This is a genomic window from Pseudomonas lini, from assembly GCF_964063345.1.
In the GTDB taxonomy this organism is placed as follows: domain Bacteria; phylum Pseudomonadota; class Gammaproteobacteria; order Pseudomonadales; family Pseudomonadaceae; genus Aquipseudomonas; species Aquipseudomonas lini_B.
This window is the reverse complement of the sequence record NZ_OZ061318.1, coordinates 3,557,010-3,612,112: the sequence shown is the minus strand read 5'-3', so window position 1 is coordinate 3,612,112 and position 55,103 is coordinate 3,557,010. Positions and strand designations below refer to the sequence as shown.

Annotated in this window: 62 protein-coding genes, 2 tRNA genes and 1 pseudogene (2 of these 65 cut by a window edge); 29 read left to right on the top strand and 36 right to left on the bottom strand. The window is 56.6% G+C overall.

Features of this window, described 5'->3' with window-relative positions; all coding sequences use genetic code 11:
- Positions 1-1,346 carry the 3' portion of a nitrogen regulation protein NR(I) gene (gene ntrC / locus AB3226_RS16445; protein ID WP_007897405.1) on the top strand. Its footprint begins 91 nt before the window's first position, so the window shows 1,346 of its 1,437 coding nt (coding positions 92-1,437); the start codon falls outside the window, past its left edge; the stop codon is at positions 1,344-1,346.
- Positions 1,347-2,194: 848 nt separating this feature from the next.
- Here the strand turns inward: ntrC and AB3226_RS16440 are convergent.
- A complete protein-coding gene (locus tag AB3226_RS16440) occupies positions 2,195-2,635 on the bottom strand; it encodes a hypothetical protein (RefSeq protein WP_367373813.1) in 441 nt (146 codons plus the stop codon).
- On the opposite strand from AB3226_RS16440, the gene AB3226_RS16435 reads away from it, so the two are divergent.
- Positions 2,634-3,089, top strand: a complete 456-nt coding sequence (locus AB3226_RS16435) for a tRNA (cytidine(34)-2'-O)-methyltransferase (protein ID WP_007949025.1) — start codon at positions 2,634-2,636, stop codon at positions 3,087-3,089. The two genes, AB3226_RS16440 and AB3226_RS16435, sit on opposite strands and share 2 nt — an antisense overlap.
- Positions 3,090-3,196: 107 nt before the next feature.
- On the opposite strand, the gene secB is transcribed toward AB3226_RS16435, so the two are convergent.
- Genes secB through AB3226_RS16420 form a run of 3 tightly spaced genes read right to left on the bottom strand, consistent with a single transcriptional unit; the run spans position 3,197 to position 4,407 of the window.
- The gene (gene secB / locus AB3226_RS16430; RefSeq protein ID WP_007897410.1) at positions 3,197-3,682 is read right to left on the bottom strand and encodes a protein-export chaperone SecB; all 486 of its coding nucleotides are present in this window, start codon (positions 3,680-3,682) and stop codon (positions 3,197-3,199) included.
- 55 nt (positions 3,683-3,737) lie between these two features.
- Positions 3,738-3,992, bottom strand: coding sequence for a glutaredoxin 3 (gene grxC, locus AB3226_RS16425; RefSeq protein ID WP_007939440.1), 255 nt, complete (start codon positions 3,990-3,992; stop codon positions 3,738-3,740).
- Position 3,993: 1 nt separating this feature from the next.
- Positions 3,994-4,407, bottom strand: coding sequence for a rhodanese-like domain-containing protein (locus tag AB3226_RS16420; RefSeq protein ID WP_123361124.1), 414 nt, complete (start codon positions 4,405-4,407; stop codon positions 3,994-3,996).
- A 154-nt stretch (positions 4,408-4,561) separates the two neighbouring features.
- Here AB3226_RS16420 and gpmI point away from each other — a divergent pair, with 154 nt between their 5' ends.
- From gpmI to AB3226_RS16400, 4 genes are all read left to right on the top strand, one after another.
- Positions 4,562-6,091 carry a 2,3-bisphosphoglycerate-independent phosphoglycerate mutase gene (gene gpmI / locus AB3226_RS16415; RefSeq protein ID WP_367373812.1) on the top strand — a complete coding sequence of 510 codons (1,530 nt, stop codon included), beginning with the start codon at positions 4,562-4,564 and terminating at the stop codon, positions 6,089-6,091.
- Positions 6,092-6,373: 282 nt separating this feature from the next.
- Entirely contained in the window at positions 6,374-7,666 is a 1,293-nt protein-coding gene (locus tag AB3226_RS16410) for a murein hydrolase activator EnvC (protein ID WP_367373811.1), read from the top strand.
- 31 nt (positions 7,667-7,697) lie between these two features.
- Positions 7,698-9,017 carry a S41 family peptidase gene (locus tag AB3226_RS16405; RefSeq protein ID WP_367373810.1) on the top strand — a complete coding sequence of 440 codons (1,320 nt, stop codon included), beginning with the start codon at positions 7,698-7,700 and terminating at the stop codon, positions 9,015-9,017.
- Between the two features lies 1 nt (position 9,018).
- The gene (locus AB3226_RS16400; RefSeq protein ID WP_367373809.1) at positions 9,019-9,801 is read left to right on the top strand and encodes a divergent polysaccharide deacetylase family protein; all 783 of its coding nucleotides are present in this window, start codon (positions 9,019-9,021) and stop codon (positions 9,799-9,801) included.
- A gap of 147 nt (positions 9,802-9,948) precedes the next feature.
- On the opposite strand, the gene AB3226_RS16395 is transcribed toward AB3226_RS16400, so the two are convergent.
- From AB3226_RS16395 to AB3226_RS16365, 7 genes are all read right to left on the bottom strand, one after another.
- Complete coding sequence (locus AB3226_RS16395) at positions 9,949-10,704, bottom strand: substrate-binding periplasmic protein (protein ID WP_367373808.1); 756 nt, start codon at positions 10,702-10,704, stop codon at positions 9,949-9,951.
- Positions 10,705-10,777: 73 nt separating this feature from the next.
- Entirely contained in the window at positions 10,778-11,548 is a 771-nt protein-coding gene (gene hisF, locus AB3226_RS16390; protein WP_367373807.1) for an imidazole glycerol phosphate synthase subunit HisF, read from the bottom strand.
- 9 nt (positions 11,549-11,557) lie between these two features.
- Positions 11,558-12,295, bottom strand: a complete 738-nt coding sequence (gene hisA / locus AB3226_RS16385) for a 1-(5-phosphoribosyl)-5-[(5-phosphoribosylamino)methylideneamino]imidazole-4-carboxamide isomerase (protein WP_123500042.1) — start codon at positions 12,293-12,295, stop codon at positions 11,558-11,560.
- Between the two features lie 42 nt (positions 12,296-12,337).
- Positions 12,338-12,595, bottom strand: coding sequence for a DUF2164 domain-containing protein (locus AB3226_RS16380; RefSeq protein ID WP_046045558.1), 258 nt, complete (start codon positions 12,593-12,595; stop codon positions 12,338-12,340).
- On the bottom strand, positions 12,596-13,234 hold the full coding sequence (gene hisH / locus AB3226_RS16375) for an imidazole glycerol phosphate synthase subunit HisH (RefSeq protein ID WP_367373806.1): 639 nt from the start codon (positions 13,232-13,234) through the stop codon (positions 12,596-12,598).
- The gene (hisB, locus tag AB3226_RS16370) at positions 13,234-13,827 is read right to left on the bottom strand and encodes an imidazoleglycerol-phosphate dehydratase HisB (RefSeq protein WP_007897437.1); all 594 of its coding nucleotides are present in this window, start codon (positions 13,825-13,827) and stop codon (positions 13,234-13,236) included. Before hisB ends, hisH begins: the two co-directional genes overlap by 1 nt.
- Before the next feature lie 265 nt (positions 13,828-14,092).
- Entirely contained in the window at positions 14,093-15,757 is a 1,665-nt protein-coding gene (locus AB3226_RS16365; RefSeq protein ID WP_367373805.1) for an OFA family MFS transporter, read from the bottom strand.
- Between the two features lie 255 nt (positions 15,758-16,012).
- On the opposite strand from AB3226_RS16365, the gene AB3226_RS16360 reads away from it, so the two are divergent.
- From AB3226_RS16360 to AB3226_RS16340, 5 genes are all read left to right on the top strand, one after another.
- A complete protein-coding gene (locus tag AB3226_RS16360) occupies positions 16,013-16,417 on the top strand; it encodes an acetyl-CoA sensor PanZ family protein (protein WP_367373804.1) in 405 nt (134 codons plus the stop codon).
- Positions 16,418-16,494: 77 nt separating this feature from the next.
- Positions 16,495-18,729: an AsmA family protein gene (locus AB3226_RS16355; RefSeq protein ID WP_367373803.1), complete on the top strand. Its 2,235-nt coding sequence runs from the start codon at positions 16,495-16,497 to the stop codon at positions 18,727-18,729.
- Complete coding sequence (mutY, locus tag AB3226_RS16350; RefSeq protein ID WP_367373802.1) at positions 18,726-19,793, top strand: A/G-specific adenine glycosylase; 1,068 nt, start codon at positions 18,726-18,728, stop codon at positions 19,791-19,793. The genes AB3226_RS16355 and mutY overlap by 4 nt, the downstream gene beginning before the upstream one ends.
- Positions 19,790-20,062, top strand: coding sequence for an oxidative damage protection protein (locus AB3226_RS16345; RefSeq protein WP_367373801.1), 273 nt, complete (start codon positions 19,790-19,792; stop codon positions 20,060-20,062). Before mutY ends, AB3226_RS16345 begins: the two co-directional genes overlap by 4 nt.
- 103 nt (positions 20,063-20,165) lie before the next feature.
- Positions 20,166-20,241: transfer RNA gene (locus tag AB3226_RS16340), tRNA-Phe, on the top strand.
- Positions 20,242-20,325: 84 nt separating this feature from the next.
- Here AB3226_RS16340 and AB3226_RS16335 read toward each other — a convergent pair.
- Complete coding sequence (locus AB3226_RS16335) at positions 20,326-20,775, bottom strand: carboxypeptidase regulatory-like domain-containing protein (protein WP_367373800.1); 450 nt, start codon at positions 20,773-20,775, stop codon at positions 20,326-20,328.
- A 262-nt stretch (positions 20,776-21,037) separates the two neighbouring features.
- On the opposite strand from AB3226_RS16335, the gene AB3226_RS16330 reads away from it, so the two are divergent.
- From AB3226_RS16330 to AB3226_RS16315, 4 genes are all read left to right on the top strand, one after another.
- Entirely contained in the window at positions 21,038-22,096 is a 1,059-nt protein-coding gene (locus AB3226_RS16330; RefSeq protein ID WP_367373799.1) for a YhcG family protein, read from the top strand.
- A 69-nt stretch (positions 22,097-22,165) separates the two neighbouring features.
- Positions 22,166-23,140, top strand: a complete 975-nt coding sequence (locus AB3226_RS16325) for an alpha/beta fold hydrolase (protein WP_367373798.1) — start codon at positions 22,166-22,168, stop codon at positions 23,138-23,140.
- A 37-nt stretch (positions 23,141-23,177) separates the two neighbouring features.
- A complete protein-coding gene (locus AB3226_RS16320) occupies positions 23,178-23,594 on the top strand; it encodes a hypothetical protein (RefSeq protein ID WP_367373797.1) in 417 nt (138 codons plus the stop codon).
- A 6-nt stretch (positions 23,595-23,600) separates the two neighbouring features.
- Positions 23,601-24,053 carry a hypothetical protein gene (locus tag AB3226_RS16315; RefSeq protein WP_367373796.1) on the top strand — a complete coding sequence of 151 codons (453 nt, stop codon included), beginning with the start codon at positions 23,601-23,603 and terminating at the stop codon, positions 24,051-24,053.
- Between the two features lie 70 nt (positions 24,054-24,123).
- On the opposite strand, the gene gabP is transcribed toward AB3226_RS16315, so the two are convergent.
- Entirely contained in the window at positions 24,124-25,518 is a 1,395-nt protein-coding gene (gene gabP / locus AB3226_RS16310) for a GABA permease (RefSeq protein ID WP_367373795.1), read from the bottom strand.
- Between the two features lie 561 nt (positions 25,519-26,079).
- Between gabP and AB3226_RS16305 the strand changes: the two genes are divergently transcribed.
- The 10 genes from AB3226_RS16305 to AB3226_RS16260 all read left to right on the top strand — a co-directional run bounded on the left by AB3226_RS16305 (position 26,080) and on the right by AB3226_RS16260 (position 35,255).
- Entirely contained in the window at positions 26,080-26,853 is a 774-nt protein-coding gene (locus AB3226_RS16305; RefSeq protein ID WP_367373794.1) for an ABC transporter ATP-binding protein, read from the top strand.
- Between the two features lie 13 nt (positions 26,854-26,866).
- Complete coding sequence (locus tag AB3226_RS16300; protein WP_367373793.1) at positions 26,867-27,613, top strand: ABC transporter substrate-binding protein; 747 nt, start codon at positions 26,867-26,869, stop codon at positions 27,611-27,613.
- A 78-nt stretch (positions 27,614-27,691) separates the two neighbouring features.
- Positions 27,692-28,387 (top strand): ABC transporter permease, encoded by a 696-nt coding sequence (locus AB3226_RS16295; protein WP_367373792.1) that lies wholly within the window; start codon positions 27,692-27,694, stop codon positions 28,385-28,387.
- On the top strand, positions 28,384-29,073 hold the full coding sequence (locus AB3226_RS16290) for an ABC transporter permease (protein ID WP_123498398.1): 690 nt from the start codon (positions 28,384-28,386) through the stop codon (positions 29,071-29,073). The genes AB3226_RS16295 and AB3226_RS16290 overlap by 4 nt, the downstream gene beginning before the upstream one ends.
- Positions 29,054-30,283 carry a methyltransferase gene (locus tag AB3226_RS16285; RefSeq protein ID WP_367373791.1) on the top strand — a complete coding sequence of 410 codons (1,230 nt, stop codon included), beginning with the start codon at positions 29,054-29,056 and terminating at the stop codon, positions 30,281-30,283. Before AB3226_RS16290 ends, AB3226_RS16285 begins: the two co-directional genes overlap by 20 nt.
- Positions 30,284-30,626: 343 nt before the next feature.
- The gene (locus AB3226_RS16280) at positions 30,627-31,451 is read left to right on the top strand and encodes an FkbM family methyltransferase (protein WP_367373790.1); all 825 of its coding nucleotides are present in this window, start codon (positions 30,627-30,629) and stop codon (positions 31,449-31,451) included.
- A 78-nt stretch (positions 31,452-31,529) separates the two neighbouring features.
- Positions 31,530-31,605, top strand: a tRNA-Thr gene (locus tag AB3226_RS16275).
- Between the two features lie 164 nt (positions 31,606-31,769).
- The gene (locus AB3226_RS16270; RefSeq protein ID WP_050681838.1) at positions 31,770-33,098 is read left to right on the top strand and encodes a phage integrase central domain-containing protein; all 1,329 of its coding nucleotides are present in this window, start codon (positions 31,770-31,772) and stop codon (positions 33,096-33,098) included.
- Positions 33,099-34,002: 904 nt separating this feature from the next.
- On the top strand, positions 34,003-34,983 hold the full coding sequence (locus AB3226_RS16265; RefSeq protein WP_050681837.1) for an integrase domain-containing protein: 981 nt from the start codon (positions 34,003-34,005) through the stop codon (positions 34,981-34,983).
- Positions 34,980-35,255, top strand: coding sequence for a hypothetical protein (locus AB3226_RS16260; protein WP_082239583.1), 276 nt, complete (start codon positions 34,980-34,982; stop codon positions 35,253-35,255). The genes AB3226_RS16265 and AB3226_RS16260 overlap by 4 nt, the downstream gene beginning before the upstream one ends.
- A gap of 250 nt (positions 35,256-35,505) precedes the next feature.
- Here AB3226_RS16260 and AB3226_RS16255 read toward each other — a convergent pair whose 3' ends face one another.
- The 8 genes from AB3226_RS16255 to AB3226_RS16220 form a co-directional block, all read right to left on the bottom strand.
- Positions 35,506-35,964: a hypothetical protein gene (locus AB3226_RS16255; protein ID WP_050681836.1), complete on the bottom strand. Its 459-nt coding sequence runs from the start codon at positions 35,962-35,964 to the stop codon at positions 35,506-35,508.
- Between the two features lie 11 nt (positions 35,965-35,975).
- Positions 35,976-37,394, bottom strand: a complete 1,419-nt coding sequence (locus tag AB3226_RS16250) for a RuBisCO large subunit C-terminal-like domain-containing protein (protein ID WP_050681835.1) — start codon at positions 37,392-37,394, stop codon at positions 35,976-35,978.
- The gene (locus tag AB3226_RS16245) at positions 37,382-38,569 is read right to left on the bottom strand and encodes a hypothetical protein (protein WP_367373789.1); all 1,188 of its coding nucleotides are present in this window, start codon (positions 38,567-38,569) and stop codon (positions 37,382-37,384) included. The genes AB3226_RS16250 and AB3226_RS16245 overlap by 13 nt, the downstream gene beginning before the upstream one ends.
- A 110-nt stretch (positions 38,570-38,679) precedes the next feature.
- The gene (locus AB3226_RS16240; RefSeq protein ID WP_050681834.1) at positions 38,680-38,973 is read right to left on the bottom strand and encodes a hypothetical protein; all 294 of its coding nucleotides are present in this window, start codon (positions 38,971-38,973) and stop codon (positions 38,680-38,682) included.
- Positions 38,970-39,587: a nucleotidyltransferase domain-containing protein gene (locus AB3226_RS16235; protein ID WP_367373788.1), complete on the bottom strand. Its 618-nt coding sequence runs from the start codon at positions 39,585-39,587 to the stop codon at positions 38,970-38,972. Before AB3226_RS16235 ends, AB3226_RS16240 begins: the two co-directional genes overlap by 4 nt.
- Positions 39,588-39,589: 2 nt before the next feature.
- Positions 39,590-40,498: a pentapeptide repeat-containing protein gene (locus AB3226_RS16230; RefSeq protein WP_197282298.1), complete on the bottom strand. Its 909-nt coding sequence runs from the start codon at positions 40,496-40,498 to the stop codon at positions 39,590-39,592.
- 568 nt (positions 40,499-41,066) lie between these two features.
- Positions 41,067-41,816 carry a hydroxypyruvate isomerase family protein gene (locus AB3226_RS16225; protein ID WP_367373787.1) on the bottom strand — a complete coding sequence of 250 codons (750 nt, stop codon included), beginning with the start codon at positions 41,814-41,816 and terminating at the stop codon, positions 41,067-41,069.
- Positions 41,776-42,180, bottom strand: coding sequence for a hypothetical protein (locus AB3226_RS16220; protein ID WP_367373786.1), 405 nt, complete (start codon positions 42,178-42,180; stop codon positions 41,776-41,778). Before AB3226_RS16220 ends, AB3226_RS16225 begins: the two co-directional genes overlap by 41 nt.
- 154 nt (positions 42,181-42,334) lie before the next feature.
- Here AB3226_RS16220 and AB3226_RS16215 point away from each other — a divergent pair, with 154 nt between their 5' ends.
- On the top strand, positions 42,335-43,237 hold the full coding sequence (locus AB3226_RS16215) for a GntR family transcriptional regulator (protein WP_367373785.1): 903 nt from the start codon (positions 42,335-42,337) through the stop codon (positions 43,235-43,237).
- Between the two features lie 230 nt (positions 43,238-43,467).
- Positions 43,468-44,004, top strand: coding sequence for a hypothetical protein (locus AB3226_RS16210; protein WP_367373784.1), 537 nt, complete (start codon positions 43,468-43,470; stop codon positions 44,002-44,004).
- 165 nt (positions 44,005-44,169) lie between these two features.
- Here the strand turns inward: AB3226_RS16210 and AB3226_RS16205 are convergent, their stop codons facing one another.
- The 3 genes and pseudogenes from AB3226_RS16205 to AB3226_RS16195 form a co-directional block, all read right to left on the bottom strand.
- A complete protein-coding gene (locus tag AB3226_RS16205) occupies positions 44,170-44,880 on the bottom strand; it encodes an SDR family NAD(P)-dependent oxidoreductase (protein ID WP_367373783.1) in 711 nt (236 codons plus the stop codon).
- 59 nt (positions 44,881-44,939) lie between these two features.
- A pseudogene (locus AB3226_RS16200) lies at positions 44,940-45,087 on the bottom strand (DsbA family protein); the annotation flags it as partial.
- Complete coding sequence (locus AB3226_RS16195) at positions 45,084-45,305, bottom strand: 4-oxalocrotonate tautomerase family protein (protein WP_367373782.1); 222 nt, start codon at positions 45,303-45,305, stop codon at positions 45,084-45,086. The pseudogene AB3226_RS16200 and the gene AB3226_RS16195, both read right to left, overlap by 4 nt.
- Positions 45,306-45,677: 372 nt before the next feature.
- Between AB3226_RS16195 and AB3226_RS16190 the strand changes: the two genes are divergently transcribed.
- A complete protein-coding gene (locus tag AB3226_RS16190; RefSeq protein WP_367373781.1) occupies positions 45,678-46,001 on the top strand; it encodes a helix-turn-helix domain-containing protein in 324 nt (107 codons plus the stop codon).
- On the opposite strand, the gene AB3226_RS16185 is transcribed toward AB3226_RS16190, so the two are convergent.
- From AB3226_RS16185 to AB3226_RS16175, 3 genes are all read right to left on the bottom strand, one after another.
- Entirely contained in the window at positions 45,998-46,180 is a 183-nt protein-coding gene (locus AB3226_RS16185; protein WP_367373780.1) for a type II toxin-antitoxin system RelE/ParE family toxin, read from the bottom strand. The genes AB3226_RS16190 and AB3226_RS16185 overlap by 4 nt on opposite strands.
- Before the next feature lie 388 nt (positions 46,181-46,568).
- Complete coding sequence (locus tag AB3226_RS16180) at positions 46,569-47,246, bottom strand: RES family NAD+ phosphorylase (protein ID WP_367373779.1); 678 nt, start codon at positions 47,244-47,246, stop codon at positions 46,569-46,571.
- Complete coding sequence (locus AB3226_RS16175; RefSeq protein ID WP_367373778.1) at positions 47,246-47,656, bottom strand: antitoxin Xre-like helix-turn-helix domain-containing protein; 411 nt, start codon at positions 47,654-47,656, stop codon at positions 47,246-47,248. Before AB3226_RS16175 ends, AB3226_RS16180 begins: the two co-directional genes overlap by 1 nt.
- 626 nt (positions 47,657-48,282) lie before the next feature.
- Here AB3226_RS16175 and AB3226_RS16170 point away from each other — a divergent pair.
- Entirely contained in the window at positions 48,283-49,209 is a 927-nt protein-coding gene (locus tag AB3226_RS16170) for a LysR family transcriptional regulator (RefSeq protein ID WP_367373777.1), read from the top strand.
- On the opposite strand, the gene AB3226_RS16165 is transcribed toward AB3226_RS16170, so the two are convergent.
- The 9 genes from AB3226_RS16165 to aguB form a co-directional block, all read right to left on the bottom strand.
- A complete protein-coding gene (locus AB3226_RS16165; RefSeq protein WP_253547140.1) occupies positions 49,126-49,443 on the bottom strand; it encodes an AzlD domain-containing protein in 318 nt (105 codons plus the stop codon). The genes AB3226_RS16170 and AB3226_RS16165 overlap by 84 nt on opposite strands.
- On the bottom strand, positions 49,422-50,138 hold the full coding sequence (locus tag AB3226_RS16160) for an AzlC family ABC transporter permease (protein WP_123721679.1): 717 nt from the start codon (positions 50,136-50,138) through the stop codon (positions 49,422-49,424). The genes AB3226_RS16165 and AB3226_RS16160 overlap by 22 nt, the downstream gene beginning before the upstream one ends.
- Positions 50,135-50,548, bottom strand: a complete 414-nt coding sequence (locus AB3226_RS16155; RefSeq protein WP_367375808.1) for a GNAT family N-acetyltransferase — start codon at positions 50,546-50,548, stop codon at positions 50,135-50,137. Before AB3226_RS16155 ends, AB3226_RS16160 begins: the two co-directional genes overlap by 4 nt.
- Before the next feature lie 43 nt (positions 50,549-50,591).
- Complete coding sequence (locus AB3226_RS16150; protein WP_367373776.1) at positions 50,592-51,338, bottom strand: 2OG-Fe dioxygenase family protein; 747 nt, start codon at positions 51,336-51,338, stop codon at positions 50,592-50,594.
- A gap of 209 nt (positions 51,339-51,547) precedes the next feature.
- Complete coding sequence (locus tag AB3226_RS16145; protein WP_367373775.1) at positions 51,548-51,985, bottom strand: nuclear transport factor 2 family protein; 438 nt, start codon at positions 51,983-51,985, stop codon at positions 51,548-51,550.
- Between the two features lie 17 nt (positions 51,986-52,002).
- Complete coding sequence (locus AB3226_RS16140) at positions 52,003-52,674, bottom strand: DsbA family protein (protein ID WP_367373774.1); 672 nt, start codon at positions 52,672-52,674, stop codon at positions 52,003-52,005.
- Positions 52,675-53,026: 352 nt separating this feature from the next.
- Positions 53,027-53,239 (bottom strand): hypothetical protein, encoded by a 213-nt coding sequence (locus tag AB3226_RS16135; protein ID WP_030129326.1) that lies wholly within the window; start codon positions 53,237-53,239, stop codon positions 53,027-53,029.
- Between the two features lie 245 nt (positions 53,240-53,484).
- Complete coding sequence (gene aguA, locus AB3226_RS16130; RefSeq protein WP_367373773.1) at positions 53,485-54,591, bottom strand: agmatine deiminase; 1,107 nt, start codon at positions 54,589-54,591, stop codon at positions 53,485-53,487.
- A 3-nt stretch (positions 54,592-54,594) separates the two neighbouring features.
- Positions 54,595-55,103: the 3' portion of an N-carbamoylputrescine amidase gene (gene aguB, locus AB3226_RS16125; protein ID WP_367373772.1), read on the bottom strand. Its footprint extends 370 nt past the window's final position; 509 of the gene's 879 nt are visible here — the last part of the coding sequence; its start codon lies beyond the right edge, outside the window; its stop codon occupies positions 54,595-54,597.

Sequence of the window (55,103 nt, the reverse complement as noted above, 5' to 3'; positions counted from 1 at the left end):
CGCAAAGCTTCGACAGCGCCGATGGCGTGATGAGCCGCCTGGCGCGCCAGCAGCCGGACGTGATCATCTCCGACATCCGCATGCCGGGTGCCAGCGGTCTGGACCTTCTGGCACGGATTCGCGAACAACACCCACGACTGCCGGTGATCATCATGACCGCGCACTCCGACCTGGACAGCGCTGTCGCGTCCTATCAGGGCGGCGCGTTTGAATACCTGCCCAAGCCGTTCGATGTCGACGAAGCCGTCTCCCTGGTCAAGCGCGCCAACCAGCACGCTCAGGAACAGCAAGGCCTGGAAGTCCCGGTCGCCCTGACCCGTACGCCAGAAATCATCGGTGAAGCACCGGCGATGCAGGAAGTGTTTCGCGCCATCGGGCGCTTGAGCCACTCCAACATCACCGTGCTGATCAATGGCGAATCCGGTACCGGTAAAGAACTGGTGGCCCACGCCCTGCACCGTCACAGCCCACGGGCGGCCTCGCCGTTCATTGCGCTGAACATGGCGGCGATCCCCAAGGACCTGATGGAATCCGAGCTGTTCGGCCATGAAAAAGGCGCATTCACCGGTGCGGCCAACCTGCGTCGCGGGCGTTTTGAGCAGGCTGACGGCGGCACACTGTTCCTCGATGAAATCGGCGACATGCCGGCGGATACCCAGACGCGCTTGCTGCGGGTATTGGCGGACGGTGAGTTCTACCGCGTCGGCGGCCATGTACCGGTGAAGGTCGATGTGCGAATCATCGCCGCGACTCACCAGAATCTGGAAACCCTGGTGCATGCCGGCAAATTCCGTGAGGACTTGTTCCACCGCCTCAACGTGATCCGCATCCACATTCCACGGCTGTCGGACCGTCGCGAAGACATCCCGACCCTGGCCAAGCACTTCCTCAGCCGCGCCGCGCAAGAACTGGCGGTGGAACCGAAGCTGCTGAAAAGCGAAACCGAGGAATACCTGAAGAACCTGCCGTGGCCGGGCAACGTGCGTCAGCTGGAAAATACTTGCCGCTGGATCACGGTGATGGCTTCGGGTCGCGAAGTGCACATCAGCGACTTGCCGCCGGAGCTGCTGAGCCTGCCGCAGGATTCGGCGCCGGTGACCAACTGGGAGCAAGCGTTGCGTCAGTGGGCTGATCAGGCGCTGGCTCGCGGCCAGTCGAGCCTGCTCGACAGCGCCGTGCCGGCTTTCGAGCGGATCATGATCGAGACCGCTCTCAAACACACCGCCGGCCGCCGCCGCGACGCTGCGGTTTTGCTGGGTTGGGGGCGTAATACCCTGACTCGCAAGATCAAGGAACTGGGGATGAAGGTTGATGGTGGGGATGATGATGAAGGGGATGAGGGTTAAACAGCCTTTGGCTCTTCGCTGATCGTTAGATCCAATCGCGGGCAAGCCCGCTCCCACAGGAATTGTGCCAAGCCGTCTTTTTGTGGCTGACATGAAATCCATGTGGGAGCGGGCTTGCCCGCGAAGAGGCCATCACATTCAACATTGATGTTGAATGACACACCGCTTTCGCGAGCAAGCCCGCTCCCACATTTTGAGCTCAATGCACCGCGGCAAGGCACCATGAACCGCAATCGCGCACGACAACCGATCCAAAATTCCGCATGTACCTGCAAGAAAACCCATATCGCAGAAACACAAAAGCCCCGAATTACGGGGCTTTCAGGTCAGCTCAGCGGCTTTCTGCTTCCACTTGTTAAAAACTGGCACGCCCCCTGCAATAGTCCAATCAGTGATTCGATTCACTACCCTGTTTCGGGGACCTTGGTACAGGCAGGCCGGGGATTCCCCTCTTTACACCGGGCTCACGCCGCAATGCGCGAGCCCATCCCGTTTTGGGGACCTTGGTACAGGCAGGCCGGGGATTCCCTCTTTACACCAGGCTCACGCCGCAATGCGCGAGCCCATCCCGTTTTGGGGACCTTGGTACAGGCAGGCCGGGGATTCCCTCTTTACACCAGGCTCACGCCGCAATGCGCGAGCCCATCCCGTTTTGGGGACCTTGGTACAGGCAGGCCGGGGATTCCCTCTTTACACCGAGCTCACGCCGCAATGCGCGAGCCCATCCCGTTTTGGGGACCTTGGTACAGGCAGGCCGGGGATTCCCTCTTTACACCAGGCTCACGCCGCAACGCGCGAGCCCTCCTGTTTTGGGGTCCTTGGTACAGGCAGGCCGGGGATTCCCTCTTTTATTGCTCTCGGAGATGGATCTCCAGCCGCCAGCGGTCATCGACTTCGCTACCGGCCCACTCGCCCTGCAGCGGCCGGGCCGCCACCACCGTCAGCAACAATCCCCCATCACTCAATCGCGTTCGCCAATTCACGTCCTTGCCATTGAGCTTTAGCTGACCTTTCTGTGCACGGCCTTCAGCCTCGAACAACAGCGCCACGCTGCCGTCGACTATCTCGCCGTGGGTTTTGGGTTCGTTGTTGAACCACACCACCAGCCCATCGCTCGTCACCTCGACCTGCTGCAAAACGCTGGGGTCGGGGGTGGTCAGGCGACCGATCATCAGGCCCACCATCATCCCGACAATTGCCAGCGAAGCCATCACCCGCGGGAATAGTTTCGAACGAGGGTCCTTTGGCGGCGTAGAATGCCCATCATCTTTACCTTCGGAGCCGTGCATGTTTCACGTCATCCTTTTCCAACCAGAAATTCCGCCGAATACCGGCAACGTTATCAGGCTGTGCGCCAACAGTGGCTGCCACCTGCATTTGATCGAACCGCTGGGCTTCGAGATGGACGACAAGCGTCTGCGCCGGGCCGGCCTCGATTACCATGAGTATGCCACCCTGCAACGCCACGCAGATCTTGCCAGCTGTCTGGAAAGCCTCGGCCATCCTCGGCTGTTCGCCTTTACCACCAAGGGCTCGCGGCCATTTCACGACGCCAGTTTCGCTGAGGGCGATGCCTTCCTGTTCGGCCCGGAAAGCCGTGGCTTGCCGGCCGAAGTGCTCGACGCCCTACCCGGCGAACAACGCCTGCGTTTGCCGATGCGCGAAGGCTGCCGCAGCCTGAACTTGTCCAACACCGTGGCCGTCGCCGTGTATGAAGGCTGGCGCCAGCTCGGATTCAAGTAACCTCAGATCATTTTCGCCTGACAGAAACAATCGCGGGCAAGCCCGCTCCCACAGGTTTTGCACAATCCTGTGGGAGCGGGCTTGCCCGCGATTTTCAGCAGCGCAGCTTATTGAACGGTTGGAGTCTCGCCAGCCGCCTGCATACGTTGCAGCTCTTGTGCGTACAGCGCGTCGAAGTTCACCGGGGCCAGCATCAGGGCCGGGAACGAACCGCGGGTCACCAGGCTGTCCAGGGTTTCACGAGCGTACGGGAACAGGATGTTCGGGCAGAACGCGCCGAGCGTGTGGCTCATCGAAGCATCGTCCAGGTTCTTGATCAGGAAGATCCCGGCCTGTTGCACTTCAGCAATGAACGCCACTTCTTCACCGTTTTTCACGGTGACCGACAGGGTCAGTACGACCTCATGGAAGTCGCCTTCCAGAGCCTTCTGACGCGTGTTCAGATCCAGACCAACGCTTGGCTCCCACTGCTGGCGAAAGATCGCCGGGCTTTTCGGGGCTTCGAAGGACAAGTCACGTACGTAGATGCGCTGCAAGGAAAATTGCGGTGCGGTTTCTTCTTCGCTAGCTGCAGTGTTCTGTTGGTCAGTCATCTCAGATCCTTTCTGATCTCGGGTCTTGTAGGGTTGGCTATTTCAAGTAAGGCAGTCAGGCCTTGAGCATGGCGTCGAGCTTGCCGGCGCGCTCCAGGGCAAACAAATCATCACAGCCGCCAACGTGGGTGCTGCCGATCCAGATCTGCGGCACGGACGTACGTCCGGCCTTCTGAGCCATCGCGGCACGCACCTGCGGCTTGCCATCGACCTTGATCTCTTCGAAGGCTACGCCTTTGTTCTCGAGCAGGTACTTGGCTCGCGAGCAATAAGGGCAGTAATCGCTGGAATAGACGACGACGTTGTTCATATCACTTCACCAGCGGCAGATTGTCGGCTTTCCAGCTGGAAATACCGCCGGACAGCTTGGCGGCGGTGAAGCCGGCTTTCATCAGTTCGCGGGCATGAGTGCCGGCAGTCTGGCCCATGGCGTCGACCAGGATAATGGTCTTGGCCTTGTGCTTTTCCAGTTCGCCGACGCGAGCGGTCAGTTTGTCGTGAGGAATGTTCAGCGCGCCAACAATGTGACCGGCGGTGAAATCCTTGATCGGACGGATGTCGATCACCACGCCTGCGTCTTTGTTGACAAGCCCGGTCAGTTCACCGGTGCTCAGGCTGCGGCCGCCGCCTTGCATCTGATAAGCGATCAGCAACGCCAGCAGTACGACGAAGATACCGACAAGCAAATAGTGGTTAGTGGCAAATTCAATCAGGTGAGCAACCATCGAAGGAGGTTCCAGGGCGTTAAAATGTCGGCCAGTATACACAGCCACTATGGTGGGCCAAACCCCGTCCGGCGGTGACGCGGCTGGAACTTCGCTTTAAACTGCCACTCCCTTTTCCATCGCCCTCTTTATAACTCAGCCACGAGTGGAATCTATGACTACGACGCCTAAACCTTTGGTCCTGATGATTCTCGACGGCTTCGGTCACAGTGACAGCCAGGAATCCAACGCCATCTATGCCGCGAAGAAGCCCGTACTGGACCGCTTGTGGGCCAGCGTGCCGAACGGCCTGATCTCGGGCAGCGGCATGGACGTCGGCTTGCCGGACGGCCAGATGGGTAACTCCGAAGTCGGTCACATGAACCTTGGCGCCGGCCGGGTGGTGTATCAGGACTTCACGCGTGTGACCAAAGCGATCCGCGATGGCGAGTTCTTCGAGAACCCGACCATCTGCGCCGCGGTGGATAAAGCCGTTGCTGCCGGCAAAGCCGTGCACTTCATGGGCCTGCTGTCCGATGGCGGCGTTCACAGCCACCAGGACCACCTGGTCGCCATGGCTGAACTGGCCTACAAGCGCGGCGCCGAGAAAATTTATCTGCACGCCTTCCTTGATGGCCGCGATACGCCGCCGAAAAGCGCCCAGTCATCGATCGAGTTGCTGGATGCGACCTTCGAAGCCCTCGGCAAAGGCCGGATCGCCAGCATTATTGGCCGTTACTACGCCATGGACCGCGACAACCGTTGGGACCGCGTGTCCCAGGCCTACAACCTGATTGCCGACGGCAACAGCGAATTCAATGCCGCCACTGCGCAGGAAGGCCTGCAAGCCGCTTACGAACGTGGCGCAAGCGACGAATTCGTCAAAGCCACCTCCATCGGCGAACCGGTGAAAGTCGAAGACGGCGACGCCGTGGTCTTCATGAACTTCCGCGCCGACCGTGCCCGCGAACTGACCCGTGTGTTCGTCGAAGATGACTTCAAGGAATTCGAACGTGCTCGCCAGCCAAAACTGGCCGGTTTCGTCATGCTGACCCAATACGCCGCCAGCATCCCCGCGCCGTCGGCCTTCGCCGCGAGCAGCCTGGACAACGTGCTGGGCGATTACCTGGCGAAAAACGGCAAGACGCAGCTGCGCATCGCCGAAACCGAGAAGTACGCCCACGTGACTTTCTTCTTCTCTGGCGGTCGCGAAGAACCGTTCCCGGGCGAAGAACGCATCCTGATCCCGTCGCCGAAAGTCGCCACCTATGACTTGCAGCCCGAGATGAGCGCCCCGGAAGTCACCGACCGCATCGTCGATGCCATTGAAAACCAGCGTTACGACGTGATCGTGGTCAACTACGCCAACGGCGACATGGTCGGCCATAGCGGTGTGTTCGACGCGGCAGTCAAAGCGGTTGAATGCCTGGACCTGTGCGTCGGCCGTATCGTCGATGCCCTGGAAAAGGTCGGCGGCGAAGCTCTGATTACTGCTGACCACGGCAACGTCGAGCAAATGTCCGACGCATCCACTGGCCAGGCGCACACCGCGCATACCACCGAGCCGGTGCCGTTCATCTATGTCGGCAAGCGTGATTTCAAGGTCCGCGACGGCGGCGTGCTGGCGGATGTTGCGCCGACCATGCTGATGTTGCTGGGGCTTGAGAAACCGGCGGAGATGACGGGCACTTCGATTCTGGTCTGATCAGATCCATCTGACGACACCAAACCCTGTGGGAGCGGCGGTGCGACGATTCGACTTGCCCGCGATAGCAATCTGACAGCCAAGTTCTATGTTGAATGTCAGGACGTCATCGCGGGCAAGTCGAATCGTCGCACCGCCGCTCCCACAGTGGTTTGTGGTGGTTTCGAAGACTAATTACCCCTGAACCCCACTCCAGTTATCACACAGCCCCAATTGGGCATTTTTTTTGCTGCGCTTGGCGGGCATACTAGGCCGTCCCTTTCCCTGGTGCCGCCCGCCTCTATGCTTCGCGTCCTGATAGCCCTTGCCCTGACTTGCCTGCTTCAACCGGCCTTTGCCGACGAGCGCACGCAAACCCAACAACAGTTGGACGCCACGCGTCAGGACATTGCCGAGCTGAAGAAACTGCTGGGTAAACTCCAGGAAGAAAAATCCGGGGTGCAGAAAGACCTTAAAGGCACCGAAACCGAGATGGGCAAGCTCGAGAAGCAGGTCGATGCCCTGCAAAAAGAGCTGAAGAAAAGCGAATCCGAGCTACAGCGACTCGATGCTGAGAAAAAAAAACTCCAGAGCGCGCGCATTGAACAGCAACGACTGATCGCCATCCAGGCCCGTGCGGCCTATCAGAACGGCCGTCAGGAATACCTCAAGCTGCTGCTCAATCAACAGAACCCGGAAAAATTCGCCCGCACCCTCACCTATTACGACTACCTGAGCCAGGCCCGCCTGGAGCAGCTGAAGAACTTCAACGAAACCCTGCGCCAACTGGCCAATGTCGAAAAAGACATCGGCCTGCAGCAAGCGCAATTGCTGGTGCAGAAAAGCAGCCTAGACAGCCAGCGCGACGAACTCGACAAGGTCCGCCAAGAGCGTCAGCAAGTCCTGGCCAAGCTCAACGACGACGTGAAGGCCCGCGACCAGAAACTGGCGGCGCGCGAGCAGGATCAGGCAGACCTGTCTAAAGTTCTTAAAACCATTGAAGAAACCTTGGCCCGTCAGGCTCGAGAGGCAGAAGAGGCGCGGCAAAAAGCGCTGATCGCCCAGCAGGAAGCCGAAAAAAAGCGTTTACGTGAGGCTCAGGCTGAAGCAGATGCCACCGATGCCCCACGCAAACCCGTTAAATCGACACCCGGCGCACTGGTTTCAAGTTCAGGCGAAACCTTTGGCGGTCCCTTTGCTTCCACTCGCGGCAGACTTCCATGGCCGGTTGATGGTCGACTGCTGGCGCGCTTCGGTGAAAGCCGTGGCGACGATGCCCGCACCAAGTGGGATGGCGTGATGATCAGCGCTTCCGCCGGCAGCCAGGTGCATGCCGTTCACGGCGGCCGCGTGGTGTTTGCCGACTGGCTGCGTGGCGCCGGGTTGCTGGTGATTCTCGACCACGGCAACGGTTTTTTGAGTCTTTATGGTCACAACCAGACGCTGCTCAAGTCTGCGGGTGACGTGGTAAAAGCCGGTGAGTCCATCTCCACTGTCGGTAGCAGTGGCGGGCAGGACACACCAGCGCTGTATTTCGCTATTCGTCAGCAGGGTCACCCGAGTGATCCGGCGCAATGGTGTCGTGCGCAAGGATAAGCACGTTACCTAATTCAGGAGTTCGTTCGACATGCTGTATTTGTCCCGCCTTACCTCGCTGGCCCTGACGATTGCCCTGGTGATCGGCGCGCCGTTGGCGTTTGCTGCTCAACCGGCTCCGGCGGTCGCACCTGCCGGCACCGCTGCGACCACCAAGGCGCCATTGCCGCTGGACGAGTTGCGCACCTTTGCCGAAGTCATGGACCGGATCAAGGCAGCCTACGTAGAACCGGTGGACGACAAGACCCTGCTGGAAAACGCCATCAAAGGCATGCTCAGCAACCTCGACCCGCACTCCGCCTATCTGGGCCCGGAAGACTTCGCTGAATTGCAGGAAAGCACCAGCGGCGAATTCGGCGGCCTGGGCATCGAAGTCGGTGCCGAAGACGGTTTCATCAAAGTGGTTTCGCCCATTGATGACACCCCGGCCTCCAAGGCTGGCATTCAGGCCGGCGACTTCATCGTCAAGATCAACGGCCAGCCGACTCGCGGCCAGAGCATGACCGAAGCCGTGGACAAGATGCGCGGCAAGATCGGCCAGAAGATCACCCTGACCCTGGTGCGCGACGGCGGTGCGCCATTCGACGTGACGCTGGTCCGCGCAATCATTCAAGTGAAGAGCGTGAAGAGCCAGTTGCTGGAGTCCGGCTACGGCTACATCCGCATCACCCAGTTCCAGGTCAAGACCGGCGAAGAGGTCTCCAAGGCCCTGGCCAAGCTGCGCAAGGACAATGGCAAGAAGCTCAGCGGTATCGTCCTCGACCTGCGCAACAACCCGGGCGGCGTGCTGCAATCGGCGGTGGAAGTGGTCGACCACTTCATCACCAAGGGCCTGATCGTGTACACCAAGGGCCGCATCGCCAACTCCGAACTGCGCTTCTCCGCCACCGGCAAGGACGAAAGTGAAGCCGTGCCAATGGTCGTACTGATCAATGGCGGCAGCGCCTCGGCCTCGGAAATTGTCGCCGGAGCATTGCAGGATCAGAAACGAGCAGTGGTCATGGGCACCACCAGTTTCGGCAAAGGCTCGGTCCAGACCGTGTTGCCACTGAACAACGAACGTGCACTGAAAATCACCACGGCGCTGTACTACACGCCGAACGGCCGCTCGATCCAGGCACAGGGCATCGTCCCGGACATCGAAGTGCGCAAGGCCAAGATCACTAATGAGCAAGACGGCGAATACTTCAAGGAAGCCGATCTGCAAGGTCACCTGGGCAATGGCAATGGCGGCGCCGACAAACCGACTGGTTCCAGTGGCAAAGCCAAGGCCATGCCACAGGATGACGATTACCAGTTGGCTCAGGCCCTGAGCCTGCTCAAAGGGCTGAGCATCACCTCCGGCCGCTGAGATGCGCCTGCGGTTGCTCCTCGGTCTGCTGTGCTGTCTGGCGGGTGTCGCTCACGCGGCGCCTGCCACAACAGCGGCCACACCTCACAAGGCTTATCTGAGCCTGATCATCGATGACCTGGGGCAGAACCTGCCCCGGGATCGCCGCGTGTTGGCCCTGCCCGGCCCGGTCACCACGGCAATCATGCCCGATACGCCCCACGCCACCGAATTCGCTCGCGAAGCCCATCGCGCCGGCAAGATCGTCATCCTGCACATGCCCATGGACCCGGCCACCGGGCCGTTTGCCTGGCATCCCGAGTTGCCCATCGAAGAGCTCGAAAAGCGCTTGAATGCGGCGTTCCAGGCTGTGCCGTATACCGCTGGCATCAACAACCACATGGGCAGCCGCATGACCGTTCAGCAACCGGCCATGGCCTGGCTGATGGCGGACTTGCAGCGGCGGCACAAGTTCTTCGTCGACAGCCGCACCAGCGCGCAAACCGTGGCGGCCGCCGAGGCGCAGAAGATCGGTTTGGCGAGCGTTTCGCGGGATGTGTTCCTCGATGACGAGCCCACTGAAGCCGCCATTTTTACTCAGCTACAGACGGCTATCAGCCTGGCGCGAAAGCAGGGTTCTGCGGTGATGATCGGGCATCCGTATCCGCAGACATTGGCGGTGCTTGAACGTGAATTGCCCAAGCTCAAGGCTCAGGGCATTGACTGGATCGACATCAAACAGATGATCAGTGTGCGCGGCAATCGCGCGACGGCTGCGCATGGCAAGGATGGCGTCTACCGCTAACTTGCCGCACCACAAAACCACTGTGGGAGCGAGCCTGCTCGCGATGGCGGTATGTCAGACAACAATGATGTCGACTGACACTCCTTCATCGCGAACAGGCTCGCTCCCACATTGGTATAGGCATGCCAGACGGTTGGGCGTTGAACGCTACAAATACCGCGACATGATCTCGTCTACCACGCCTTCCTTGCGCAGCTGATCCAGCGCGGCTTGCAGCTTGGCGACGGTTTCGTCCGGCACGTCTTTATTCAGCGCCAGGTACAACTCGGCGCTGTTGAAGCGCAGCACGGTCTTGAGCCCGTTCACGCCTTCCTGGCGCGCCAGATAGCGGCCTGCCGGATCACCGGTGGCCCACAGGTCGATCTGGCCGTTGACCAGTTTTTTGGCGTTGTCTTGATCGCGCAGCACAACAATCGGTTTCAGTCCTTGCTTGGCCAGCGTCTCGGCAATCGCATCGCCCTTGTAGGCGCCAATCTTGTATTTGCGCGCCTGCTCCAACGACTCGAGGGTGATCTTGCTATCGGCCTTGGCCAGCATGATCCAGTCGTCCGGGCCGATAGGGCCGACCCACTTGAAGAGTTTCTCGCGGTCCGGCAATCGCGCCATAACGAACACGCCATAACCGGGTTTTTCCAGGGCGAGTTTGTAGATTCGCTCCCAGGGGAAACGTAGCGTCAGGCTGTAAGTGATGTCGGCGCGTTTGAACATCTCACGGACAACGTCCACGGCAATGCCGTTGATGTTCTCGTCCTGAGCGAAATTTTTGCCGTTCTTCGCCATGTTGTACGGCGGGAAGTTTTCCGTCAGCAACACCAGACCGGTGCCGGGATTTTCTTCGGCGTGAACTCCGTTGATGAACAACAGAGAAGCGCTGGCGAGGACAAGAAGAAGACGTTTAAGCATGTCGGGCTACCGAAATCCATGGCGTGCCCAAGAGTGCCTTGAGCCCGCCATGCTGTCCACTGGCCTGTACTGTTTAGCGCATCACGATGCCGCGACGAGCCATGTAAGCCTTGGCTTCCTGCACGGTGTATTCGCCGAAGTGGAAAATACTCGCCGCCAGCACCGCGCTGGCGTGGCCTTCGAGGATGCCGTCGGCCAAGTGCTGCAAGTTGCCGACACCACCGGACGCGATCACCGGAATCCCCAGCGCATCGCTGATGGCGCGGGTGACGCCCAGGTCGAAGCCGTTTTTCATACCGTCCTGGTCCATGCTGGTCAGCAGGATTTCGCCGGCACCGAGGCCTTCCATCTTCTTCGCCCACTCAACCGCGTCGAGACCGGTTGGCTTGCGACCACCGTGGGTGAAGATTTCCCAGCGCGGGGTTTCGCCCGGACCGGAAACTTTCTTCGCGTCGATGGCGACGACGATGCATTGCGAGCCGAAATGCTGAGCCGCTTCGCCGACGAACTCCGGGTTGAACACCGCAGCGGTGTTGATCGATACCTTGTCCGCACCGGCATTGAGCAAGTTGCGAATGTCCTGCACGGTACGTACGCCGCCACCCACGGTCAGCGGGATGAACACCTGGCTGGCCATGCGTTCGACGGTATGCAGCGTGGTGTCGCGGCCATCGACGCTGGCGGTGATGTCGAGAAAAGTAATCTCGTCGGCACCCTGTTCATCGTAGCGACGGGCGATTTCCACCGGGTCGCCGGCGTCGCGAATGTTCTCGAACTTGACGCCCTTGACCACCCGGCCGTTATCCACGTCCAGGCAAGGGATGATGCGTTTGGCCAGCGCCATGGTGAGTCCTCAGCCTTTGTACGAATCGCAGAAAGCTTGCGCTTCAGCGACATCGAGGGTGCCTTCGTAAATCGCCCGGCCGGTGATGGCGCCGATGATGCCTGGCGCCTTGGCGTCGAGCAGCGACTTGATGTCACCCAGATTGTGGATGCCGCCGGAAGCGATCACCGGAATCTTCGTCGCAGCGGCCAGGGCGGCGGTGTACGAAACGTTGCAGCCCTGCATCATGCCGTCTTTGGCGATGTCGGTATAAACGATCGCGGACACGCCGTCGGCTTCGAATTGCCTGGCCAGGTCGATCACCTGGATGGTGCTGATTTCAGCCCAGCCATCGGTGGCGACAAAACCGTCTTTGGCATCCAGCCCCACGATCACTTTGCCCGGGAACGCGCGGCAGGCTTCAGCAACGAAAGCCGGATCTTTCACGGCTTTGGTGCCGATGATCACGTAGCTCACGCCCGCTTTCACGTAGTGTTCGATGGTTTCCAGCGAGCGGATGCCGCCGCCGATCTGAATCGGCAGGTTCGGGTAGCGCTTGGCGATGGCGGTGACCACTTCGCCGTTGACCGGCTGGCCTTCGAAAGCACCGTTCAGGTCGACCAGATGCAGACGGCGGCAACCGCCTTCCACCCACTTGGCTGCCATGCTCACCGGGTCATCGGAGAACACCGTGGAATCTTCCATGCGGCCCTGGCGCAGACGAACACAGGCACCGTCTTTGAGATCGATAGCGGGAATAATCAGCATCTGGCAAACCTTCAAATTCGAGTATTCAGCTTCGCTCGGAAATCAGTTTTTCTCGAGCGCCCACAGGTCGCTTTCGATGCTTTCGAACCTCTCTTTGAGGTGCGTCTGCACATCGAAAATCGCCCTGTTGTAATAGTGCGGAGCAATTTCGCGGGTAAACAGCTCAAGGATTTCAGCCGCTTCGAACGAACCCAGGTCCAGCTCGAAGCGATCCTCCATGAAGCGTTTGATCTTGTGATTGGCCTCGTTCTCCTGCTCGGGAGTGAGGGTCAGGATCGGCGGCTTCTTTTTGGCAGCCATTTACCAGCGACCATCCCACGCAGCGAAGTTCTGCAGCAATTGCAGGCCATGGGTATGGCTCTTCTCCGGGTGGAACTGCACGGCGAAACGCGAGCCATCGGCCAGCGCAGCGGCGAAATCGACACCGTAGTGACCGCTGCCCACCACCTGCCGCGCATTGCCGGCAGCGATGTAGTAGCTGTGCACGAAGTAGAAACGCGCCAGGTCTGGAATGTTGTGCCACAACGGGTGTTCTACCGTCTGCTTCACTTCGTTCCAGCCCATGTGCGGCACTTTCAGGTGTTCGCCGTCTTCGTGCAAACCTTTGCCGAAGAACTTCACCTGGCCCGGAAACAGGCCAATGCAGTCCACGCCGTTGTTCTCTTCACTGCTGTCGAGCAAGGCTTGCATGCCGACGCAAATGCCGAGGAACGGACGGTCCTGGCTGACTTCACGCACCAGCGTGTCGAAACCCAGGCGACGGATCTCCGCCATGCAATCGCGAATCGCGCCGACGCCGGGGAATACCACCCGGTCGGCTTCGCGAATCACATCGGCATCGCTGGTGATCAGCACCTTGCCGGCACCGACGTGCTCGAGAGCCTTGGCCACCGAGTGCAGGTTGCCCATGCCGTAATCGATAACCGCGACCGTCTGCATTACAGAACGCCTTTGGTCGACGGCATCTGACCGGCCATGCGGTCATCCAGCTCCACGGCCATGCGAAGTGCGCGGCCGAAAGCCTTGAACACGGTCTCGATCTGGTGGTGGGTGTTGGTGCCACGCAGATTGTCGATGTGCAGGCTGACGAGGGCGTGGTTGACGAAGCCCTGGAAGAATTCCTGGAACAGGTCAACGTCGAAACCGCCGACGGTCGCGCGGGTATAAGGAACATGCATCTGCAGGCCAGGGCGGCCGGAGAAGTCGATCACCACGCGCGACAGCGCTTCATCGAGCGGCACGTAGGCATGGCCGTAGCGACGGATGCCTTTCTTGTCGCCGATGGCTTTGGCGAAGGCCTGACCCAGGGTGATACCGACGTCTTCCACCGTGTGGTGGTCGTCGATATGCAGGTCGCCCTTGCTGACAATATCCAGGTCGATCAGCCCGTGACGGGCGATCTGGTCCAGCATGTGCTCAAGAAAAGGTACACCGATATCAAATCGGGCCTTTCCGGTGCCATCCAGGTTGATCGAGGCTTTGATCTGGGTTTCCAGAGTGTCGCGCTCGACAGACGCCATACGTTCGGCCATCACCAGCTCCGCAAAAATCATTGGGGCGAAAAAGGCAGCCATTATAGGGTCGCGGGCGCTAAACAGAAACACGAGAGGTGATATCACTGACGGAGTGAATCCCCTGCTGTCGGGGATAGACATGTCAGTACAAGCAGTTTCATTAAAACGCGAAACAAATGTGGGAGCGAGCCTGCTCGCGATGAGGCCTCCACATTCAACATCTCTGTCGACTGTCAGACCGCTATCGCGAGCAGGCTCGCTCCCACAGGGATGATGCGTTTACTTAATGGAACAACACCGCAGTCTTCTGCAGCGTCACCCAAACACCCCACGCCAACGGAATGCCCACCACCAGCCACGCAGCCACCGCCAACGGCTTGGTGCCCGCATCCGCTTTCCACTCCAGCACGGTGCTGGCATCAGCACCCTTGTCATGGCCCAGCGCCTGTTCGGCCGCCAGTTCAGCGTCGGTCATGAAGTACTTGTCGGCCACCGGGCGAACCATCAGGTTGCACAGGAAACCCAGCACCAGCAGGCCCGCGAGAATGTACAGGGTGATGTCGTAAGCCGCGGCACGTTCAACGCCGATGCTCAGCTGATATTCACGCAGGTAGTTCACCAACACCGGCCCCAACACACCCGCCGCCGCCCACGCCGTCAGCAGACGACCGTGAATCGCGCCGACCATTTGCGTACCGAACAAGTCAGCCAGATAAGCCGGTACCGTCGCAAAACCGCCGCCATACATCGACAGGATGATGCAGAACGCCGCCACGAACAGCGCAACGTTGCCCAGGTGACCGAGGTTCGGGATCAGCGCGTACAGCGCGAATCCGAGGGCGAAGAACACGAAATAAGTGTTTTTGCGGCCCAGGTAGTCCGAGAACGAAGCCCAGAAGAACCGGCCACCAATGTTGAACAAGCTCAGCAAACCGGTGAAGCCGGCCGCAATCGCTGCGATCGAGGCCAGTTGCCCGGCATCCAGCTGACCAAACGTCTGGTCGGTACCCAGCAATTTACCGGCGAAGACTTCCTGCAACAGCGGCGAAGCCATGCCAAGGATGCCGATACCCGCCGAAACGTTCAGGCACAGCACCAGCCACACCAGACGGAATTGCGGGGTTTTCCACGCCACATTCACATGGACGTGACGGTGAGTGATCATCGAGTTCGAGGCTTTTTTTGCCGGAGCAGTCCAGCCTTCAGGCTTCCAGCCGGTTGGCGGAACGCGGTAGGACAGCGCGCCACCGATCATGAACACGAAGTAGATCGCGGCCATTACCAGGAAGCTCTGCCATACGCCCACGCTGGTTGGCGAAGCGAAGTGGCCCATCAGCGCTGCGGCCAGTGGGGCACCCACCATCGCGCCACCGCCGAAGCCCATGATCGCCATGCCTGTGGCCATGCCGCGCTTGTCCGGGAACCACTTGATCAGGGTCGAGACCGGCGAGATGTAACCCAGCCCCAGGCCAATACCGCCAATGACCCCGGAGCCGATCCACATCAGCCAGATCTGGTGGGTATAGACCCCCAGCGCCGAAATCAGCAGACCGCCACACCAGCACAGTGCCGACACCACACCGGCCTTGCGCGGACCTGCGTGTTCCAGCCAGCCGCCCCAGATGGCTGCCGAGCAGCCAAGGAAGATGAAGAACAGGGTGTAGATCCAGCCGAGCATCGAGATCGGCCAGTCGCATTGAGACGAAAAGACCTGAGCGATGAAGCTCATGTCCGGCGCGCAAGTCACGGCCTTGGTGACGCCCAGGGCTTTGGACAACGGCAACCAGAACACCGAAAAGCCATAGGCCATGCCGATGCACAGGTGGATGGCCAGAGCGGCCGGTGGTACCAGCCAACGGTTGAAACCGGGCTTGGCGATGATGCGCTCCTTGGACAGGAACGCGGGCTGGTCGGCTTTGATGCCGTCCGCCGTGATGCTGGTAGTCATGGTAAATCCCCCAATTATTAGTATGGTTCGCCAGCCGCTCTTCACCCCCAGCCTTTATGCACGCAGGCATGACTGTTTTTTAGGTGAAGCTCCATTTTGGTGCGACATCACGTCGCGATAAGGACGGACGAACGGGCAGAGGTTACCATTTGCACGTGACAGAAAAACCAAAGTGATATCACCTTTTTGTAAGTCGTCTGTTCTCGTACAACCGCAACAATTTGTTTTCACGCGATTACTTTCAAGGGAGACACCATGCCGATCATTGTCGAGCTGCTGAACCAAGCCACTTATCAGGATCAGCAAGACCTGCAGAAGATCTACCGTGACGCCCCGGACTGGCTGTTTGCGCCATTCACTGGGGAAATGCAGCTGATCGAAGACTGCCTGCAGGACGGTTCGCTGATCGCCGGACGCTTCAACGATCGCCTGTTGGGTGCGGCACGTTTGCAACGGCACCACGACGTCTGGCATTTGTCCCATTTATGCGTACGAAAAATCACCCGTCGCCGTGGGGTTGCCGAGCGTCTGGTGAACGAAGCGCAGAAAATGGCGTCGCAATCAGGCGCGACATTGCGTCTATTGGCGCCTGCCGGGCACCTCGAAGCTCAAGCGCTAGCGGCTAAGCTGAAAGTGCCGCTGGATGAGCTCCCGCAGTGATCACTGACCGGTCAGCCACTTCGGAGCGCTATACTCCCCGGCTAAATTTCGAATTCGACTAATACAAGGACTCGCCCATGAAAGCGTTCGGCAAAATCCTGGGTCTGGTACTTCTCGGGCTGTTGCTGATCATTGTGGCGCTGGGCTTTGCCCTGACCCACCTCTTCGATCCCAACGACTATAAAGACGAGATTCGCCAGATTGCCCGCGACAAGGCCCACATCGAGCTGACGCTCAATGGCGATATCGGCTGGAGCCTGTTTCCCTGGCTGGGCCTGGAATTGCACGACGCCAGTGTTGCGACCCTGGCCAAGCCTGCCGAACCGTTCGCAGACTTGCAGATGCTCGGCCTGTCGGTGCGCGTGATTCCGCTGCTGCGCCGCGAAGTGCAGATGAGCGATGTGCGCGTCGAAGGCCTGAACCTGCGCCTGAACCGCGACAAGGACGGCCACGGCAACTGGGAAGACATCGGCAAGGTCCCGGCTCCTGCCACCCCGACGACCTCGGCCACGCCGCCCGCCACCACCGGCGAGCCCGCACCAACGACTACTGCCCAGGCAGAAAAACCGGCCCAGCCGATCCGCCTGGACATCGACAGCCTGACCGTCAACAACGCCCGCGTTGAGTACAGCGACGAGAAAACCGGCAAGCTGTTCAGCGCCGAAAGCATCCAGCTGAGCACTGGTCCTGTGCACGACTCGACCAACATCCCGGTCAAACTCACCGCGTTCCTCGGTACCAACCAACCGGTTCTGCGGGTGCGGACCGAGCTGGCCGGCGAGTTGCGTTTCGAGCGTGCGCTGCAGCGCTACAAATTCGAAGACATGAAGCTCTCCGGTGAAGTCGCTGGCGATCCGCTGCAAGGCAAGACCATGACCTTCGCCGCTCAAGGTCAGCTGCTGCTGGACAAGGCAGCCAACGTCGCCGAATGGACCGGCATTAAAATCTCCGCCAACCAGCTGCGCGCCTTGGGTGAACTGAAGGCCAACGACCTCGACAAGACCCCGCAAATCAGCGGTGGCCTGTCGATTGCTCAATTCGATCTGGCGAAATTCGTCGACAGCATCGGCCAGAAACTCCCGGCGATGGCCGAAGGCAGCCTGAGCAAAGTCGAGCTGGCCAGCCAGGTTGCCGGCACGCCGACCAGTTTGTCCCTCGACAACCTCAACCTGAAACTCGACGACAGCACTTTCAGCGGCCGCATCGCTGTCGAGGACTTCGCCAAGCAATCGCTGCGCGCAACCCTCAAGGCTGACACCTTCAACGTCGACCGTTACTTGCCGCCAAAATCCGCCGAAGCCAACAGCGCGAAGCAGGTGCGTGAGGCCGAAGTGGCCAGCACCGAGAGCGAGGCGATGGCTGGCGCGGGCAGTTCCCCGCTGCCACCCTCACCGACCAAAGGCCCGTGGAGCACCGAGCGTCTGTTGCCGGTGGAACGCCTGAGCAAACTCGACGTGGACGCCGACCTGACCTTCGGCCAGCTGACCCTCGACAAACTGCCAATTCAGAATGCTGCCCTCAAGGCCACCGGCCAAGGCGGCCTGCTGACGTTGGAGAACCTGCGCGGCGACCTGTACGACGGCAACTTCGAAGCCAAAGGTACCCTGGACGTGCGCCAGCAAGTGCCGGCGCTGAACATGCAGACGCGCATCAGCAAAGTGCCTGTAGAAAAAATCCTCGAAAGCCAAGGGAAAAATCCACCGGTCCAAGGCCTGGTTACGCTCGATAGCGCGCTGACCAGCAGCGGCAATAGCCAGAGCGTGCTGATCGACAACCTCAACGGCAATGCCAGTTTCGTCATCAACAATGGCGTGCTGCTAAATGCCAACCTTGAGCAGCAACTGTGCAAAGGCATCGCCACCCTGAATCGCAAAACCCTCACGGGCGAGCCACGGGGCAAGGACACACCGTTCGAAGAGCTCAAGGGCAACCTGACCTTCCACAACGGCGTGGCCAGCAACCCCGACCTGAAAGTGCGCATCCCGGGCATGACCGTCAACGGTAACGGCGACATTGACCTGCGAGTGCTGGGCATGGATTACCGCGTCGGCGTGATCGTCGAAGGTGACAAGAGCGACATGCCGGACCCAGCCTGCCAGGTCAGCGAGCGCTTCGTCGGCATCGAGTGGCCGCTGCGCTGCCGTGGCCCGCTGGAACTGGGTGCCAAGGCTTGCCGCGTCGACAACGAACGCATGGGACAAGTCGCGAGCAAACTGGCTGGCGAGCGGATCAGCGAAAAAATCGACGAGAAGCTTGGCGATAAAGTCAGCCCGGAACTGAAAAACGCGCTCAAGGGGCTGTTCAAGCGATGAGAGCCGAGCAGTTTTCAACGGCGGTGCTGGATTGGTACGACCGCCACGGCCGCCACGATTTGCCTTGGCAACAGGGCATCACCCCTTACCGGGTGTGGGTCTCGGAAATCATGTTGCAGCAGACCCAGGTCAGCACCGTGCTGAATTACTTCGACCGTTTCATGGCCTCGTTGCCAACGGTCGAAGCTCTGGCCGCCGCGCCGGAAGACGAAGTGCTGCACCTGTGGACTGGTCTCGGTTATTACACCCGCGCGCGCAACTTGCAGAAGACCGCGAAGATTGTCGTTGCCGAATATGGCGGCGAGTTTCCCCGTGATGTGGAAAAGCTCACCGACCTGCCAGGTATCGGCCTGTCCACGGCTGGCGCGATTGCCAGCCTGAGCATGGGCCTGCGGGCGCCGATCCTCGATGGCAACGTCAAACGGGTGCTGGCGCGCTTTACCGCGCAAGAGGGTTATCCGGGCGAGCCCAAGGTTGCCAAACAGCTGTGGGCCAACGCTGAGCGCTTCACGCCACACGATCGAGTCAACGCCTACACCCAGGCGATGATGGATCTGGGCGCCACGCTCTGCACCCGCAGCAAACCGAGCTGCCTGCTTTGCCCGCTGGAAAAGGGTTGCGAGGCGCACATGCTTGGCCTCGAAACCCGCTACCCGATCCCCAAGCCGCGCAAAGCCGTGCCACAGAAGCGCACGTTGATGCCGATGCTCGCCAATGGCGAAGGGGCGATTCTGCTTTACCGTCGCCCTTCCACGGGCCTGTGGGGCGGTCTCTGGAGCCTGCCGGAACTCGACAACCTCGACGACCTGCAACATCTGGCTTCGCAGCATTCGCTGGAATTGCGCAGCCAACAGGCACTGCCGAGCCTGGTGCATACTTTCAGCCACTTTCAGTTATCCATCGAACCCTGGCTGGTTCAGGTCCAGGAGGCTGGCCATCCCGTGGCCGAGGCCGACTGGCTCTGGTATAACCTCGCCACCCCGCCGCGCCTGGGCCTTGCCGCCCCGGTCAAAACCTTGCTCGAACGCGCGGCCGCCGTATTGAACGCAGGAGAGTCGTCATGACCCGCACCATCATGTGCCGCAAGTACAAAGAAGAATTGCCCGCCCTGGAGCGCGCTCCATTTCCGGGTGCAAAAGGTCAGGACATTTTTGACCACGTATCGCAAAAGGCCTGGGCCGACTGGCAGAAGCACCAGACCCTGCTGATCAACGAAAAACGCCTGAACATGATGAACGCCGAAGACCGCAAATATCTTCAAGGCGAGATGGACAAGTTCTTTTCCGGCGAGGAATACGCCAAGGCCGAAGGCTACGTTCCGCCGGCTGAATAATCCCGTTTTTTCGGGGGTCGGATCGTAAGCGACGGTAATAATTAAAATTTTTTTGAAAACTTTCTTGACGACCCCCTGAAAAACCAGTTTAATGCGCCCCGTTGCCCAGATAGCTCAGTCGGTAGAGCAGGGGATTGAAAATCCCCGTGTCGGCGGTTCGATTCCGTCTCTGGGCACCAAATACCGAAAACCCTGAATCGCAAGATTCAGGGTTTTTTTTATGCCCGCGATTTGATCAGGTATCGTGCAAGCGTCTCTCCTGACTAGTTTTCACCGCCCCAGTGGAAAACCAGATTGCGAGCGGCACCACTGCCTACATCCGCTGTATCCCGCCGCACCTCACCCTTATGCGTCGCGACAACGGTGTACTTGCCGGCAGGTAGCTGAACGTAAACCAGCGGCCCAGCCTCACTCAGCGTCAGTACGGGTTGTCCTGCTGCTTTTTCGATGACCACATCCACATCGGGAACGTATTCATCCTTAGGTCCGGTGGAGAAAGTCATGTGCAAGTTATAGCCCCGGGTTTGTTGAATGGCTCGCGCCTCATCCTCTCCGATCCCCCCGGACAGGTACGTAATCCCGTTTTGCTGTTGCTGCTGGACTTGCACGCCTGTGCTGTCGATCGGTTCAAGACTGGCGGCGTTAAGCAGGACTGGAAACATCATTACGCCGACGGCGGCGATGGGCAGCATGAATGAATGGACGTTCTTCATGATGGCGACTCCCGGGTTACGCAGAACCCAATCGTTACTCTTTTTAGATTTGTTACCGAATGTTCAAGTTTTAGATCGATTCGCACTTGGGCTCACTGCGAATCGGACTACGTGATGTGCTCCTCATGCATGGGCTGCCGTCGGCCCGGTCCTGCAAAGCAAATTCGCCTTTCCTTCCGATTTACCAGCAACGCCCGGCATCGCGCACCATCACTCTCTTGCCATCCTCTTGTGCCTGTTTCCTTCAGCCGCGGAAAATGTCATGAGTTCCCTCAAATCCGGTAACACTCAAGATTCACAGATCACCTCACTGCTCGGCAATCTTGGCGAATTGATCCGTGAAGCGCGCCAGAAGGTGCTGCGAGCGGTCGATACCGTTCAGGTGCAAACCTGTTGGCAAATCGGACGGCATATTGTGGAGTTCGAGCAGGAAGGCGCTCGGCGGGCGGTTTATGGCAAGCAGTTGCTATCGACGCTGGCGAAAGTACTGACGTCGGAGTTTGGGAAAGGTTTTGACGAACGCAACCTGCGATACATGCGGGACTTTTATCAGACCTTTCCAATTTGGAACGCAGTGCGTTCCGAATTGAGCTGGACCCATTACCGCAGACTGCTACGAGTCGACAACGACAACGCTCGCCACTGGTACATGAACGAATCGGCTCTGCAGAACTGGTCAAGTCGCGCCCTCGAGCGCCAGATCAATACCCTCTATTACGAACGCTTGCTGGCGAGCCGCGACCGGGCTGCCGTTAAACAGGAAGCCGCCACCAACATCCAGAAAATGAACGCCAGCCCTCGGGATTTCATCCGGGACCCAGTGCTACTGGAATTTCTCGGCCTGCCCAATGCGGGCTTGATCCAGGAAAGCGAACTTGAACAAGCATTGATCAATCAACTCCAGGGCTTCCTGCTCGAACTGGGCAAAGGCTTCGCCTTCATCGCTCGCCAGCAACGCATCAGTACCGAGAGCAAAGACTTCTACATCGATCTGGTGTTCTACAACTACCTGCTCAAGTGCTTCGTCATCTTCGATCTCAAGCGCGGCGTTCTGACCCACCAGGATGTAGGCCAGATGGACATGTACGTGCGCATGTACGACGACCTCAAGCGCGGACCGGAGGATGGCCCCACTGTCGGCCTCATTCTCTGCGCGCAAAAAGATGAATCGGTGGTGCGCTACTCAGTGCTGCAAGGCAACGAACAACTGTTCGCCAGCACCTACAGACTGGTGCTGCCGAGCGAGGAGGAACTTCGCACAGAACTGGATCGGGAATGGGCGGTGCTTGAAGAGCGGTTACTCAAGCAGAGGCTCCGATAAGCACGGGTGGATTGTTCATGAACGGCGTGAAGACTATGGTGGTTGGCTAACCGCAAAGGTTCAACGCCGATGAATTTGCAGGACATACCCTCACTGGCCCCGACGCAACGTGAATTGCCGTTACCCACCGGCACACCTGGTGAATCTTTCAAGGAGCCCGCCGCCGACGGTTTCATCCTTGGCGGCTTCACCTGGCGGCATGCGAATAAAGACCCAACCCGTCCGGTGGTGATTATCAACGCTGCTACTTCAGTCCGCTGCCGACACTACTCGCGCTTCGCCGATTACCTGTTCGCCAACGGCTTCGACGTAATCACCTATGACTACCGCGGCATCGGCGAGTCGCGCCCCGCGTCGTTGAAAGGGCTTGAAGCTTCATGGTCCGACTGGGGCGCACTGGATTTCGAGGCGATGCTGCAAAGAGCGCAACGCGAGTTTGCGCAACAACCCATCAATGTCGTTGGCCACAGCTTCGGCGGTTGCGCGGCCGGGCTGGGAGCCTCCGGGCATTTGATCCGACGCCTGGTGACGGTGGGTGCGCAGTTCGCTTACTGGCGCGACTACGCCCCTGCTCATCGCTGGCGAATGTTTGGCAAGTGGCATGTGGTGATGCCATTGATGACCATGCTTTATGGCTACTTTCCCGGCAAACGCCTCGGCTGGCTCGAAGACACCCCGGCCGGTGTAGTCCGCGACTGGAGCATGCCCGCCGCCCAATATGAGAAACGCCCCAGCGCTCGCGTCATCCACGCCGAAAGCGGCCCGCTGCCGTTCGGGAACGTCACCGCCCAAACGCTGGCCATCAGCCTCAGTGATGATCCCTATGGCACGATTCCGGCCGTTGAACGCCTGCTCGGCTACTTCACCAACAGCACAAATACTCACCTGCGAATCACCCCTGAAGACATCGGCGAAGAAGAAGTCGGACATTTCGCCTTTTTTCGCGGCGCATACCAAGCCACACTATGGCCCATTGCATTGTCCTGGCTGCAGACCGGCGAGCTGGCCCCCGATACACCCGGGCGGCGAGTGCCACGCAGCTGATGGATGCGCCCTCTCAACGAATTACGGAACGAAGCCCATGGCCTCCGCCAACAAGCAGAACAAACGCGCCTCCCGCGCCAAAGCCAAGGCCAAGCAGAACCGCACCCAGCGGGCTGCCACGCCGGTCGAGCTGGACCCGAACGACGATCGCATCGACTTCGAATCGGTGGACCTGACCGAACTGTTCAAAGAAATGATCGATGCGGCAAAGATCAGTCAACAGGCGATGTGCGCGGCCTTTCTTGAACACCCCCTGCTCGCGCTGGTGCTGGAACAGGAAGGCGAAGAAACCGCGACAGACTTCATCATCGCTGCGCTGATCGAGTATCGCCAATGGTCCACCGAAGCTGACGAAGCCAGCGCCTTGGCGTGGATCGAATCCCCGGCCTTCCAGGCTGACTACGTGGCAGCTTCCGAAGTCATCGCAGCCCAAAACCAACAGAAACCAAACTGAGTCCCCATGGCATCCCTGAACAAGCAACAGAAACGCGCCAAACGCGCCAAGATCAAAGCCAGGCAAATCAATATCCACGGCAGAAAACCCGCAGAGCTGGACGATGACCTGGGCGAACTCGGCGAGCCGATCCCGGAATACACCCTGGCGATGTTCAGCAAAATGCGTGACGCCGAGGCCACCAGCCGCAACGACATGCTGCTGACCCTGCTGTCGAACCTCGCCGAAATCATCAGCGATCATCCAGAACTGCTGGACATGGAAAACGCCGACAACGAAGCCATGGCCGCCACGCATCTGGCCGCCGACATGCTGATCGACTACCGCATGTGGGCCGATGGCATGGACCGCGACGCCGCCCAGGCCTGGCTGACCGACCCGCAATTCATCACCGACTTTGGCGATGCGCTGGACAGCTATCGCCAGTCGCTGGACCTGCCGGTGGAAAAGGCCGAGTAAGGCTACCCCGGAAATAAAAACGGCCGCTTGTCATCACTGACAGCGGCCGTTTTGCATTACGCGGTACGAATCAGTTCAGCACCACCGCGCCCACTTTCTGCAGCTTGCGACGGCGAGCCACAAACAACCCGGCAGCCACCACCAACAAGCTCAGCAAACCAGTCGCGAGGATCTCCACGCGGTGGGCTTCCTGGAACAGCATGATGGTCAGGGCCGCGACAATGAATACGATCACCGCGTAGGTCAGGCCCGGAAACAGCCACATGCTGAAGGCGATTTTTTCACCGTGAGCCATACGCTGTTTGCGCATACGCAGTTGCGAAATCGCGATCACCAGGTACACCAGCAACGCGATGGCGCCAGAGCTGGCCAGCAGGAATTCGAATACAGCGGCCGGGGCCACGTAGTTGGCGAACACTGCAAGGAACGCAGCTGCGGTCGACAGCATCACGGCCCAGTAAGGTGTGCCGCTGCTGTTGGTGCGCTGGGAAACGGCCGGCGCATCGCCGCGTTTACCCAACGAGAACATCATGCGCGAAGCAGTGTAGAGCGCCGAGTTCAGGCAACTGGTTACCGCAACCAGAACCACGATATCGACGATCAGCTTGGCATTCGGGATACCCATGCGCTCCAGCACAGTCTGGTAGGAACCGACACTGGCCAGAATCGGGTCGTTCCATGGCACCAAGGCCACAACGATGAAGATGGATACGAGGTAGAACAAACCAATCCGCCAGATAACCGAGTTGGTAGCCTTGGAAATCTGCTGGCCAGGGTTCTTCGATTCCGCGGCCGCGATGGTCACGATCTCGGTGCCCATGAAGGAAAACATGGTGGTCAGGATGGCACCCAGCACCGCGCCCATGCCGTTTGGCAGGAAGCCTTGAGTGTCGAACAGGTGCGAGACGCCGCTAACCTGGCTGGTTGGCAAAAAGCCGAAGATCGCCAGAATGCCAAGACCGATAAAGCCGATGATCGCTACGACTTTGACCAGGGCGAACCAGAACTCGAACTCTCCGTAGTTCTTCACACTAAACAGGTTGGTCACCGTTAGCAGCAACGTGATAACCAGCGTGAAGGCCCAGATCGCCACATTCGGGAACCAGGCATGCAAGATGGTTGCGGCAGCGTTAGCCTCCAGCGGGATGACCAAAACCCAGAACCACCAGTAGAGCCAGCCGATGGTGAAACCGGCCCAGTGACCGATGGCGCGATCGGCATATGTCGAGAAGGAACCTGTATCTGGCGAGGCAACGGCCATCTCGCCGAGCATTCGCATTACCAGAACCACCAGAGCACCGGCGGCCGCGTAGGCCAACAGCACGGCCGGCCCTGCAGCGGCGATGGCATGGCCGGAGCCGACAAACAGCCCGGCGCCGATAACCCCGGCGATCGACAGCATGGTCACATGACGCGGTTTTAGCCCCTGCTCGAGGCCGTTGGAGGAGCTTTGGCTACTACTCATTAAGACTACCTTTGCAAGTAAAGCGATGACGTCGGCCCGGTCTGACATTCCGTCTCGTAAAAAGAATCCAACAGGGCGTTTCTTATTCTGCACGCAATAATTACGCCAAAATGTTTCATGCGCCCGCGATACGGGGCCTGCGCGCGAATCGAGCAGTCATCGCAAGTCATTGAGATTAATGGCATTTCGCCAGAGCGTTACCCTGCCACCCACTCCAGGAGCGAATCGGCGCACCGGAAACACACCAAAAAATTGGTGCTCGCACAATAAAAGTGCAGATCAGGAACGTTTGTCCGGTTAACGCTTCCAACACCCCGCCAAAGCTGGCAACATCGCGCCTTTTTTTCGACAGCCGCCGCGCTTTTCATTCAAAAGCAGTGTTCAAACGGCTGTTTGGTTGTTGACGGGGCGACAGTCTGCTGTGCCGATGCGACAACCTGCCACATGCCACCCGTTTACCGTCCGTAGCGCTGTTGGCTGCCATTCGAACGCTATGCTAGCTTGGCCGCCTCGCCAGGAAGGCCACCAACAGCAGGAGCGAAAACACTATGAGGAACGCACATGGCTGAGGCCGCGCCCGCGCTTGAAATCCGCAACTTGCACAAACGCTACGGACAGCTTGAGGTGCTCAAAGGCATCTCGCTGACCGCCCGCGACGGCGATGTGATCTCGATCCTGGGCTCCTCCGGTTCCGGCAAGTCCACGTTCCTGCGTTGCATCAACCTGTTGGAAAACCCGCACCAGGGCCAGATCCTGGTGGCCGGTGAAGAACTCAAGCTCAAAGCCGCCAAGAACGGCGAACTGGTCGCTGCCGATGGCAAGCAGATCAATCGCCTGCGCAGCGAGATCGGTTTTGTATTTCAAAACTTTAATCTCTGGCCGCACATGAGCGTGCTCGACAACATCATCGAAGCCCCGCGCCGCGTGCTCGGCCAAAGCAAACGCGACGCCATCGAAGTCGCCGAAGCCTTGCTGGCCAAGGTTGGTATCGCTGACAAACGCCACGCCTACCCGGCGCAACTCTCCGGCGGCCAGCAGCAACGCGCGGCCATCGCCCGTACTCTGGCGATGCAGCCCAAGGTGATCCTGTTCGACGAGCCCACCTCCGCCCTTGACCCGGAAATGGTCCAGGAAGTACTTAATGTCATCCGCGCATTGGCCGAAGAAGGCCGCACCATGCTGCTCGTGACTCATGAAATGGGCTTTGCCCGTCAGGTTTCCAGCGAAGTGGTGTTCCTCCACCAAGGCTTGGTAGAAGAACAAGGATCGCCGCAGCAGGTGTTCGAAAACCCGCTTTCGGCGCGCTGCAAACAATTCATGTCCAGCAACCGCTAACGGAGCTACCCGCATGCAGAACTACAAAAAAATCTTCCTGGCCGCTGCTGTCACCCTGGCCTTCAGCGCCGGTGCCGCCGCCGAGACCTTGAAGATGGGCATCGAAGCGGCCTACCCGCCGTTCAACAACAAAGATGCCAGTGGCAATGTCGTCGGCTTCGACAGAGAAATCGGTGATGCCCTGTGCGCCAAGATGAAAGTCGAGTGCACCGTGGTCACGTCCGACTGGGACGGCATCATCCCGGCCCTGAACGCCAAGAAGTTCGACTTCCTGATCTCCTCGATGTCGATCACCGACGAGCGCAAGCAAGCGGTGGACTTCACCGAACCGTACTACTCCAACAAGCTGCAGTTCATCGCGCAGAAAGACAAAGAGTTCAAAACCGACAAGGATTCCCTGCAGGGGAAAGTGATCGGCGCACAACGCGCGACCCTCGCCGGCACCTGGATGGAAGACAACATGCCTGGCGTTGAAGTCAAACTCTATGACACCCAGGAAAACGCTTATCTGGACCTGACTTCCGGACGCCTGGACGGCATCCTGGCGGACAAGTACGTCAACTACGAGTGGCTGAAAAGCGACGCCGGTCGCTCGTATGAATTCAAGGGTGACCCAGTGGAAGAAAGTGACAAAATTGGTATCGCCGTGCGTAAAGACGACACCCTGCGCGCGAGGCTGAACCTTGCCCTGAAAGAAATCGTCGAAGACGGCACTTACAAGAAGATCAACGACAAGTACTTCCCGTTCAGCATCTATTGATTCTGACCTGCCTGACCGGCGCCGTTCGCTGACGGCGCCAGTCCTTGGCATTGCCTGCCGCGATTTGAAAAGAATTCCATGATTATCGACCTCTACGGATTCGGCCCGGCGCTCGCCGCTGGTGCGCTGATGACTGTGAAACTGGCACTCTCGGCCTTGTGCCTGGGGCTGGTGCTCGGTCTGCTCGGCGCCTTGGCCAAGACTTCCCCGTACAAGCCACTGCAATGGCTTGGCGGCACTTATTCCACACTGGTTCGCGGTATCCCGGAATTGCTCTGGGTGCTATTGATCTACTTTGGCACGGTCAACTTGATGCGTGCCTTGGGCGAGTTCTTCGGCAACCCCGACCTCGAACTCAATGCCTTCGCCGCCGGCGTGATTGCGCTGGGGCTGTGCTTCGGCGCCTACGCCACGGAAGTGTTTCGCGGTGCAATTCTGGCGATCCCAAAGGGTCACCGTGAAGCTGGCGTGGCCCTGGGCCTGTCGAAATTTCGCATCTTTACCCGGCTGATCATGCCGCAGATGTGGCGCATCGCCCTGCCCGGCCTGGGCAACCTGTTCATGATCCTGATGAAAGACACCGCGCTGGTCTCCGTCATCGGCCTGGAAGAAATCATGCGCCACACACAAATCGGCGTGACCATATCCAAGCAACCGTTCACCTTCTATATGGTGGCCGCCTTCATGTATCTGGGCCTGACCATTCTGGCTATGACCGGTATGCACTTTATGGAACGACGCGCCGCTCGCGGCTTCGCGAGGAGCGCCCAATGAACTGGGAAGTCATCATCAAGTGGCTGCCGAAACTGGCTCAGGGCGCGACGCTGACCCTCGAACTGGTGGCCATCGCCGTGATCGCCGGGTTGCTGTTGGCGATTCCGCTGGGCATCGCTCGTTCGTCGCGACTCTGGTATGTGCGGGCATTCCCCTACGGCTACATCTTCTTTTTCCGTGGTACGCCGTTGCTGGTTCAGCTGTTTCTGGTCTATTACGGCCTGGCGCAGTTCGACGCGGTGCGTAACAGCTCGATGTGGCCGTACCTGCGCAGTCCGTTCTGGTGCGCCACCGCGACCATGACCTTGCACACTGCAGCCTACATCGCCGAAATTCTGCGCGGTGCAATCCAGGCGATTCCGCCGGGCGAGATCGAAGCGGCGCGGGCGCTGGGCATGTCCCGGGCCAAAGCGCTGTTCTACATCATGCTGCCGCGTGCGGCGCGCATCGGCCTCCCGGCCTACAGCAACGAAGTGATCCTGATGCTCAAGGCCAGCGCCCTGGCCAGTACCGTGACCTTGCTGGAACTGACCGGCATGGCCCGCACCATCATTGCCCGCACCTACCTGCCGGTGGAGATCTTCTTCGCAGCAGGCATGTTCTATCTGCTGATGGCTTACGTGCTGGTTCGTGGCTTCAAGCTGCTGGAGCGCTGGTTGCGCGTCGATGCCTGCCAAGGTCGTTGATTCCTGCGTGCTGACGGGCGAGGCCCTGCTCGCCCGTTTCACTGCGCTGGATGCTTTTCTGATCGAGCATCAGGCGCTGTGGAAGCCTCGACCATTTACTCATCTGCAATTGCCTTGGGAAGCGTCCTACCCGGAGTTGGCGTTTTGGCTACGCGGACGGTCGCTGGAGGATGCGGAAAGCAGTCATAACCAACCTTGCTTGCTCAATGCGCCGGAGCCGTTTGCTTCATTGGCGGCGATGTCTGCTGAACTGAGCGCGGTGGATGAATTACCGGCTCATGCTCTTGAAGCGGCGGGCCATCGCTTGAATGTGGATGTGCCTGGACGCAAATGGCAGCAGATTGAAGCGTTCGCCAGTCGCCTGCAGTTTGCTCATGCACCGATGCATTGGCTGGATTGGTGTTCGGGCAAGGGCCATTTGGGGCGGCGCTTGTTGCAAACCGGGCAACAACTGACTTGCCTGGAATACGACCCCGCATTGGTTGCCAGCGGCCAGGCACTCAGCCAGCGTCATCAATTGCATGCGCTGCATGTCGAGCAGGATGTACTCGCGCCTGACGCAGCCTCTTTATTGAGCGCCGATCACACGCCAGTCGCGCTGCACGCTTGCGGGGATCTGCATGTGCGACTGATCCAGCTCGCCAGCGCCGCCGGTTGCAAACAACTGGCCGTCGCACCCTGCTGCTACAACCGGATCAGTCTGAACACCTATCAGCCGCTTTCCTGCACGGCTGAGCACTCCGACCTACGCCTTTCCCTCGATGATCTTGCGCTGCCGATGAGCGAAACCGTCACCGCCGGTGCTCGCGTCCGACGCCAGCGCGACACCTCAATGGCCCGGCGCCTGGCGTTCGACCTGCTGCAACGGCAACTGCGCGGCATCGACGAATACCTGCCAACACCTTCTCTGCCCAGCGCCTGGCTGGACAAACCTCTCGCCGATTACTGCCGCGATCTGGCCGCGCTCAAAGACTTATCCACAGTCGGCGTGCCAGATTGGACTACACTCGAAACCGCCGGTTGGCAGCGATTGGCTGAAGTCCGCAATCTGGAGCTGCTGCGAGGCCTTTTCCGACGGCCGCTGGAGCTGTGGCTGGTACTTGATCGGGCACTTTTCCTCATCGAGCAGGGTTACACCGTTCGTCTCGGCACCTTCTGTGAAACGCCACTCACGCCGCGCAATTTCCTACTCCTGGCAGAACGTCCTTAAAACAGCCACACCCTGTGGATAACTCTGTTGATGGAATTATCGTGGATCCAATATCCACGCTGTTTTACGCCTGAAACACTGCTGATCATTTTTTGTTCACACAAATAAAAAACCCGCAAAACAGGCATTTGCGGACAAATGAGAACGAGTCTACAAAATCGTAATGAACAGGTAGTCGCCCCTGGTCCATTGTGCATAAGCATTTAATCAAAACGACATAACCGCCGAATACCGGACATCCATAGCGGAAAATTGCGCCTTGCAATACCCCTTGCTATACCAGCATGCAGGGGCGCCGACAGTGCGGCCATGAACAGAACAATCTGACCGACAGGATGCAACCGTGACGTTCATTTCTTACGCACAGAATTTCGAAGACATCCGCCTGTGGCGCGCCCTCAAATACGTTGAAAACGGCTTCTATATCGACATCGGTGCCAACGACCCCACCCAGGACTCCGTCACCAAAGCCTTCTACGACCGCGGCTGGACCGGCATCAACGTCGAACCCATGCCAAATTACTACGACGCCCTGTGCCAACAACGCACTAACGACATCAACCTGCAATGCGTGGCCGGCGAAAGCGCCGATGACCTGACCTTCTACGGCATCGCCGGCACTGGCCTGTCGACCCTCGACCCGGCCCTGGCCCAGCAACACAAAGACGCCGGCATGGACGTGCGCAGCCAAACCGTCAAATCCCGCACCCTGGCCTCCATCTGCGAACAACACGCCCGGAACCGCCCCATCCACTTTTTGAAAATCGACGTCGAAGGCCACGAAGAAACCGTCCTGCGCGGCATGGACTTCACCCAGTGGCGGCCGTGGATCATCCTGATCGAAACCCCATGGGAACGCGACCAGACCTGGGAAACCCTCGTCACCGGCGCCGGCTACCAGTCCATCCTGTTCGACGGCATCAACACCTACTACCTCGCTGAAGAACACTTGGCCCTCAAACCCGCCTTCGACATCCCGCCATGCAACCTGGACGACTTCCGGTTCTGCCGCGGCCACAATTTCAGCCACCCCGTGAGCGACGCCGAAAACCACCTCGCCGCCGCCCTGCAACGCGCCGAACAGGCAGAAGCGCAGCTGCGGGCGATGCAAAATAGCCGAGCTTGGAAAGCCATTCAGAAACTCAAGAAAGTGCTGGTTCGTGCCTGACCGAAAGCCTGTGTAAAAATAGTCTGAATTCAGGGGTTTACAGAACCAATCCAATCGCTATAATCGTCGCCCTAACACGCCGGTATAGCTCAGTTGGTAGAGCAACTGACTTGTAATCAGTAGGTCCCGGGTTCGACTCCTGGTGCCGGCACCACATTAGGCTCCATTGCATTCCACCGAATGCTCTGGAAGCCCCGAAAACCCGCCCTTTGGCGGGTTTTTTCGTTCCAGGACCCTCTGTCGGGATCCAACAAAATCCCCCTTCCCCGAGGGTATGTTAGGGGTACTGCGATTTTCCGGTCAGGAGCGCGTACCCCTATGCCACGTCTAGCGATCCCTCTCAGCGACCTGCAATGCCGCACGGCCAAAACCCGCGAACGCGCCTACAAACTGTTCGACGGCGGCGGCATGTACCTTTTCGTCAAACCCAATGGCGTGAAGACCTGGCGCTTGAAGTACACCAAGCCCAGCGGCAAGGAAGGTACGCTCATCATCGGCAATTACCCCATCGTTACCCTTTCCGTCGCACGACGTAAGCGAGACGAAGCCAAGGCGTTGCTGCTCGACAACCTCGACCCAATGGAAGAAAAGAAGAAGGCCAAGATCGTAGCCCAGCGGGCGGCACTGCTTTTCGAAACCGTTGCTCTGGAGTGGCACGCCGACATGTTCCGTCGCTGGACCGAAGGACACGCAAAAACCGTGATGAGCCGACTGCGTACCCACGTCTTCCCGCTGATCGGCCAACGGCCCATCGCCGAACTCGATACCCACGACCTGCTAGAGATCACCCAGCGCATCAAGGAACGCGGCACTATGGATGTGGCGTTAAGGGTACAGAACTACTTATCCACCATCATGCGCGGGGCCAAAAGGGCTCGGCAGATCACCATGAATCCCGCGCTGGATCTGGCAGGCTCGATCCACGCGCCGCGCACAGTCCATCGCCCGGCCCTTTCCCTCAACCGCCTACCCGAACTGCTACACCGTATCGACAACTACAACGGCCGCGAGCTGACGCGCCTTGCCGTCCTGTTGACGCTGCACGTATTCGTCCGCTCCAGCGAACTGCGCTTCGCACGATGGAGTGAGTTCGATTTCCAACGTGCCATGTGGGAAATCCCCGACACGCGCGCACCGATTGAAGGGGTACGCAACTCCACACGTGGGACCAAGATGAACGGCGACATTCAAATGGTTCCGCTATCGCCGCAGGTCATCGAAATACTGGAGCGCCTGCGCAGCCTCAGTCGCTTTTCAGAGTTGGTGCTACCGGGCGACCACAAGTACTGGAAGCCCATGTCCGAGAACACGGTGAACACCATGCTCCGCAACGTCGGCTATGACACCAGCAAGGACGTGTGCGGCCACGGCTTCAGGACCATGGCCTGTAGCGCCCTACTGGAGTCCGGGTTATGGACCGACGCAGCCATCGAAAGACAAATGAGCCACAAGGAACGCAACCGCGTGCGCGCCGCGTATATCCACAAAGCTGAATTTCTGGAGCAGCGCAGGCTGATCATGGCGTGGTGGAGCAACTACATCGACGCCAACCGCCACGGGCATGTGACACCCCACGAATTCGCTCACCCAGTCGGCGACAACATCACGGCCCTACAAAATAGCCGTGGCGCATCCAAACGTGGGTAAGCCTGTGAGATCACCGTTGTCCGCCCTTCCACGCGGGTCCATCCAAGCGGGGCTGCAAAGCCGCCCTGCTTGGATGGACCTCATTTAAAAAATCTAAAGCCCACGGAAATTGTCTGTGGAAAACCATAGATTTCCACCGGTGGATAATTTCATCCACAGCCGCAGAGTTCCCGAAAACTCGAGCCTTGACCCAAATTATCCACAGGCGTAGAAAAGATCGGGCAAGTGCTGTCTTTGACAGCAACCCAGGTAGCCAGAACCTTTAAGGCTACGCCACACCGTGGTGGTTCTCCCAAAGTGCGATTAGCGTCCGGCGGCTCGCACGCTCACAGCGATGTGATGGATGCCTACTTTTACCAGTGTGCCCACTGCGGCAACTTCCCCCTTTCATAGCTGCCTTGCAGCAACCTATCCGCTTGGCCATTTCCTTGCGCCAACCTGCGCCCGTCTCTTTCTCCCGGAAAGAGACGGGCGCTCCTACCGCTGCTGCAGCCCAACTCGTACAAGGCTTTGCGGCATTTCCCCTCGTGACAATCGGCGTGACAAATACCGAAGTCACCAGCAACAGCGATGCAGATGATGGTGCCGCAGCCCACGGAATGGACTGCACCTGACTGACAGTCAGGCATGCCCCGGTCATCGCATAGCTGCCTTCACCCGACTCAGGATCTCGCGGCGCTGGTCTCGTCAGCCAGTGCAGCCTCCACCCGCCCACTTCCTCGTAAGTGCTCAGGAGGCCAGATCATGAGATGCCCAAGCTCCCGGTCGTAAAGAGCCGCCAGTCCCGCGTTAGTGGACAACCCTCACAGGTCGCAGGGGCCTTGATCCCTGATAACACTCAACATTCGTGGCGGGATGACGTGGGGAAAGTTTTAAAAGTTTTGGTTTCGAGAGGGGTTTGATCATGGCGCTAGTAGGTAGGCGCGATGGGCGAAATTTTGGCTATGGTCGGCAACTGAGTTATGCCGGGCCGCAAGCATTGAAAGATCTGTTTAGCGGTGGGCATTACGGGACCGTCAAAGCACACAGTGATCGGTGGCAGGCGTTTGTGCGCTGGTGTCGTTCAGAGGATGGGCCGGGGTTTAACGATGCGCGACAGATAGATCGGCAGACCTTGTTGGACTATGCCGGACATCTGCGCCAACAAGTTGAACATGGCAGGCTTGCCATCGCGACTGCGCAAAACCGTTTGTCTAGCTTGAACCGAACCATGGCGGCGCTTCGCGGTGATCAGTATGTGAAAGTGCCGAGCCCGAGTAAGGCACTGGGAATGCGGCGCACCGGTGTTCGTCGTTCAGTGCCGCAAGGCCAGGACCGCGAACAGGTGAAGCGGATCGTAGAGGTGCTTTGCGAAAACCAGCAGCCGCGCGCCGCGGCCATCGCTCAGTTAGCGCGAGCCACCGGTATGCGCTTGCGCGAGGCGATTTTGGCCGACCTTCCCCGTCTAAAACGTGAAGCCAAGCAATTCGGAAAGATCAACATCCAGGACGGCATCAAAGGTGGCCGTTCAGGCGCATCAGCACCTCGTTGGATTACGGTAAATGATCATATTCGTGACGCACTGAGGTTTGCCGAACAGGTCTCGCCCGACGGTAGCCGCAACCTATTAGCCCCGCACGAAAGCTACCTGGATTTCATACAGGGCACCGTCCGTCCCATTCGAGACCTCCTCCATAAACACAACCTCAAAGGCTTTCATGAACTACGGGCTGCCTTTGCATGCGAACGCTATGAGCAAATCACCCAGCATCCCGCGCCTATCAACGGTGGCCATTGCCACCAACTCGACCGACGCCTCGATCAGGAGGCCCGAGTGCAAATCAGCTATGAGCTGGGGCACAACCGTATCGTCGTGGCCGCCGCCTACATTGGTGGTCGAGCGTGAGCACGGCATTCGATATGGATCTGTTCCTGGTGAGCGTCCTGACCGGGTCGTATACCACGCGTCAACGCCACTTGCGTCAGGCGAAGGCTATCCAAACAGCAATCGCTGAGCGCTGGCAACGCGAAAATCCATGGACTTGGCAGAGAAAACACCTTGCGTGGTTTTTGAATCACCACCTAAACCAGCACACTGAATCGACGCGCTATTACTATTTGCTGACCATGCAATTACTCACTCATCGCTTAGGAAAACCCTGGCAGTTCAACCGCTAGACGAAGGTCAAAACGGCCGATTGTGTTGAAAAAGTCGACCCGGCCGAGCTACCCATTTATCGAACGGTGAAAATGCCATTTTTGCACACCGCTACGTCAAATCTGAGCCTTGAACCCTCTGCGCAACGCACGAATTTCAATCTCGAACGCGTACTTTTCTGCCGTAGAAACAGAAGTCGACTTTTTCAACAAAATCGGCCAAAAGCAGTCATTGGAGCGAATCTAGAAAACGACACCATTCAAAGTAACTCTATTGCTTGTGTTTCATGCAGAATATTTTTTGATTTAATGCAAATATAGCAATAAATATGGTGAGGATATTCATGGTAGCTAGAAAGCCCGAAAACCTCTCAGGACTATCAGACCTTATCGTGACAGAGCTGCAAATATTTTGATTAGAAACCGCGTTCCAGATTGCTAAATACGTCAAGATTGTGACAGTCGCAAAAAACAGCATCGCGCAGCTGTTACGTTTCATCCAACGACGCTTTTTCTCAAAAAGTGTTTTGATGTAAGAATCTCTATCGAGCTTACATTCAGACTGATCAAGTATATTGGGTAAGGCGAAAGCAATAATTCCGGTGTTCACAAGCATTATAATAGTGCGCAGACCAAACTGTTCGTAAAAGCACCAGATTCGGTGGGGCGTTGCTAGGCCCGAAAGCTGATTAGACATAAAGCTAAGGTATGAGGTGATTACTTCAAGCATATACGCGACCTCTAAATAAACTCGAAATCATCTGCGGTCCAGTAGTTCCAGTTCGCTTCTGTGAAATTACTGAGCTTGTTAGTAGTCATAAACTCTCTAGGGATTATGTATTCTGAGTCAGTTTCATCTTTTATTTGCTTGACTGTTCTGGCATCCAAAAGAGGGAGATCCATGAGGGTTTTGTACATGGCTTTGTTTTTTTTGTTGGACAATTTGTGGTTATGTGCGGCTAGTTTTTTTCTACACCCGATAGCGTAGTCTAGCACTTTCATACAAAGTTCAGCACCTGCTTCCACTCCATTTTTGTTCGTCGCAACTGCACCGCCAAGAAAGAGGCTGACTTTCGGCCCATAAAGCTCGTAGTATAAGTGCAGAAGCCCCGTGGATATACCACCGGATATGGTGGGTATGAAGTGTGACTTATGAATGTGACTGGTATAGCGATTTATAGATTCTGCTAGCAGTGTTATGTCCTCTGTTGCATTGTAATGTCTCTTATTCCCCGGTAGGGCAACAAAGCCGCCAGGGTACATTATGTCGATGCCACAGTGGGACAGGAACTTATCAAAAAAAACATCCGGTATGCGTTGGGAGAGTGCTTTTTTGATTAGTGGGTAGGATGTAATTATTATTTGTGCGTTAACCTCTTTTACTTTTTTTATTTTGGATATTGCGTCAAGCCCGGCATCTATTTTTACAGTTATAGGATGATTGGATACAGACTTTGACAACTTCTCTATTGCCCGCTCCAGATTGCCTGAGTAGTTACTCAGGTTTACAGAGTATGAAGAAATATTGCCTCTCGGCTTGTGGAACTCTGCGACCTGACTAGCGAGGTCGATATGCCAATCGAGGTCGTGCTCATTTAGAAGCATTTTTCTTGTATCAGGTTCAATTATGTTGAAACCAAGTCTAGCTGCGTCTATGCACTGATTTTTGAAGTCTTCATTAGATAACCCAAGCCTGGGTTTTACTGAAAATCCTAGGAGTGGTGTGAAGTGATCTAATTCGAACCTGTTTCGAATGGAGCGTGGCTGGGTACGTTTTAGCACTAAGCTATGTTCAAGCTCTTGCCATTGAACGTCATTAATATAAATTCGCTTAATTGATGAATTTGATAGGCTGAACATATCTCCCACGATGGAGTCAACGAGGTGTGTGTCTCCGCCAGAGTCAATGGGGAAGTAGCGTGAAGGAATGCTTAGTTCAAAAAAATATTCTTTGCCTCTGATGTGAGTGAATTTATTTTCTAGAAGTCGCGGATCTAAAGTATTTTGAATGTCAATGCTTAAACGATCGATAATTTTTTTTGAGTAGCTGTCAAAACTACCAGCGAGGATGTTTTGTCGAATTGACAGAAATATGCTCTCAATTGTATTACTTGATTCATCGGAGAGTTCAATTAATCCATTGATTGTTATACGTGACATGTCAGATCGTCCGGGTTAAATAAAGCTGTGACTTCAAATGCAATGTACGAATTACTAGGAGTTTTCAATATGCTGTGCGCTTTCTCTGTGGCGTCCACCAAAGAAGAAGCTGTAGGTATAACGCTTTGGAAGTTGCCGATTTTTGTAAGCACGGATTCAATCGAGGTTCCTGTAATTACTTTGTTAATGACACCCCAAAGTTTTTTGTTTGTGTTATAGCCCAGTCTCAGCTCTACTGGCCTGCCTGAGTATATATGGCGCTCTGTGAATTGCCCCCTTGCACGGCGCAACTCCCAAGTTTTTTTATTATCGGCAAACCATAAAAAAGGGTCTTGTGATAGAGGTACGAACAGGCGTGCGTTTTCGACGCATGATGTGTTTGTGATTTTATTCCAGTAGTAAAGTTTTACACAGGGCTTACGTTTGGGGAAGAGATCGCCATTAGAAATATAAGGTGCTGTGCTCTGATTCCTAAGCTTGATCTTTGTGAAGCCAGCGTACTCTAGAAAGTCACGTGACAGTGACTCTTGAATTCCACATGTTCGAATGACTTCTACATGCTGCACTGGAAAGGGTATCACTGCTGGAATAGCTTTCAGTGTCTCCAGCATCAAATGGGTTCCAATTTGATACCCGCTATACTTTTGCGCTTTTGCTATTCGACTAACCCAAATCAATTTTAACTGATTCTGTAGTGTATTATGCGTTTCGTAAGGCGTGCTCCCCCAGTTTTCAAAGCTTATATCTAAATCATCGCATAGTGACGTATTAATATAGTATCTGCCCTTGGGGTTGCCAAATTTCAGAGTATCGAGAATACAGCATGCGATAATTTCGTCACGTTCCTTAAGAGCAAAAAAAATCCCCCTATTAGGTGAGGATAGATAGTGAACTTGTGATATTAGGGCAGAACACGCCTTCTTGTCCTTTTCAGATACTACAATTGAAAATGTGAGGGGTGGGAGTTCTGGAATGCTGATTGCTTTGCAGTAGTATGGATATACCTGAACTAGTGCTTCATTAACTTTAATGCATACCACCTTGTCTGCATCCAAAGTAAAAACGGCATCGGAATAGGATAATGCGGACTTGTAAGATTTTGACAAGCCAAAAGGTATATGAATTTCGGTTTTGTTGGGAAGTCGCAAAATGCGCTGGCTGCATATGATTTTCATCCTCCGAATCCTTTTTGAGAACTAATTTTTATAGGTGGTGAATTGATATTTTAATGTCTGACTCTGATCTGCTTCTCTTCGAAATTAAAGACTAAAATCGCTAATTTGAATCATGCGACTTCAACGATTTTAGCGATTCGCTGAGTTAGCTCGAGAACCTCTACAGATAGAAGGCGATATTCATCTGTAACCTGCTCCTGGCTTTTGTTGGCTAAGAAGAAAAGCTTATCGGCCGACTCACAGATCGCACGTGGCAGATAGGCTTTGGGATCAATTCCGTTGACACTAATCCAGCGGTCGATTGCACCACGAGAAAGACCATAAAGCTCCTCATTCCAAAAAACGCTATTAACATGGTTAAGGATTACACGCTGGGCATCAATTCGGTTGTTGAATTCAGTCATGGCGAATGCGTGCTCCGTAGCGCTTCCATCCAGAGTGGAACAATAGCGACTGCTTTGGTCGCGGTAAAAATTTCTTCATACGAGAGGTTTGTTCCATATCCTCGTGTTGATAGTAATCGTGCACGTGTCAAGATGGAGAATGATTGAGGATCAATATCGAGGCTTGGCTGAACCATCAGAGGAGACTTTCTAGAAAAGATGGGGTGCCCAAGCGAAAGCGAATGACAGGTAGCGAAATTTCGAATGGCTAAGAAAATGCAAGAGAGGTGAAAGGTCGCACTGTTCGAAGACTGGCTCAGTTCTTGGTAAGAGCGGTCGAAAAGTTTTCGGAATTTGGCGCAGTCTCCGTCACCACCGATATAGCGGGCAGGCTTCCCGAGATCGCTCAGAAAATCTGTACCATCCGGAGAGAAAAGCAGTCTCGACTCTAAATGAAGGTGCCAGGCAAATGGATTACCTTCTGTCCACAAAGCCTGAATTCGCTCATATCGATACACCGAATATTTTTCGTGATCAATCTGCTTTGCTGATCCGTCGACGCAGGCCAGCAGGTCGATATCCGACCCCAGGTCAATCTCGCCTCGGCAGATGGAGCCGAAAGCGTAAATGTGCATATTCATCGCCGTCCAAACCGTTTTACGAGGATAGCTGTGAGAAAGGCGAATCCAACCAAGCGCGTTGCAGCAACAATTGAGGAGAACCAGATCGGGTAAGGGTGCGGGGTGGCTATCCCGAAGAACACTCCCGGAGACGCCACGAGGCTTTTTAGATAGGCTGTCAGATCCCAGGGGTTGCCGAACTGATAAGTATCATAGAACGCTATTAGAAGATGAATCATTACGATTGACCGCAACAGCTTAAGTGTATTTTCGCCATTACCCCAAATTGCATCTAGCAACCGAAACTCAAGCCATTTGATGAGCTGTGGCACCTTCTTCCAGCCTGGATACTTATCTCGATAATATGTTTCCCTGGATGCCCAAGATTTTTTGAGATAGCTCGCTGTAGCCTCCAGCTCCAGCGAAATTGCCCTATTTACAGCTTTGGCATCGCCGATTTGTTGGAAATTCATTCGAAGCGACCTGGCAAAGCGCATTTTCAGGTTTTCCTTACGCGGCGCCTCGCATTCGAGGATGTCGTCGTCGATTTGACAACGCTCGAAGATCGCGTACTCAAAGTTGCATCCGGAAAATGAGGACTGATGAAAATTACAGCCAACAAACCGGCAGCCCGTGAAGTCGCATGAATCGAAGTTACATTTATTAAAATAGCAAGCGTCGAAAACGCTGTGCTGGAATGATACCTTCCGTAGCGTCTGCTTCTTAGCGTTTAGCCTTACATACACCTTGAATGCATAGTCTTTAGGCTCATTCTCGACATTTCTGCTGACATATAGATCAGCTATAACTTCCCGGTTACCGGGTAGTAGTGCCTCTCGAGGCTTCCTCTGCACGATATCGGCGACCGCGCTTGTCGTTGGTGCCTCAACGCCTGGGGTGTCTTCGGGTGGGTTCTCGTCCATCATGCTCAGCTTGTGCTGCCCTTAGCGCTCCATTGTTGAAAGCATAGTGACCTAAATAGTCGACGCTTCAAAGCTCCTTAGAAGTCCCGTAAGCATCAACGTTCGTGGCAAACCAAATTCCTGATGGCGCAGCTTTGATTAGCAAAAAAACTCGTTGCGTGATGGTGACTTTGAATAGACCGCTTTTGGCCGTCTGCTGCCTGTCGCCACGACAGCTTTTGGCGGATTTCTGCCTATTCTCTACGAAAGAGATGATTGACAACGTTCAAATTCAGGGGGGTTTACCATTCGTATGCGGCTCTGAATTACTTACAGACCGACAATGTGCTCACATCTAAAAAATCCCGAATTCGATTCCACCGAGCGCCATAACTAGCTGATTTATTTATAGTTACTATTTGGGGTATGCCGAATTTTCCAGCGAACTCCAGACGCCCGAGAAACCTAGTCTCGCCGAGACATACCGTTCGTCTGGTGCCGCACCATACAAAACGAAGCCCTCGCAGAAATGCGAGGGCTTTGTTGTTTCTGGCGTACGTGAAATCCGAATCCCGTTCACGCGTCGCAAGCACTAAGCACTTAGCTGCTTTATCCAGTCAAGGCTCGCAACGGTCGAGCCGGAAGGACGGTATTCACAGCCGATCCATCCTGGATAGCCACGTTGCTCCAGCGCCGCGAACAAGGCAGCAAAGTCGATACTCCCCGTTCCCGGTTCGTGACGACCCGGGCAGTCGGCAATTTGCACATGGACTGTTCTGTCATAAAACCGGGCCAGAACATCTGCTGCATCTGCGGTCAGAGTCTGGGCATGGTAAAGATCGAGAATCAGCCCAACACTCGGGAAGGTCTCCAGCACCTGTTGCGCCTTGCTGAAGTCAGACATGTAGTAGTCCGGCATCGCCTGCGAACTGATCACTTCGATAAGCGGCCGAAAACCCTGGTCTTCGAAGTACTTGACTGCATATTCCAGGTTGCCCTCGAAGATACGCCCAGCATCATCCTGCGTCGTAACACCAGACATGATGTGGACATCCGAACACGCCAGCGCCTTTGCATAGCTGGCGGCCTGGAGCAACCCGCTGCGAAATTCCTCTTCCTTGCCCTGCAAGGCAGCGATGCCTTTGGTAACGCCAGCCGGTGCAGCGAATTGAATCAGCGGCAGACTGTATTGAGCCAAGTGGTCGGCCAGAAGACTCGCGTCGAATTCATACGGAGACGGGAATTCTACCGCCCGAAAACCAGCTGCTGCGGCAGCTTCGATGCGCTGCAGAAAAGGCAGCTCATTGAATTGGAAACCGAGATGAGCATTGAACTTGAGCATTGGGTAAACATCCATCCTGGGAAGAAACGAAATCATCAGCCTGGAGCATCCTTCGCAGCTCCAGCACTGCACTGTCGGGAGTGGTCAATACAGGCAGACCAGAGCGGGCCTGTGCTTCATCGCCGAAAGCCGAGCAGGTAAAAAGAATGGCGTCCGCTGCGCTTTGTACTGCGTAATGGGAAAGCGTCAGAAAGCGCGCCTTCATACTCGTGGTTAATCCACCCTCCTCCACTCGGTCTCGGGACAACGAGTCTTCGAGCAGATTGACGATCTGTGCCTCCGGCCACTGCCGGGCAAAGGCGGTCGTGATGGGATCGATCGCCAGTGCGGTCGCGTGGATCAGAAAAATACGCGGAGCCTGCATGCTCATGTGCCTCGACAAGGTTGTTCGACAAGTCCGCCAGCGCTCTTGGTGCAGATACCCGCATCCTCTTCGTATGGTATTTTCCAATCCCAGTCCGATGGGGGCATCTGCCCCAACGGGAACGGACTGAAGCTAACCATTCGAGATAGAGCCTGTGATCAAGAAAGACCTCGCCTTGCAGTTGGCCCCACGCGTCATCGACATGGTTCGCGCCCGGTCGATGAAAGCCGGTGAGCCGTTGCGCGAGCAGACGTTCGCCCAAGCGCTGGGTGTTTCGCGCTCGCCTATTCGGCGAGTGTTTGCCTTGCTCGCCGAGTGGGACCTGGCCATTCAGGAGCCCAATCGTGGCTACTTTCTGAAACAGGGCGCAGGGCAGATTCAGGAAGCAACATTCCCTCTCGCCAGTGACCCTTTCGAAGACTTTTACCTTCGCGTAGTCGACGACATTCTTGGCGGCGAAATACCTGCCCACTTTTTCGAAGCGCAGCTGTTGCGCCGTTACGAAGTGCCTCGTGGACAATTGCTCAAGGTATTGAACAGGCTGGCCAGCGAAGCCATGGTGGAGCGCAAGCCAGGGCAAGGATGGAGTCTCAAAGACTTCGTGCATAACGCCCAGACACATATCCAAAGCTATCGTTTCCGGATGGCCATCGAGCCGGCCGCCCTGCTTGAGCCCGGTTATCAGATCAATCACGCCGCGTTTGCCAAAGCCAGGCAGCAACAGCAGGCGATGCTCGAGGGGGATATCCACACCTTGTCCCGCGCCCAACTGTTCCAAGTGGGTGCCCAGTTTCACGAGCTGATCGTGCAGTGCTCCGGAAATGTCTTTTTCATCGATGCCATACGCCAGCAAAATCAACTCAGACGTTTCATGGGCTACAAAGCCAACGTCGATCGCACTCGTCTTATGGCGCAATGCCAGGAACACATCCATTTGCTCGACCTCATCGAGTCTGGTCGGCGTGAAGAAGCCGCGCAATTTCTCTGGAGGCATCTGGACGAAGTGGGCCGACTCAAGACTCAGCAGGACGTCATGCCAAAAGATGATGGGATATAGAGCGCACCACTAACACCCTATTACTGATCGAAGCTTCGTCAGAGCGCTGTCCAAGAACTCGCTAATCAGCTTAGCATGATTGTATCTGCTCAGTACAAGATACAAAAAATCGCTTCATCCTCACGAAATAGTTAATTTTATCGCCACATATTGTATTTCGTTGTAATAATAGGCAATTATGCGCACCGCTCGGACACGGAGCTGTATCGAATCACACAGGGATGATCGCAATGAACGAAAGGACTTTGGGTAGAGGAGCGGGGGTCTCGAACCTTCTGTTCGGCGTGTACACCATATTTGTTGCCCTGCTTGGATTGGCACTGGCCGATAGAGGGGGCGCTCTAGTAACCGCTGGCGGATCCCCCTATTACGCCATGATGGGCACCGCCCTGTTGGTATCGGCCATTCTCATCGGCCTGAAACAGTCCCTCGGCATCTACCTCTATGGCACAGCCTCTCTGGCCACTTATGCCTGGGCGATCTGGGAGTCCGGGTACGACGGTTGGGCCTTCATTTCGCGCTTAGCCTGGCTGGCCGTTCTCAGCGTCCTGTTTCTGGCTTTTTGGCCCTTGGTACGTCGTGACTTTGCCAACGCCAGAAGAAGTCATTACTTCACCATCATGGGTCTACTGCCAATTCTGATGGGGGGCACAATCCTGGTGCTCCTGTTCTTCCCGACAACCGTTCACCTTGCCGACTCGGCGCGCGCAACGACGCGTCCCGAACAAGTCGCGCTGAAAACCAACGATAACCAGCAGTTCAACTGAATCATTAACAGCGGCAACCTGCTGACGCTGGGTATGACCAATCCGCCGTCATGTGCGAAGAAAGGTGAACCGATCAAGGTAGCGCCGTTCGCAGGTTAATGATTCAAGGATGAGAGCGCTGGTCGTCGTTTCTGCTGTGAACAGCGCCCTACTCCTGAATCACTCTTAGTGCCCCGCACTCTGCCCACCATCGACATGCAAGATCTCGCCGGTGACAAAGTTGGCACTGTCCAGATAAACAACAGCCTGCGCAATGTCGCTGATCTCACCCATATGCCCAACCGGGTGCAAATTCCCCAGTGCTTCGTGAGTTTCCTCACCATGCATAGGCGTTTTGATGATGCCGGGGGAAACCGCGTTCACCCGAATCCCACGCTTGGCGTACTCAATGGCTAAAGATTTGGTCGCCGCGTTCAAGCCACCTTTGGTTAACGAAGCCAATACCGACGGCACACCGTCGATGGCATGGTCCACCAGGCTAGTGGTGATGTTGACGACGTGGCCGCGGCCCTGTTTTTCCATCTCGGTGATCGCGAGTTGGGTGATGTAGAAGAAACCATTCAAGTTCACCGACAGCACCGCGGCATAGTCTTCCTGGGTATAAGCGGTGAACGGCTTGGCGACGAAGATCCCGGCGTTGTTGACCAAGGTGTCGATACGGCCAAAATGTGCGATGGCTTCACGGATGACTTGCTGAGCGACTTCCGGGTTGCCGATGTCGCCCGCCACGGTGCGGATGTCCGGGTCGGTGGACGGTTTGATCGAACGCGAAGTGGCGACAACATTGTAATCCAGATCACGGAAGGCCTTGACCATGCCTGCGCCGAGACCTTGGGAGGCACCAGTAATAACGATGACTTTTTTCGAATTGCTCATGATGAACCTCTACCAATAAATGATGGTTTGAAAAGTGATCAATCAGGCTTCCCGCCTCAGTCCGGGTTCAACTCAAAGGGTTTGAAGGTCAGCTCGACGGAGACATCACCGGCCACGTTCGATCGCTTGCTCCAGCGCCGTCGCGCCCAAGGCGCACCATGGGCACACCACATCGGAGACAAAATCGATGGTGACGGACGCAGTCATGACTGCCCCTGCTCCTCAGCCAGTTGTTTTCGGTACTGGGTGGTGGTGATCCCGGCATAGCCCCAGTTATCGGTGTCGACTTCTTCGATCACGATGTGGGTCAGGTCCGGGCGTTTGTTGAGGACGCGTTCCAGGGTTTCAGTGATTTCGGCGATCACCTGAGCTTTCTGCTCTGAGGTAACGCCATCGCGGGTGATGCGTACGTTTACGAAAGGCATGGGGAAATCTCCAGTGGTCTTCTCATCGGAATGATGAGGAGGCGTTGGAGAGGAATGTATGAGGTTGGGTCAGGGGGATAAAGGTGGGGGCGGGAACATCATTAGTTACTTGGTGTAATGAGTTCGTCGATATCGATTGAAGACGCTAACGGAAATTATGACCTAACCCGTAAGGCCCGCCAGCGGTCAAAACGGGCTTCAATCCATGCTGACAAACCTCATCGTCTTTTCGAAGAAAAATGCATCGCGGTAAGCGGCCGTAATTTTGCCGGTGATCGACAAGCACAAAAAACGTTTGCATCAAAAATGATCAATCGGCTAATCTCCATTTATCGTAAATTTTAGATACCGCCTAAAATGGGATAAATGCTCATGGCACTTCAATTCTTTGATAGCCCGTTCCATGTCACGCATGACGAGGAAGTCGCCAGCAAAATGGCGTTGAAAATGGAGCTATCGATATTCATCACTGATTGCATCAAAAAACTGGGCCTCAAACAGAGTGAGGCTGCAGCCAGGTTAAATGTGACCCAATCACGCGTTTCCGAGCTAACCACTGGCAAGATCGAGAAATTTACGATCGATGCAATGATGGACATGCTGGATAGACTCGGATTTCGCACTACTTTTACGTTGCCCTCCAACGATGTCGGGGCCTTACCTCAGATCGTCATTTCACAAGCTCACGCCTGCTAGACTTTGTAACCCATCTTTCGAAGCTCCCTTTTCAGTTCCTTCAACCGGTCTTGCGCAACAGCCATTGCGTGACGATCGGTTCCATTCGTCGTCTTCACGAACGAATGAAGGACGAAAATGGTGTCCGCATACTTCGCAATGTAGATGCATCGGTATGCCGGGCTGCCATTGATAATCAACTCGATAGCCCCCGCACCTACTGAGCTCAGTTGCTTTATTGCCAGCTCTGGATCGCCGCTGTACGCACACGCATCAGGTCTTTCCCGAACTCATCCTGTACCCACTCCGGCAAATCCTTGTACTCACGTGTTGCCGCCTCACTTACAAATGCAAATCTCTTCAAATGATGGATTCCTACCTGGAACAGTGGATGCCCTCCGAACATCTCAGTAGACGATTTAAAGGGTGCTGTTTAGTAGTCATCGCAGGCTATTTCCGCAGTAGGACTTAGCCCCTTTTGATGTAGTCCATTTACATACGTGCGCGTTTTTTCCATTTATGCGACGCGTGTTCGTCCAGCGACGCGGAAACCCCGAATCCATCGGGGTTTTTGCGCTTCGTTAGGCTTCACATCTCACTGACTTCAAACACAAACGAGATCTTCCGACTGCTCGCACTCCACACATACCGAATGTGCTTCCCTTGCCTCGGAATGGACACAGCCGGCGGCCGAAACGCAGCAACACATTCTTGGCCCGGCAAACGAACGCTGTTGTAGAGCAATCCCCAAGACAATGTTTCGCGCAATTGGCGGGCGAAGGCCTGCGATGGGCCGTACGCGGTTGGGTCCGGGTCATGAAGGTGAGAATAGTTTTGGCGGATGTCGTGCAGCGGTTTGACGACCCGGTTGACGTAGGTGCGCATGGTCAACTCGAGGTCCGGCTCGTTGGTCGCGGCGAGGAAGCGTTCCTGGTGATAGCTCGTCTCGGCGATGGCGGCGGCCTGGCTGCTGGCTGCGTAGTAGACGCCGAAGGTGCCGTCGGTGAAGCGGCTGGTTTTGCCGATGTGGGTGAACGCGGCCATGACGGGTGTGGAGCCGGGGCCGGAGATGCGGTCTTCGGGGCGCACGCGGGAGAGCACCCCGGCTTCTTCCATCAGTCGATCATTGGTCAGCGCTTCCAGCGCGTAGGCGGTGGGCAAGTCTTCGGGGTCGAGCACGTCTTCGAACAATGAAATCGGCGGGAAGCAGCTGTTAACGATCCGATAAGCCCGCGGCCACTGCGGGTCGGCCAGCTCCGGCGCCATCAACCGCGCACTCCGTCGAGGTAGCGGCGCACGTCAGCGATGTCGACCACGCGGCCGGCCAGCATGTAGGACAGCGCCGACTGGCCATTGAACGGCGCGGCGGTGTTGGGGCTGCTGACCCATGTGTAGGCACGCTCGCGGCTGTTGCTGAAGATGATGCTCAACGCTTTGTGGATACCCATCAAATACGAGATACGTTCCAGCGTGTCGTGGGGCAGGCGTACGTTGGGCGGCAAGTGTTTGTACTTGTAGAAAGTGGTATTTCCGACTTTGCCCAAAAGGGTGCGTTGTTGCTCGGCGTTGCAGCCCCAGCGTTCCATTAGATTGAAGAAAAACTTGAGCGCGACTCGACCGGCTTCGGGAGTCTCGAGTTGTTGCTGAGGGCTGAGGACGATGGTTGAGGCAGGCATGGGGATGGCCTCCTTGAATGTGCGATAGCTTTATTTCAGACTAGTACAGATACGAACAACAATGAAATTTTAATTCGCAAACGTATCAATCTGGTCCCCCCTTCGCAAAGAGGTTTCGCGCAGCTTTTTCGCAGCCCAAAAAGACGCCGACATACGGTCAAATACACCCGTTGACACCCGCACCACAGGGGCAGAGAATTTAATCGAGAGCGCGAAACCGACTGCCTTCAGGTGGCGATAGTCGATGTAGGAGCCCCGTTGATGACCTGAAAATCAGCGCTCGGGTAAACCTCTCCTCCCCTGCTTGAGGGAGCACAATATCAAGCACCTATTCATAAAAGCAGCCTGATCAGGCTGTTTTTTTTTGCCTTGAAAAAAGGTTTCGCTGATATCCAGAAAAACGCCCCCACCTCCCCCATCCGGGCCAATTTTTGACCCCGATCGCCTACCCTCCACCAAAACTCCAATCCTCTGTAAGCCTCCAACCATCGGACGCAGAGTCATTTCGCTACTAAACTCGGGACAAGCATGCTCAGGTGCAGGATCATAGCCAGCACGCGACCGTCGCCCAACGGGGCGGTCAGGTACATAACAATAGCCAGCCCACTTTAGAGGGCATTACCCAAATGGATAGCAGAACCTTACGTAACCTCATGCGCATTGTGCAGACCGGCTCATTGTCGGCGGCGGCAGAGCATTCCTGTTTGAGCGTGCAGGCATTGGCCGCGCAGTTGAACAAGGTCGAAGAGCAGTTCGGTTTTCGGTTGTTTCGTCGCTCCAACAAGGGGCTGACACTGACAACACAGGGCACGGAGCTCACGCCCTACATGGACAAAGTGTTGGTTGCTACGCGCCAACTGGAAGAAAAAGCCGCTGCGCTCAAAGTGCCGGGGCAGCGCACGCTCAAAGTTGCACTTAACACCACGTTTTCGGCCGACTTCAACCGGCGCATGATCGGGCGTCTCATTGAAGTGTTTCCTGATTATCAGTTGGAATTCAGCTACGCCGAGTCGATGGAAAACCTCAGCAAGTTGAAGAATGAGGACTTTGACCTGGCCGTGCTGATCGGGCCGCAACACCCGGGGTTGCCCAGCATTGCCCTGCCCGATGTACAAGTGCAGGTGGTCGGTGCTCATTGCGGTCAGGAAAACGATCCGCTGATGCTGCTCAGCAATAAGTTTCAGGTTCGTCCTGCCGACGATTGTCCGTATTCCCACAGCTTCTTGCGTTTTCTCGACGCCGGCCTTGGTAATTACGAGTCAGGCAAGCGGATGATCTATTCCTGCAGCGAGACCCTGACCCTCTCGTTGATCACGCAAATGGACGGCCTCGGCATGGTTTCCCGTGAGGCGGCCCTGCGTAACGGCTTGACCATTTTCCCGGGTTTCGAGGATTCCCTTGAAGTACGGCTCGCGGTCAATAACCCCGAGTTGTCGGGCCAGGCCCTGAACGACGTGGTCACTCTGCCGCTACATGAACGATCCGAGCGCGATGTACGCAGCCGTTCCCACCGCTACGCTGAGAAAGAGGTTTTTGCTGAAATACGCACATAACAACGTCGGAATGGCTGCATAAAATTCCGGGCGATCGAGCTGCACCTGCTGATCCTTGATCAACAGTGGGGTAAGGCTGATTGCAGCAACGATCGCCACCGGCAAGTATTCCAGCGCGCGGGCGACCAGGGGTGGCCAATGGTCAGTGCTCACCTGCAGCGGCAATGCGCGCGGCAGGAACGTGACGGCCATCATCAGCGCGACGACCAGGATCAGGAACGTTTGGTCAGGCATACACCCACCCCACAGCCCACGAATGTGGCGATGAATACGTTGAAGGGTGAGCTGCCGATCAGGCTCAGGGCGCCCATGCAGGCAACCGCGGCCAGTGCGGCGATCAGTTTGTTACGGGTGTTGCACAGCGATACCAGCACGTAGAGCATCATCGCGGTCAGCGCATAGTCGAGCTGATATTTGATCAGGTGCGCCGCGTACTGTGCGCAGATCGCTCCCAGCAAACCGCCCAGTACCCACGATGTGTGGCAATACAGATTGAAGCCGATCAGGTAACGCACATTGACCGGCGTGCCCTTGCCCAGCTTGACGCTGTGGAAGGCGAACGATTCATCGGTCAGCCCACCGGCATAACACCAGCGCTCGAGACGACTGAGCCCCATCGCCTGCAAGGCCTTGGCCATGTAGACCGACATCAGCATGTGCCGCGCATTGATCAGAAACGTGGTGAGGATGATGGTGGTCAGTGACGCGCCGCTTGAGATCAGCGCCAGTGCGGCGAACTGCGAGGCACCGGCGTAGACGAACAGGCACATCGCGACCGGCAGCCACACGGGCAATCCGGCATTGACGGCCATCAAACCGAACACAAACGACACCGTGAAGTAGCCCGCAATCACCGGGCTGGCTTCAGCAAACGTGCGCGAGGGCTGCGGCTCGACCATCAGCGGCTGACTGCTGGACGTCTCATTCATAAGTCCCTCTCGAAGGTCGTTTCGCCGCGCGGCTCACAAAAGCCCTGGGCACTCCAAAAACGTTTGCCGGCAAGGTTAGCATCGTCGACGAACAGGAACATCCGCAGCACACCGACCCGTTTCATGTCTGCCGAAGCGGCTTCAACCAGGCGCTGACCAACGCCCTGGCTGCGATACTCCGGGCTCACCGCCAAGTGATTGATGGTGCCACGGCTGCCGAGCATGCCGCCCAACACCGCGCCGACCACTTCGCCACGGATATCGAGAGCGAGGAACGCAGCGGTGGTTTTTTGCACCAACACACCGCGCAGGCATTTGGCATCCTGCCATTCACAGAACGACACTTCTTCGAATTGCCGAAAGAAGCGTTCCAGGCGCTGGGCATCCTCGGCCGTCGCGCGCTGCAGCATCACCGGCGCAGGGCATTCGGCGATGTGCATGGGGTCTAGCTGTTCAGCGAACAATGTCGAAAGCGGTCCCGGGCCGCGAGAAGGAAATGGCCAGAATCTGCCGATAGGCCATTTCGTGAGCGTGGGTGTTGCGTGCCGGCGTCACGTAATGACGCATGTCGCGATCGAGGAAATAGGTGGTGTCGAGGATTTCCAGATAGGTCGTCGCCGCCAATTGTTCCTCTTGGGCCGAATACAAACGGCTCTCCGCCCCATCCACATTGTTGCGGCCCCAGAAATGCACACCGCTGAACGGATAGCCGTCGCAATGAATACCTTCAGGGGTAATTTCCAGTTGTTTGCCCGGCTTGATCTCGATGCGGATCTGATGGATCTGGCATTGCCAGATTTCGTCGTGCAACTCAGGCGGCAATACGTTCTTGTACACCTCGAAATCCGCATCGATGAGGCTGCGCATCACCGGCGAATTAATGACTTCATTGGAGAAGTCCTGGAAGTGCCGCTCCAGTCCACCGACGTAGCTGTTGTTAGCCTTCGATTGAACGTAGGCGCGGTGTTCCAGCTGCGTCAAGTCACGGGTGAGCGGGTTGTATTCGAAATCGCTGTAACGACGGAAACGCATGCCCGCATCGGCCTGGCCGTAATAACTGTCCGGCTCCATGCTTTCCCAACTTTTGGTCAATCTGACGAAGTCGGAAAAATGACCGAACAGATTGAAGTCAGCTCCCTGGACGTTGACATATTTGTCGCGCCGTAGCGATTCGCCAACTTCTCTGTTTAAAACGATCATTACTAGGTCTCCGCTGCATTTAGCGGCTTAATCTAGTAGGTGCAGGATTTGCGGCCCATGAGAAAGAATTTCAGGCATATCAAGCGTTGCTTGAAACGCGGTATGAAGTTGCTTTAATTCGACTTTTTACGATCGAAAACAGCCATTTTTCGTGTTTTCTTACGGTCACGAGGCGAAGAAAACCCCGAACCAGTCGCAATACCCTTCATTTACGAGAGTCTTGAGCCAGGGAAAACCTGTGGCGAGGGAGCTTGCTCCCGCTTGAGTGCCAATTGCACGGTGTGGCTGTCGACGAATTGTTCGAAATGCGTAACTTTGCCGTCAGCCAGGGTCCACAAATGAGCGACCCGAGCATTCATCGGGCGGCCGGTGGCTTTGTAGACTCCACTGTAATTGCCGTAGGCAAATACCTTGTCGCCCTGTGCAACGTAGTTCTCGACCTTGAACTGAAAATCTTCCCATTCGCTGGCCAGCCGCTTGAAGACGTTTTCGACGATAGCGTCGAAACCGACATAGGTCCCGGCGTAGGGGAAACCCGCCGCTTCGGTCCAGCGGGCGTCATCGGCCAGCGCCGCGGCGGTATTGCACGCATTCTCCTGGGAGTTGGCGCCTTCGTACGTGCTTTTGATCAGGCTCAGGTTATCCATGATGACTCCAGTTGAATTCAATGGGCGCAGCCGTCGAGGCCACAGGTTTGAAAGGCGGATGAAGACTCTTTCGCCGCATACGACTGATCCAGCCATTGGGCGAAAGCTTGCGGCTTGCCGAGCCACGGGCCTATGTCGACCAGGGTGAACTGGCCATCCTGTTCCAGCGCAAAAGTCGGGAAACCCTGTCCACCGACCTTGGCCAAAAGTGCGCGGCTGTCCTTGATATGGCGCTCGATGTCGGCTTCATTAAATGCCTGTTGGAACACCTCAGGTTCAAGGCCGGTCTGTGTGGCGAGTTCCAGCAGAACGGCTTCGTCAGAGATGCGTCGACCTTCCACGTAATGAGACGTCTGCAAACGCCCCAGTAATTCCAGACCGCGTCCAGCGATCTCCTCGGCTGCCAGCACGGCGGCAATCGGCGGCGCGGAATCGAACACCGCCGCCTCATCGCGCAGCAGACCTTCAAAATAGGCTTCGCCAAACGGCTGGCCGGTGTACTCGGCAATGCGTCGGTCGTGGGGCATGACGTAATTGCGCAGTTGTGGCGAAACGGTCTGGCGGTTGGCGCCGGTCATCATGCCGCCACCGTGGGCGACGACAGGCAACACGGCTTTGGCAGCCTGGACCAGTGGTTTGGCGCCGTAACACCAGCCGCACAAAGGGTCGTAAATGTAGTGAAGGATCATGGGAAGACTCCGACAACAAAGTAAGAAAACTCGATGCCGGCAGGTTAATCCCCAGACAGTTTCGGAAAAACGCTGGAATGGCTTTCAGTCTGTTTCATGAATCGGTCGAATGCTTTCTGTTTCCGCCAGGTTATGGCCGACATGACCGGAACCTATATCTTCTAAACAATGCGAAACCTTGTGGGAGCGGGCTTGCTCGCGAAGGGGCCATCATATTCATCATCTTCGTTGACTGGCATACCGCTTTCGCGAGCAAGCCCGCTTGTTTGATCTCCATTGTTCATAAAAACCTTCGCCCATAAAAAAGCGCCGCCTTCCCGGCAGCGCTTTTATCAATCCGTTGTTTTTCTTCTTATCCTTCCATTACATCCCACAGTGCTTCCAGTTCCGCCTCGCTGAATAAACCAGCGGGGTAGCGCTCGATCATCATCCGGCGCGGATCAGGTTCCCTGATCTGACGCGTTCCATTGGACTTCAACCACTGCGCCAAGACCTGGAGCGATTCGCTGTTAACTGCCAGGGGATGCAGTGCCCGCTCGCTCACGACGTTCATTTCGGCGTTCATCTCAGCGCTCTCTCCTGGTTTGTGAGCGGCTAACTTATCCAAGGTTTATGACAGAACATCGAAGTTCTCTCCCTCCCCACGTTGCACCATCGAAGATACAAGAGCTGTGCCAATGTTTTCCAAGTGTCGAGAAGTTGATACAAAAAAACCCGCGGTCCTGACGGGCTGCGGGCTTTCTGTGAAACGACGAGGCTAAATCGTTGCTAAATCGATTCTTCAATCAACTCAAGCTGTTACGTCCCCACTCACTCCTTGTGCGGCGCGGGCTGTTGTTGGGTAAGACAGTGGATGTTACCGCCCCCCAGTAACAGTTCGCGACCTGGCACCATGACCACTTCATGCTGCGGGAACAAAGCCTGCAAAATCTCCTTGGCCGGACCATCCAACGGGTCGTCGAAGCTCGGCGCGATGATGCCGCCGTTGACGATCAGGAAGTTCACATAAGAGCCGGCCAGACGAACAGTCGGATTGCGCTCCTGCGTGCCGTCCACCGGATCCACGCCCGCGCACTCTTCTTCGGTCGCATACAGCGGCCCCGGAATCGGCATTTTGTGCACCGTGAACGGGCGCCCTTTGGCATCGGTGCTGTTTTGCAGCACGTTCATTGCCGCCTGGCAGCGCGGGTAGTTCGGGTCCTGCGGATCGTCAGTCCAGGCCAGCAGTACTTCGCCCGGGCGCACGTAGCAGCAGAAGTTATCCACATGGCCGTCGGTTTCGTCGTTGAACAAACCGTCCGGCAGCCAAATGATCTTATCCACAGCCAGATTTGCACTGAGCACCGCTTCGATTTGCGCGCGGTCCATGTGCGGGTTGCGATTGCGGTTGAGCAGGCACTCTTCGGTGGTGATCAGGGTGCCTTCGCCATCGACATGGATCGAACCGCCTTCGAGCACAAAACCTTCAGTGCGATAGCGCGGGCTGCGTTCGATTTCGAGGATCTTGCCCGCCACTTGCGAGTCACGGTTCCACGGCGAATACAGACCACCGTCGAAACCGCCCCAGGCATTGAAGTCCCAATCCACACCACGGACTTCGCCGCGGTTGTTGATGACGAATGTCGGGCCAGTATCCCGAACCCAGGCGTCATCGCTGGACATCTCCACCAAACGAATATTCGGCACGTCGAGACGGGCACGAGCATTTTCGTACTGGCCAGCGGAGACCGCCACGGTTACCGGTTCGAAACGCGCGATGGCCTTGGCCACCGCCACATGTGCGGCTTGCGCCGGTTTGCCGCCCAGGCGCCAGTTGTCCGGGCGCTCGGGCCAGACCATCCAGGCTTGGGTCTGTGGTGCCCATTCGGCTGGCATGTAAAAGCCGTCGGTGCGAGGGGTGCTGTTCAAAGTGGTCATGGTTCAGGACTCCAGGGAACCGTCGAGGGTTTTGATCGCGCCGTACAAATTCGGGCGACGGTCACGGAACGAGCCCCATGCGCTGCGGATGTGCTCCAGCTCATCGAGGTCGAAGCTGTGAACCAGAATGCCTTCTTCTGTTTCATTCAGCTCTTGAACTTTCTCGCCAAACTGGTTGGCAATGAACGACGAGCCATAGAAGGTAATGTCGTAGCCGTCCTGCTCTTCGTTGCCGATGCGGTTGCTGGCAATCAGCGGCATCAGGTTGGCGCCGGCATGGCCTTGTTGCACGCGCTGCCAATGGTCGCGGGACGAAATGGTCTTGTCGTGCGGCTCGCTGCCGATGGCGGTCGGGTAGAACAGGATTTCCGCGCCTTGCAGCGCCATGCTGCGGGCGCACTCAGGGAACCACTGATCCCAGCAGATGCCCACGCCGATTTTCGCGTAACGGGTATTCCAGACTTTGAAGCCGGTATCGCCCGGGTTGAAGTAGTACTTTTCGTGGTAGCCAG

Coding starts and splice junctions, on each gene's coding strand:
- AB3226_RS16435 (WP_007949025.1), top strand. CDS start 2,634: ATGTTTCACGTCATCCTTTTCCAACCAGAAATTCCGCCGAATACCGGC.
- AB3226_RS16440 (WP_367373813.1), bottom strand. CDS start 2,635: ATGCACGGCTCCGAAGGTAAAGATGATGGGCATTCTACGCCGCCAAAG.
- secB (WP_007897410.1), bottom strand. CDS start 3,682: ATGACTGACCAACAGAACACTGCAGCTAGCGAAGAAGAAACCGCACCG.
- grxC (WP_007939440.1), bottom strand. CDS start 3,992: ATGAACAACGTCGTCGTCTATTCCAGCGATTACTGCCCTTATTGCTCG.
- AB3226_RS16420 (WP_123361124.1), bottom strand. CDS start 4,407: ATGGTTGCTCACCTGATTGAATTTGCCACTAACCACTATTTGCTTGTC.
- gpmI (WP_367373812.1), top strand. CDS start 4,562: ATGACTACGACGCCTAAACCTTTGGTCCTGATGATTCTCGACGGCTTC.
- AB3226_RS16410 (WP_367373811.1), top strand. CDS start 6,374: ATGCTTCGCGTCCTGATAGCCCTTGCCCTGACTTGCCTGCTTCAACCG.
- AB3226_RS16405 (WP_367373810.1), top strand. CDS start 7,698: ATGCTGTATTTGTCCCGCCTTACCTCGCTGGCCCTGACGATTGCCCTG.
- AB3226_RS16400 (WP_367373809.1), top strand. CDS start 9,019: ATGCGCCTGCGGTTGCTCCTCGGTCTGCTGTGCTGTCTGGCGGGTGTC.
- AB3226_RS16395 (WP_367373808.1), bottom strand. CDS start 10,704: ATGCTTAAACGTCTTCTTCTTGTCCTCGCCAGCGCTTCTCTGTTGTTC.
- hisF (WP_367373807.1), bottom strand. CDS start 11,548: ATGGCGCTGGCCAAACGCATCATCCCTTGCCTGGACGTGGATAACGGC.
- hisA (WP_123500042.1), bottom strand. CDS start 12,295: ATGCTGATTATTCCCGCTATCGATCTCAAAGACGGTGCCTGTGTTCGT.
- AB3226_RS16380 (WP_046045558.1), bottom strand. CDS start 12,595: ATGGCTGCCAAAAAGAAGCCGCCGATCCTGACCCTCACTCCCGAGCAG.
- hisH (WP_367373806.1), bottom strand. CDS start 13,234: ATGCAGACGGTCGCGGTTATCGATTACGGCATGGGCAACCTGCACTCG.
- hisB (WP_007897437.1), bottom strand. CDS start 13,827: ATGGCCGAACGTATGGCGTCTGTCGAGCGCGACACTCTGGAAACCCAG.
- AB3226_RS16365 (WP_367373805.1), bottom strand. CDS start 15,757: ATGACTACCAGCATCACGGCGGACGGCATCAAAGCCGACCAGCCCGCG.
- AB3226_RS16360 (WP_367373804.1), top strand. CDS start 16,013: ATGCCGATCATTGTCGAGCTGCTGAACCAAGCCACTTATCAGGATCAG.
- AB3226_RS16355 (WP_367373803.1), top strand. CDS start 16,495: ATGAAAGCGTTCGGCAAAATCCTGGGTCTGGTACTTCTCGGGCTGTTG.
- mutY (WP_367373802.1), top strand. CDS start 18,726: ATGAGAGCCGAGCAGTTTTCAACGGCGGTGCTGGATTGGTACGACCGC.
- AB3226_RS16345 (WP_367373801.1), top strand. CDS start 19,790: ATGACCCGCACCATCATGTGCCGCAAGTACAAAGAAGAATTGCCCGCC.
- AB3226_RS16335 (WP_367373800.1), bottom strand. CDS start 20,775: ATGAAGAACGTCCATTCATTCATGCTGCCCATCGCCGCCGTCGGCGTA.
- AB3226_RS16330 (WP_367373799.1), top strand. CDS start 21,038: ATGAGTTCCCTCAAATCCGGTAACACTCAAGATTCACAGATCACCTCA.
- AB3226_RS16325 (WP_367373798.1), top strand. CDS start 22,166: ATGAATTTGCAGGACATACCCTCACTGGCCCCGACGCAACGTGAATTG.
- AB3226_RS16320 (WP_367373797.1), top strand. CDS start 23,178: ATGGCCTCCGCCAACAAGCAGAACAAACGCGCCTCCCGCGCCAAAGCC.
- AB3226_RS16315 (WP_367373796.1), top strand. CDS start 23,601: ATGGCATCCCTGAACAAGCAACAGAAACGCGCCAAACGCGCCAAGATC.
- gabP (WP_367373795.1), bottom strand. CDS start 25,518: ATGAGTAGTAGCCAAAGCTCCTCCAACGGCCTCGAGCAGGGGCTAAAA.
- AB3226_RS16305 (WP_367373794.1), top strand. CDS start 26,080: ATGGCTGAGGCCGCGCCCGCGCTTGAAATCCGCAACTTGCACAAACGC.
- AB3226_RS16300 (WP_367373793.1), top strand. CDS start 26,867: ATGCAGAACTACAAAAAAATCTTCCTGGCCGCTGCTGTCACCCTGGCC.
- AB3226_RS16295 (WP_367373792.1), top strand. CDS start 27,692: ATGATTATCGACCTCTACGGATTCGGCCCGGCGCTCGCCGCTGGTGCG.
- AB3226_RS16290 (WP_123498398.1), top strand. CDS start 28,384: ATGAACTGGGAAGTCATCATCAAGTGGCTGCCGAAACTGGCTCAGGGC.
- AB3226_RS16285 (WP_367373791.1), top strand. CDS start 29,054: ATGCCTGCCAAGGTCGTTGATTCCTGCGTGCTGACGGGCGAGGCCCTG.
- AB3226_RS16270 (WP_050681838.1), top strand. CDS start 31,770: ATGCCACGTCTAGCGATCCCTCTCAGCGACCTGCAATGCCGCACGGCC.
- AB3226_RS16265 (WP_050681837.1), top strand. CDS start 34,003: ATGGCGCTAGTAGGTAGGCGCGATGGGCGAAATTTTGGCTATGGTCGG.
- AB3226_RS16255 (WP_050681836.1), bottom strand. CDS start 35,964: ATGCTTGAAGTAATCACCTCATACCTTAGCTTTATGTCTAATCAGCTT.
- AB3226_RS16250 (WP_050681835.1), bottom strand. CDS start 37,394: ATGTCACGTATAACAATCAATGGATTAATTGAACTCTCCGATGAATCA.
- AB3226_RS16245 (WP_367373789.1), bottom strand. CDS start 38,569: ATGAAAATCATATGCAGCCAGCGCATTTTGCGACTTCCCAACAAAACC.
- AB3226_RS16240 (WP_050681834.1), bottom strand. CDS start 38,973: ATGACTGAATTCAACAACCGAATTGATGCCCAGCGTGTAATCCTTAAC.
- AB3226_RS16235 (WP_367373788.1), bottom strand. CDS start 39,587: ATGCACATTTACGCTTTCGGCTCCATCTGCCGAGGCGAGATTGACCTG.
- AB3226_RS16230 (WP_197282298.1), bottom strand. CDS start 40,498: ATGATGGACGAGAACCCACCCGAAGACACCCCAGGCGTTGAGGCACCA.
- AB3226_RS16225 (WP_367373787.1), bottom strand. CDS start 41,816: ATGCTCAAGTTCAATGCTCATCTCGGTTTCCAATTCAATGAGCTGCCT.
- AB3226_RS16220 (WP_367373786.1), bottom strand. CDS start 42,180: ATGCAGGCTCCGCGTATTTTTCTGATCCACGCGACCGCACTGGCGATC.
- AB3226_RS16210 (WP_367373784.1), top strand. CDS start 43,468: ATGAACGAAAGGACTTTGGGTAGAGGAGCGGGGGTCTCGAACCTTCTG.
- AB3226_RS16205 (WP_367373783.1), bottom strand. CDS start 44,880: ATGAGCAATTCGAAAAAAGTCATCGTTATTACTGGTGCCTCCCAAGGT.
- AB3226_RS16195 (WP_367373782.1), bottom strand. CDS start 45,305: ATGCCTTTCGTAAACGTACGCATCACCCGCGATGGCGTTACCTCAGAG.
- AB3226_RS16190 (WP_367373781.1), top strand. CDS start 45,678: ATGGCACTTCAATTCTTTGATAGCCCGTTCCATGTCACGCATGACGAG.
- AB3226_RS16180 (WP_367373779.1), bottom strand. CDS start 47,246: ATGGCGCCGGAGCTGGCCGACCCGCAGTGGCCGCGGGCTTATCGGATC.
- AB3226_RS16175 (WP_367373778.1), bottom strand. CDS start 47,656: ATGCCTGCCTCAACCATCGTCCTCAGCCCTCAGCAACAACTCGAGACT.
- AB3226_RS16170 (WP_367373777.1), top strand. CDS start 48,283: ATGGATAGCAGAACCTTACGTAACCTCATGCGCATTGTGCAGACCGGC.
- AB3226_RS16165 (WP_253547140.1), bottom strand. CDS start 49,443: ATGCCTGACCAAACGTTCCTGATCCTGGTCGTCGCGCTGATGATGGCC.
- AB3226_RS16160 (WP_123721679.1), bottom strand. CDS start 50,138: ATGAATGAGACGTCCAGCAGTCAGCCGCTGATGGTCGAGCCGCAGCCC.
- AB3226_RS16155 (WP_367375808.1), bottom strand. CDS start 50,548: ATGCTGCAGCGCGCGACGGCCGAGGATGCCCAGCGCCTGGAACGCTTC.
- AB3226_RS16150 (WP_367373776.1), bottom strand. CDS start 51,338: ATGATCGTTTTAAACAGAGAAGTTGGCGAATCGCTACGGCGCGACAAA.
- AB3226_RS16145 (WP_367373775.1), bottom strand. CDS start 51,985: ATGGATAACCTGAGCCTGATCAAAAGCACGTACGAAGGCGCCAACTCC.
- AB3226_RS16140 (WP_367373774.1), bottom strand. CDS start 52,674: ATGATCCTTCACTACATTTACGACCCTTTGTGCGGCTGGTGTTACGGC.
- AB3226_RS16135 (WP_030129326.1), bottom strand. CDS start 53,239: ATGAACGCCGAAATGAACGTCGTGAGCGAGCGGGCACTGCATCCCCTG.
- aguA (WP_367373773.1), bottom strand. CDS start 54,591: ATGACCACTTTGAACAGCACCCCTCGCACCGACGGCTTTTACATGCCA.